This is a genomic window from Ruegeria sp. BA12 (genome assembly GCF_056539625.1).
Genome location: NZ_JBQFVF010000009.1, coordinates 1 through 55020 on the forward strand (window position 1 = coordinate 1; position 55020 = coordinate 55020).

The 55020-nt window shown below is 58.4% G+C and carries 59 protein-coding genes (1 of these 59 only partly in view); 40 read left to right on the plus strand and 19 right to left on the minus strand.

Going from position 1 to position 55020, the window contains the following annotated elements:
- Nucleotides 1–310 precede the first annotated feature (310 nt).
- From ACR0B0_RS15770 to ACR0B0_RS15780, 3 genes are all read left to right on the plus strand, one after another.
- On the plus strand, nt 311–1465 hold the full coding sequence (locus tag ACR0B0_RS15770) for a phosphoserine transaminase (protein ID WP_480648627.1): 1155 nt from the start codon (nt 311–313) through the stop codon (nt 1463–1465).
- A 58-nt stretch (nt 1466–1523) separates the two neighbouring features.
- The gene (gene serA / locus ACR0B0_RS15775; protein WP_480648629.1) at nt 1524–3119 is read left to right on the plus strand and encodes a phosphoglycerate dehydrogenase; all 1596 of its coding nucleotides are present in this window, start codon (nt 1524–1526) and stop codon (nt 3117–3119) included.
- 116 nt (nt 3120–3235) lie between these two features.
- Entirely contained in the window at nt 3236–3964 is a 729-nt protein-coding gene (locus ACR0B0_RS15780) for a metallophosphoesterase family protein (RefSeq protein WP_480648631.1), read from the plus strand.
- Here ACR0B0_RS15780 and ACR0B0_RS15785 read toward each other — a convergent pair.
- From ACR0B0_RS15785 to ACR0B0_RS15795, 3 genes are all read right to left on the minus strand, one after another.
- Complete coding sequence (locus ACR0B0_RS15785) at nt 3961–5478, minus strand: malonate--CoA ligase (protein ID WP_480567289.1); 1518 nt, start codon at nt 5476–5478, stop codon at nt 3961–3963. The genes ACR0B0_RS15780 and ACR0B0_RS15785 overlap by 4 nt on opposite strands.
- A gap of 82 nt (nt 5479–5560) precedes the next feature.
- The gene (locus ACR0B0_RS15790) at nt 5561–6265 is read right to left on the minus strand and encodes a GntR family transcriptional regulator (RefSeq protein ID WP_170378177.1); all 705 of its coding nucleotides are present in this window, start codon (nt 6263–6265) and stop codon (nt 5561–5563) included.
- Nucleotides 6266–6278: 13 nt separating this feature from the next.
- Complete coding sequence (locus ACR0B0_RS15795; RefSeq protein WP_480648633.1) at nt 6279–7634, minus strand: formimidoylglutamate deiminase; 1356 nt, start codon at nt 7632–7634, stop codon at nt 6279–6281.
- Between the two features lie 82 nt (nt 7635–7716).
- Here ACR0B0_RS15795 and hutI point away from each other — a divergent pair, with 82 nt between their 5' ends.
- The 8 genes from hutI to ACR0B0_RS15835 all read left to right on the plus strand — a co-directional run bounded on the left by hutI (nt 7717) and on the right by ACR0B0_RS15835 (nt 15013).
- A complete protein-coding gene (gene hutI / locus ACR0B0_RS15800) occupies nt 7717–8925 on the plus strand; it encodes an imidazolonepropionase (protein ID WP_480648635.1) in 1209 nt (402 codons plus the stop codon).
- On the plus strand, nt 8922–10451 hold the full coding sequence (gene hutH / locus ACR0B0_RS15805; protein ID WP_480648637.1) for a histidine ammonia-lyase: 1530 nt from the start codon (nt 8922–8924) through the stop codon (nt 10449–10451). Before hutI ends, hutH begins: the two co-directional genes overlap by 4 nt.
- Nucleotides 10451–11248 carry an N-formylglutamate deformylase gene (gene hutG / locus ACR0B0_RS15810; protein WP_480648639.1) on the plus strand — a complete coding sequence of 266 codons (798 nt, stop codon included), beginning with the start codon at nt 10451–10453 and terminating at the stop codon, nt 11246–11248. Before hutH ends, hutG begins: the two co-directional genes overlap by 1 nt.
- Nucleotides 11245–12930: a urocanate hydratase gene (gene hutU / locus ACR0B0_RS15815; protein WP_480648641.1), complete on the plus strand. Its 1686-nt coding sequence runs from the start codon at nt 11245–11247 to the stop codon at nt 12928–12930. Before hutG ends, hutU begins: the two co-directional genes overlap by 4 nt.
- 70 nt (nt 12931–13000) lie before the next feature.
- Nucleotides 13001–13879 carry a phosphoserine phosphatase SerB gene (gene serB / locus ACR0B0_RS15820; RefSeq protein WP_226689262.1) on the plus strand — a complete coding sequence of 293 codons (879 nt, stop codon included), beginning with the start codon at nt 13001–13003 and terminating at the stop codon, nt 13877–13879.
- A gap of 46 nt (nt 13880–13925) precedes the next feature.
- The gene (locus ACR0B0_RS15825; RefSeq protein WP_480648642.1) at nt 13926–14255 is read left to right on the plus strand and encodes an ArsR/SmtB family transcription factor; all 330 of its coding nucleotides are present in this window, start codon (nt 13926–13928) and stop codon (nt 14253–14255) included.
- Nucleotides 14243–14668: an SRPBCC family protein gene (locus tag ACR0B0_RS15830; RefSeq protein ID WP_170351118.1), complete on the plus strand. Its 426-nt coding sequence runs from the start codon at nt 14243–14245 to the stop codon at nt 14666–14668. Before ACR0B0_RS15825 ends, ACR0B0_RS15830 begins: the two co-directional genes overlap by 13 nt.
- Before the next feature lie 24 nt (nt 14669–14692).
- A complete protein-coding gene (locus tag ACR0B0_RS15835) occupies nt 14693–15013 on the plus strand; it encodes a YciI family protein (protein WP_170351117.1) in 321 nt (106 codons plus the stop codon).
- Between the two features lie 5 nt (nt 15014–15018).
- On the opposite strand, the gene ACR0B0_RS15840 is transcribed toward ACR0B0_RS15835, so the two are convergent.
- On the minus strand, nt 15019–16017 hold the full coding sequence (locus tag ACR0B0_RS15840) for an asparaginase (protein WP_480648644.1): 999 nt from the start codon (nt 16015–16017) through the stop codon (nt 15019–15021).
- Nucleotides 16018–16195: 178 nt separating this feature from the next.
- Here ACR0B0_RS15840 and ACR0B0_RS15845 point away from each other — a divergent pair, with 178 nt between their 5' ends.
- The 5 genes from ACR0B0_RS15845 to ACR0B0_RS15865 all read left to right on the plus strand — a co-directional run bounded on the left by ACR0B0_RS15845 (nt 16196) and on the right by ACR0B0_RS15865 (nt 19693).
- On the plus strand, nt 16196–16729 hold the full coding sequence (locus ACR0B0_RS15845; RefSeq protein WP_170351115.1) for an invasion associated locus B family protein: 534 nt from the start codon (nt 16196–16198) through the stop codon (nt 16727–16729).
- Nucleotides 16730–16896: 167 nt separating this feature from the next.
- Entirely contained in the window at nt 16897–17064 is a 168-nt protein-coding gene (locus ACR0B0_RS15850) for a hypothetical protein (RefSeq protein ID WP_170351114.1), read from the plus strand.
- Between the two features lie 123 nt (nt 17065–17187).
- Nucleotides 17188–17565 carry a lysozyme inhibitor LprI family protein gene (locus ACR0B0_RS15855; RefSeq protein WP_480648646.1) on the plus strand — a complete coding sequence of 126 codons (378 nt, stop codon included), beginning with the start codon at nt 17188–17190 and terminating at the stop codon, nt 17563–17565.
- Nucleotides 17566–17644: 79 nt separating this feature from the next.
- Complete coding sequence (gene rlmN / locus ACR0B0_RS15860) at nt 17645–18832, plus strand: dual-specificity RNA methyltransferase RlmN (protein WP_480648648.1); 1188 nt, start codon at nt 17645–17647, stop codon at nt 18830–18832.
- 234 nt (nt 18833–19066) lie between these two features.
- Nucleotides 19067–19693, plus strand: coding sequence for a cytochrome P460 family protein (locus ACR0B0_RS15865; RefSeq protein ID WP_170413991.1), 627 nt, complete (start codon nt 19067–19069; stop codon nt 19691–19693).
- Here ACR0B0_RS15865 and ACR0B0_RS15870 read toward each other — a convergent pair whose 3' ends face one another.
- A complete protein-coding gene (locus ACR0B0_RS15870; RefSeq protein WP_170351110.1) occupies nt 19694–20038 on the minus strand; it encodes a hypothetical protein in 345 nt (114 codons plus the stop codon).
- The gene (locus ACR0B0_RS15875; RefSeq protein WP_170351109.1) at nt 20035–20952 is read right to left on the minus strand and encodes a DnaJ C-terminal domain-containing protein; all 918 of its coding nucleotides are present in this window, start codon (nt 20950–20952) and stop codon (nt 20035–20037) included. The genes ACR0B0_RS15870 and ACR0B0_RS15875 overlap by 4 nt, the downstream gene beginning before the upstream one ends.
- Before the next feature lie 147 nt (nt 20953–21099).
- Here ACR0B0_RS15875 and ACR0B0_RS15880 point away from each other — a divergent pair, with 147 nt between their 5' ends.
- Nucleotides 21100–21489, plus strand: a complete 390-nt coding sequence (locus ACR0B0_RS15880; RefSeq protein ID WP_170362792.1) for a hypothetical protein — start codon at nt 21100–21102, stop codon at nt 21487–21489.
- Here ACR0B0_RS15880 and ACR0B0_RS15885 read toward each other — a convergent pair.
- On the minus strand, nt 21484–22581 hold the full coding sequence (locus ACR0B0_RS15885; protein ID WP_170351107.1) for a cystathionine gamma-lyase: 1098 nt from the start codon (nt 22579–22581) through the stop codon (nt 21484–21486). The genes ACR0B0_RS15880 and ACR0B0_RS15885 overlap by 6 nt on opposite strands.
- Before the next feature lie 3 nt (nt 22582–22584).
- Nucleotides 22585–23427, minus strand: a complete 843-nt coding sequence (locus tag ACR0B0_RS15890) for an LOG family protein (protein WP_170351106.1) — start codon at nt 23425–23427, stop codon at nt 22585–22587.
- Nucleotides 23428–23506: 79 nt separating this feature from the next.
- Here ACR0B0_RS15890 and ACR0B0_RS15895 point away from each other — a divergent pair, with 79 nt between their 5' ends.
- On the plus strand, nt 23507–24424 hold the full coding sequence (locus tag ACR0B0_RS15895; RefSeq protein WP_480648650.1) for a threonine/serine dehydratase: 918 nt from the start codon (nt 23507–23509) through the stop codon (nt 24422–24424).
- Between the two features lie 108 nt (nt 24425–24532).
- Entirely contained in the window at nt 24533–25360 is an 828-nt protein-coding gene (gene dapD / locus ACR0B0_RS15900; protein ID WP_170351104.1) for a 2,3,4,5-tetrahydropyridine-2,6-dicarboxylate N-succinyltransferase, read from the plus strand.
- A gap of 132 nt (nt 25361–25492) precedes the next feature.
- On the opposite strand, the gene ACR0B0_RS15905 is transcribed toward dapD, so the two are convergent.
- Complete coding sequence (locus ACR0B0_RS15905; protein WP_480648652.1) at nt 25493–26059, minus strand: hypothetical protein; 567 nt, start codon at nt 26057–26059, stop codon at nt 25493–25495.
- A 351-nt stretch (nt 26060–26410) separates the two neighbouring features.
- Between ACR0B0_RS15905 and ACR0B0_RS15910 the strand changes: the two genes are divergently transcribed.
- A complete protein-coding gene (locus ACR0B0_RS15910; RefSeq protein ID WP_170351102.1) occupies nt 26411–26755 on the plus strand; it encodes a hypothetical protein in 345 nt (114 codons plus the stop codon).
- On the opposite strand, the gene ACR0B0_RS15915 is transcribed toward ACR0B0_RS15910, so the two are convergent.
- Entirely contained in the window at nt 26752–27810 is a 1059-nt protein-coding gene (locus ACR0B0_RS15915) for a transporter substrate-binding domain-containing protein (protein ID WP_170351101.1), read from the minus strand. The two genes, ACR0B0_RS15910 and ACR0B0_RS15915, sit on opposite strands and share 4 nt — an antisense overlap.
- A 209-nt stretch (nt 27811–28019) precedes the next feature.
- Between ACR0B0_RS15915 and dapE the strand changes: the two genes are divergently transcribed.
- From dapE to rnr, 3 genes are read left to right on the plus strand one after another with little or no spacing between them, the layout of a single operon-like run.
- Nucleotides 28020–29159: a succinyl-diaminopimelate desuccinylase gene (dapE, locus tag ACR0B0_RS15920; protein ID WP_170533577.1), complete on the plus strand. Its 1140-nt coding sequence runs from the start codon at nt 28020–28022 to the stop codon at nt 29157–29159.
- A gap of 3 nt (nt 29160–29162) precedes the next feature.
- Complete coding sequence (locus tag ACR0B0_RS15925) at nt 29163–29738, plus strand: TIGR04282 family arsenosugar biosynthesis glycosyltransferase (RefSeq protein ID WP_480648654.1); 576 nt, start codon at nt 29163–29165, stop codon at nt 29736–29738.
- A gap of 47 nt (nt 29739–29785) precedes the next feature.
- Nucleotides 29786–32044 (plus strand): ribonuclease R, encoded by a 2259-nt coding sequence (rnr, locus tag ACR0B0_RS15930; protein ID WP_480648656.1) that lies wholly within the window; start codon nt 29786–29788, stop codon nt 32042–32044.
- On the opposite strand, the gene ACR0B0_RS15935 is transcribed toward rnr, so the two are convergent.
- Nucleotides 32035–32421, minus strand: a complete 387-nt coding sequence (locus ACR0B0_RS15935) for a DUF1801 domain-containing protein (protein WP_170351097.1) — start codon at nt 32419–32421, stop codon at nt 32035–32037. The genes rnr and ACR0B0_RS15935 overlap by 10 nt on opposite strands.
- Nucleotides 32422–32532: 111 nt before the next feature.
- Here ACR0B0_RS15935 and ACR0B0_RS15940 point away from each other — a divergent pair, with 111 nt between their 5' ends.
- Nucleotides 32533–33831: a lytic murein transglycosylase gene (locus ACR0B0_RS15940; protein WP_480648658.1), complete on the plus strand. Its 1299-nt coding sequence runs from the start codon at nt 32533–32535 to the stop codon at nt 33829–33831.
- Nucleotides 33832–34407: 576 nt separating this feature from the next.
- Entirely contained in the window at nt 34408–34671 is a 264-nt protein-coding gene (locus ACR0B0_RS15945) for a hypothetical protein (protein ID WP_480648660.1), read from the plus strand.
- 109 nt (nt 34672–34780) lie between these two features.
- Here the strand turns inward: ACR0B0_RS15945 and ACR0B0_RS15950 are convergent, their stop codons facing one another.
- Nucleotides 34781–36178 carry an aspartate aminotransferase family protein gene (locus tag ACR0B0_RS15950; protein ID WP_480648662.1) on the minus strand — a complete coding sequence of 466 codons (1398 nt, stop codon included), beginning with the start codon at nt 36176–36178 and terminating at the stop codon, nt 34781–34783.
- A 75-nt stretch (nt 36179–36253) separates the two neighbouring features.
- Nucleotides 36254–36937 carry a GntR family transcriptional regulator gene (locus ACR0B0_RS15955; RefSeq protein WP_170351093.1) on the minus strand — a complete coding sequence of 228 codons (684 nt, stop codon included), beginning with the start codon at nt 36935–36937 and terminating at the stop codon, nt 36254–36256.
- A gap of 140 nt (nt 36938–37077) precedes the next feature.
- On the opposite strand from ACR0B0_RS15955, the gene ACR0B0_RS15960 reads away from it, so the two are divergent.
- From ACR0B0_RS15960 to ACR0B0_RS15980, 5 genes are all read left to right on the plus strand, one after another.
- Nucleotides 37078–38163: a polyamine ABC transporter substrate-binding protein gene (locus tag ACR0B0_RS15960; RefSeq protein ID WP_170351092.1), complete on the plus strand. Its 1086-nt coding sequence runs from the start codon at nt 37078–37080 to the stop codon at nt 38161–38163.
- 68 nt (nt 38164–38231) lie between these two features.
- On the plus strand, nt 38232–39359 hold the full coding sequence (locus ACR0B0_RS15965; protein WP_170362383.1) for an ABC transporter ATP-binding protein: 1128 nt from the start codon (nt 38232–38234) through the stop codon (nt 39357–39359).
- Entirely contained in the window at nt 39359–40249 is an 891-nt protein-coding gene (locus tag ACR0B0_RS15970) for an ABC transporter permease subunit (RefSeq protein ID WP_170362382.1), read from the plus strand. Before ACR0B0_RS15965 ends, ACR0B0_RS15970 begins: the two co-directional genes overlap by 1 nt.
- Complete coding sequence (locus ACR0B0_RS15975) at nt 40246–41064, plus strand: ABC transporter permease (RefSeq protein WP_170351089.1); 819 nt, start codon at nt 40246–40248, stop codon at nt 41062–41064. The genes ACR0B0_RS15970 and ACR0B0_RS15975 overlap by 4 nt, the downstream gene beginning before the upstream one ends.
- Complete coding sequence (locus ACR0B0_RS15980) at nt 41061–42362, plus strand: NAD(P)/FAD-dependent oxidoreductase (protein ID WP_480648664.1); 1302 nt, start codon at nt 41061–41063, stop codon at nt 42360–42362. The genes ACR0B0_RS15975 and ACR0B0_RS15980 overlap by 4 nt, the downstream gene beginning before the upstream one ends.
- Here the strand turns inward: ACR0B0_RS15980 and ACR0B0_RS15985 are convergent.
- The 3 genes from ACR0B0_RS15985 to ACR0B0_RS15995 all read right to left on the minus strand — a co-directional run bounded on the left by ACR0B0_RS15985 (nt 42357) and on the right by ACR0B0_RS15995 (nt 45181).
- Nucleotides 42357–43199 (minus strand): phosphotransferase family protein, encoded by an 843-nt coding sequence (locus tag ACR0B0_RS15985; protein WP_254440253.1) that lies wholly within the window; start codon nt 43197–43199, stop codon nt 42357–42359. The two genes, ACR0B0_RS15980 and ACR0B0_RS15985, sit on opposite strands and share 6 nt — an antisense overlap.
- Nucleotides 43200–43283: 84 nt before the next feature.
- Nucleotides 43284–43949, minus strand: a complete 666-nt coding sequence (locus ACR0B0_RS15990; protein WP_170351087.1) for a flagellar hook capping FlgD N-terminal domain-containing protein — start codon at nt 43947–43949, stop codon at nt 43284–43286.
- A gap of 2 nt (nt 43950–43951) precedes the next feature.
- Nucleotides 43952–45181, minus strand: a complete 1230-nt coding sequence (locus ACR0B0_RS15995) for a flagellar hook-length control protein FliK (RefSeq protein WP_480648666.1) — start codon at nt 45179–45181, stop codon at nt 43952–43954.
- 111 nt (nt 45182–45292) lie between these two features.
- Here ACR0B0_RS15995 and ACR0B0_RS16000 point away from each other — a divergent pair, with 111 nt between their 5' ends.
- From ACR0B0_RS16000 to ACR0B0_RS16025, 6 genes are all read left to right on the plus strand, one after another.
- On the plus strand, nt 45293–45574 hold the full coding sequence (locus tag ACR0B0_RS16000) for a rod-binding protein (RefSeq protein ID WP_170351085.1): 282 nt from the start codon (nt 45293–45295) through the stop codon (nt 45572–45574).
- Nucleotides 45558–45917 carry a flagellar biosynthesis protein FlgN gene (locus ACR0B0_RS16005; protein WP_480648668.1) on the plus strand — a complete coding sequence of 120 codons (360 nt, stop codon included), beginning with the start codon at nt 45558–45560 and terminating at the stop codon, nt 45915–45917. Before ACR0B0_RS16000 ends, ACR0B0_RS16005 begins: the two co-directional genes overlap by 17 nt.
- 209 nt (nt 45918–46126) lie before the next feature.
- Nucleotides 46127–47374 (plus strand): flagellin, encoded by a 1248-nt coding sequence (locus ACR0B0_RS16010; RefSeq protein WP_170351083.1) that lies wholly within the window; start codon nt 46127–46129, stop codon nt 47372–47374.
- A 77-nt stretch (nt 47375–47451) separates the two neighbouring features.
- Entirely contained in the window at nt 47452–47826 is a 375-nt protein-coding gene (gene flaF / locus ACR0B0_RS16015; RefSeq protein ID WP_170362375.1) for a flagellar biosynthesis regulator FlaF, read from the plus strand.
- A complete protein-coding gene (gene flbT, locus ACR0B0_RS16020; protein WP_170362374.1) occupies nt 47826–48227 on the plus strand; it encodes a flagellar biosynthesis repressor FlbT in 402 nt (133 codons plus the stop codon). Before flaF ends, flbT begins: the two co-directional genes overlap by 1 nt.
- Nucleotides 48224–49015, plus strand: a complete 792-nt coding sequence (locus tag ACR0B0_RS16025; RefSeq protein WP_170351080.1) for a DUF1217 domain-containing protein — start codon at nt 48224–48226, stop codon at nt 49013–49015. The genes flbT and ACR0B0_RS16025 overlap by 4 nt, the downstream gene beginning before the upstream one ends.
- A gap of 32 nt (nt 49016–49047) precedes the next feature.
- On the opposite strand, the gene ACR0B0_RS16030 is transcribed toward ACR0B0_RS16025, so the two are convergent.
- From ACR0B0_RS16030 to ACR0B0_RS16040, 3 genes are all read right to left on the minus strand, one after another.
- Entirely contained in the window at nt 49048–50619 is a 1572-nt protein-coding gene (locus ACR0B0_RS16030; RefSeq protein WP_480648771.1) for a DUF427 domain-containing protein, read from the minus strand.
- Nucleotides 50620–50725: 106 nt separating this feature from the next.
- The gene (locus ACR0B0_RS16035) at nt 50726–51427 is read right to left on the minus strand and encodes a winged helix-turn-helix domain-containing protein (RefSeq protein ID WP_170351079.1); all 702 of its coding nucleotides are present in this window, start codon (nt 51425–51427) and stop codon (nt 50726–50728) included.
- Complete coding sequence (locus ACR0B0_RS16040; RefSeq protein ID WP_170362372.1) at nt 51399–51686, minus strand: hypothetical protein; 288 nt, start codon at nt 51684–51686, stop codon at nt 51399–51401. Before ACR0B0_RS16040 ends, ACR0B0_RS16035 begins: the two co-directional genes overlap by 29 nt.
- 176 nt (nt 51687–51862) lie before the next feature.
- Here ACR0B0_RS16040 and ACR0B0_RS16045 point away from each other — a divergent pair, with 176 nt between their 5' ends.
- The 4 genes from ACR0B0_RS16045 to ACR0B0_RS16060 all read left to right on the plus strand — a co-directional run.
- Nucleotides 51863–52351, plus strand: coding sequence for a hypothetical protein (locus tag ACR0B0_RS16045; RefSeq protein ID WP_480648670.1), 489 nt, complete (start codon nt 51863–51865; stop codon nt 52349–52351).
- 110 nt (nt 52352–52461) lie between these two features.
- The gene (locus tag ACR0B0_RS16050; protein WP_425081788.1) at nt 52462–53079 is read left to right on the plus strand and encodes a ribonuclease HII; all 618 of its coding nucleotides are present in this window, start codon (nt 52462–52464) and stop codon (nt 53077–53079) included.
- Between the two features lie 108 nt (nt 53080–53187).
- A complete protein-coding gene (locus tag ACR0B0_RS16055) occupies nt 53188–54288 on the plus strand; it encodes a site-specific DNA-methyltransferase (RefSeq protein WP_170362369.1) in 1101 nt (366 codons plus the stop codon).
- 143 nt (nt 54289–54431) lie between these two features.
- Nucleotides 54432–55020: the 5' portion of an adenylate/guanylate cyclase domain-containing protein gene (locus ACR0B0_RS16060; RefSeq protein ID WP_480648671.1), read on the plus strand. 800 nt of this gene lie beyond the right edge of the window; 589 of the gene's 1389 nt are visible here — the first part of the coding sequence; it begins with the start codon at nt 54432–54434; the stop codon falls past the right edge of the window.

The following is a 55020-nucleotide window of genomic DNA, read 5'->3' on the forward strand; positions in this document are numbered from 1 at the left end:
CGTCGACAAATACTGGTCCCCCGTCAACCGCGTCGACAACGCATATGGCGACCGAAACCTCGTCTGCACATGCCCACCAATGGACGCATACGAAGAAGCCGCAGAATAAACACAAAACACAAAGCCCCGCCGGAATACCGGCGGGGTTTTTCGCCAATAGGAAACCTGTGTTCCAAATTGCGCACCCACCCTATGTCGTTTTCTGCGGGTGAACGGTCTTTTTTGCTTGCTGGATCTGCGAAGGCCTCATACCCCTGTCCGTGGGACACCCCTCCCCAACGAGGGGCGTGTATCTGGAAGGGTAATACACATGACCATCGAACAACCGGCAACGCGGCCGGCGAATCCGCGTTTTTCCTCGGGCCCCTGCGCCAAACCTCCCACATTTGATCTGTCCAAACTGGCCGATGCCGCGCTGGGTCGGTCGCACCGTGCAGCCGTTGGCAAGGACAAGCTGAAGGCGGCCATTGAAGGTACGCGCGAGGTTCTGGGCATTCCGGCGGATTACAAGATCGGCATCGTTCCCGCCTCGGACACCGGCGCGGTCGAGATGGCGCTGTGGTCGCTGCTTGGCGAACGCAAGGTCGAGATGCTGGCGTGGGAGAGCTTTGGCTCGGGTTGGGTGACCGATGTTGTCAAACAGCTGAAGATCGACGCCGAGGTGAAAACGGCCGAGTACGGGCAGATCGTTGATCTCGCATCCGTCGATTTCGCCAATGACGTTGTGTTTACATGGAACGGCACCACCTCGGGTGTGCGGGTTCCCAATGGCAACTGGATTGCGGATGACCGTCAGGGTCTGACGATCTGTGACGCAACCAGCGCAGCCTTTGCGATGGACCTGCCCTGGGACAAGTTGGATGTGACCACGTTCAGCTGGCAGAAAGTGCTGGGTGGCGAAGCGGCCCACGGGATGCTGATCCTGAGCCCGCGTGCGGTGGAACGGCTGGAAAGCTATACCCCCACTTGGCCCCTGCCGAAGATTTTCCGCCTGACTAAGGGCGGCAAATTGATCGACGGTATCTTTACCGGTGCGACGATCAACACGCCCTCGATGCTGGCGGTCGAGGATTATCTGTTCGCGTTGGACTGGGCGCGCTCGGTCGGCGGGCTGCAAGGCCTGATCGCCCGTGCGAATGCCAATGCCGGTGCGGTGGATGCGTTCTGTGATCAGAATGACTGGATCGCCAATCTGGCCGAGGATGCAGCGACTCAATCGAACACGTCCGTGTGCCTGAAATTCACCGACGCGCGCATTCAGGACGGTGCCACTTTCGCCAAGGCCGTGGCCAAACGGCTTGAGGCCGAGAACATTGCGCTGGACATCGGGGCCTATCGCGACGCGCCTGCGGGCCTTCGCATCTGGTGTGGCGGCACGGTTGAAACCTCGGATATCGAGGCGATGCTACCCTGGCTGGCCTGGGCTTTTGAGGCCGAGATCGCGGCGCAAACCGAAGCCGCCTGACCTTTTTCACCGGGCCCCATCAGGCCCGGACCTTCCCTACAATTCAAGGACCAGAGATATGGCCCCCAAAGTACTCGTATCTGACAAGCTCAGCGAAACCGCCGTTCAAATCTTCCGGGATCGCGGCATCGATGTGGATTTCATGCCCGATCTTGGCAAGGACAAAGACAAGCTGGCCGAGGTGATCGGTCAGTATGACGGCCTTGCCATCCGTTCGGCCACCAAGGTCACGCCGACCCTGCTTGAAAAGGCTGACAACCTGAAAGTTATTGGCCGCGCTGGCATCGGCACGGACAATGTGGACAAAGAGGCTGCCTCGAAAAAAGGCGTGATCGTGATGAACACGCCTTTTGGCAACATGATCACAACGGCCGAACATGCGATTGCCATGATGTTCGCCGTTGCGCGGCAAATCCCCGAGGCCAGTACCTCGACCCATGCGGGTAAGTGGGAAAAGTCCAAGTTCATGGGAATCGAGCTGACCAACAAGACCCTCGGCGTCATCGGCGCGGGCAATATCGGCGGCATCGTTTGCGAACGCGCCTTGGGCCTGAAGATGAAGGTCATCGCCTATGATCCCTATCTGGGCGAAGAGAAAGCCGCCAAGATGGGCGTGGAAAAGGTCGAACTGGACGAACTGCTGTCGCGGGCAGACTTCATCACCCTGCACGTGCCGCTGACCGACCAAACCCGTAACATCCTGAGCCGCGAAAATCTGGCCAAGACCAAGCCGGGCGTGCGCATCGTCAACTGTGCGCGTGGTGGTCTGGTCGACGAAGAGGCGCTGGCCGAACTGCTGCAATCTGGTCACGTTGCTGGCGCCGCCTTTGATGTGTTCAGCGAGGAGCCCGCCAAGGAAAACGCCCTGTTCAACCTGCCCAACGTCGTCTGCACGCCGCATCTGGGTGCGGCCACGACCGAGGCGCAGGAAAACGTGGCGCTTCAGGTAGCCGAGCAGATCTCGAACTATCTGCTGACAGGAGCGGTGGAAAACGCGCTGAACATGCCCAGCGTCACCGCTGAAGAAGCCAAGATCATGGGGCCGTGGATCAAGCTGGCCGGTCACTTGGGCAGCTTCATCGGTCAAATGACAGATGAGCCGATCAAGGCGATTAACATCCTTTATGACGGTGTCGCCTCCGAGATGAACCTGGCGGCCCTGAATTGCTCGGTCGTGGCGGGGATCATGAAGAAGTTCAACCCCGAGGTGAACATGGTCTCGGCTCCGGTCGTCGCCAAAGAGCGTGGCATTCAGATCTCGACCACCAATCAGGACAAGTCCGGTGCGTTCGAAGGCTATATCAAAGTGACCGTGGTGACCGAAAAGCGCGAACGCTCGATCGGAGGCACGGTCTTCAGCGACGGCAAGCCGCGTTTCATCCAGATCAAGGGGATCAATATCGAGGCCGAGGTTGGCGCGCATATGCTCTATACCACCAACGAGGATGTCCCCGGCATCATTGGCGCGCTGGGTCAGACCATGGGTGACAATGACGTCAACATCGCCAACTTTACTCTTGGCCGGGCGGAAGCAGGCGGCGAAGCCATTGCGTTGCTTTACGTGGACGAGCCGGTTCCGGCCGAGGCGCGCGCCAAGCTGGCGGAAACCGGTCTGTTCACCCAGATCAAACCGCTGGAGTTCGACGTCGCCTAAGCAGTGTTGAATTTCTGGAACAATTCTTGCCCGCGCCCCTCAAGGCGCGGGTATTTTCTTTTCCTGACACGCATTTCGCGCCAAAAGCCGGGTACGCGTTTATCCGAGGGATTTTCATGACATCCGCCATCTACGCCATCGGCGATATCCACGGGCAGTTAGAGACGCTGGAAAATGCGCTGCACCTTATCGAACAGGACGGTGGGCGGGATGCGCGGATCGTGTTTTTGGGTGACTATGTAGATCGTGGGCCGGATTGTCGTGGCGTTCTGGACCTTTTGGTCGCTGGGCAAAAGGCCGGGCGGAACTGGGTTTTTCTGTTGGGCAATCATGACCGGATGTTCGCCAGATTCATGCACGATGGTTCAACCGCCGAGGCCAAATTGCGGATTGGCGAACACTGGCTGCATGCGCGTTTGGGCGGGACCGAGACGTTGGCGTCATACGGTGTGACGTACACCGAAGAAGAACGCGTTTACAAAATTCTCGACCGCGCAAGGGCAGCGGTGCCGTCGGACCATGTTGACTTTCTGAACCGGCTGGTGATGTACCATCACCAGGATGAGGTTCTGTTCGTCCATGCCGGGATTCGCCCCGGTGTATCGCTGGCCGATCAGACCGAGGAAGACCTGATCTGGATACGGGGCGAGTTTCTGGATGATCCGCGACCGCACCCGTGGCTGGTGGTCCATGGGCACACACCTGCGGAACAGGCTGAGCATCGCGGTAACCGGATCAATCTGGACGGAGGTGCCGGGATGGGGCGACAGTTGGTTCCGGCTGTGTTTGAGGGCCGGGATTGCTGGCTGCTCACCAACGATGGCCGTGTGCCGCTGATCCCTTAACCCTTGGTGAACAGGTCCTTGTAGTCCTCACGCAGGAAATTCTTTTGCACCTTGCCCATCGTGTTGCGGGGCAGCTCTTCCAGCACGATCAGTTTGCGTGGGTGTTTGAACCGGGCCAGCGAGTTCTGCACGTTGGCCAGAATGGCCTCGGGGTCCAGTGTCTGTCCCGGCTCGGGCACCAGAATGCCCAGCACGGTCTCGCCGAAATCCGGGTGCGGTACGCCGATCACTGCGCTTTCCAACACGCCCGGCTGGTCATCCAGAACCAGCTCAACCTCTTTGGGGTAAATGTTGTACCCGCCCGAGATGATCAGGTCCTTGCCGCGCCCGACGATGTGGACATACCCGTCCGCATCCAAACGCCCCAGATCGCCGGTGATGAAAAACCCGTCTTCGCGCAGCTCGGCGGCGGTTTTCTCGGGCATTTGCCAATAGCCCTGAAACACGTTGGGGCCGCGCACCTCAAGCATGCCGATCTCACCCTGCGGCAAGTCTGCACCGGTTTCGGGGTCGGTCACCTTCAGTTCGACGCCGGGCAGGGGAAAGCCTACCGTGCCTGGACGACGTTCGCCGTCATGGGGGTTCGAAGTGCTCATGTTGGTCTCGGTCATGCCGTACCTCTCAAGGATACGGTGGCCAGTGCGCGCCTCGAACCGCTCATGGGTCTCCGCCAGTAACGGCGCCGAGCCCGAGATGAACAAACGCATGTGTCGGGTCAGATCGCCGGTGAACCGCTCATCGCCCAGTAAGCGGGTGTAAAAGGTCGGAACCCCCATCATCGTCGTGGCCTGCGGAATCAGCCGCAACATGTCTTCAAGATCGAATTTCGGCAAAAAGATCATCGACCCGCCCGCGGACAGCGCCACATTTGTCGCCACGAACAGCCCGTGCGTGTGAAAGATCGGCAGCGCATGCAGCAGCACGTCATCCGCCGTGAACCGCCACTCCTGCACTAGCGTTTCAGCGTTTGACAGCAGATTGGCCTGCGTCAGCATTGCGCCCTTCGATCGTCCGGTTGTGCCCGAAGTATAAAGGAATGCGGCCAGATCATCCTCGGACCGCTGGACCGGCTCAAACGCGGGCAACATCCCCAGCGCCCGCCGCATAAGGCTTCCCGAACCATCGGCGTTGAGCGTCTCTAACCGGGCGTTTTGGGCGGCGGCGATAGGGGCCAGCCCCTGTTCTTTTGCGGCGTCACAGACAACCAGTTTCGCACCGCTGTTTTCGATGAAATATTGTAACTCGGCCGTGGTGTATCCGGTATTCAGCGGCAGAAAGATCAATCCGGTCTGCACGCAGGCAGCATAGAGCGCCAGCGCCTGGGGCGATTTTTCCACCTGTACGGCCACGCGTTCACCGGGCTCAAGTTCGTATCCGCTTAGGGTATTGGCGATCTGCGCGGCCATGTCCAGAAAATCGGCATGGGTCAGGATCTGACCATCAGGAAGGTGAAGAAACGGTGTGTGTTTGCCCGCGTGAATGCCAAACAGCCGTTCGTACAGCGGGTTACCCATTTCGTCTTTCCTTTGCGCCTGCTCAATCCTGGGTGAATCTGTATCGGATTGAGCAGAGGGTAAAGAGAAATCCGGGCGCGGTTTAGAATTGCGTGGTCATGCGATACCCGGCGGCAAAGAACATCTTGGCAAAGGTCACGGGCTGACCCTGCAACCAGGTGATGCGCTCTCCGGTAAAGACCGGTTCTCCTTCGGGGACGTCCAGAAACCCGGCGAGTGTTGTATCGGCACGGCTAGCCAGAAAACTCAGTTCGACATTGGTGAAGGGCAGGGTCTGGATCAGCCACTCATTCGGTCCGATCTGCGAGAAATCTGCCTGCTCCACCTGCGGGACCGAGGCCGTGACGATCCAGCGATCCTCAAACTGAAACGGCGTGTTGCCGTTGAAATGCATACAGCGAACATGCATCACGCTTTGCTCCTCAGACAGAGCCAATCGGGCGCTTAGCCATTCCGGAGCAGTCTCTAACTTAGAAGAAACCAGCGCATAGCGATATGTGCCGCCCATCGCCTCAACCTCGTCCCGGACCATGGGAATGGTGAAACGGGCCTGTCGCTGCGGTGCGCTCAACACCCGCGTACCAGCCTTGCGCCGGCGTTCCAGATAGCCTTCGTCAGCTAACTCCCGCAGGGCGCGGTTCACTGTTGTGCGGGTGCAGGAAAACTCGACCGCAAGATCCTGTTCGTTGGGCAACAGAGAGTCGGGCTGCCACTCGCCCGATCGGATGCGGGACAGAACGGTTTTCTTGATGTCTTTGTAGCTGGTGGTGTCACTGGATTGGGGCATGATGACCGTTCCTTTAGACCGAGGCCAGCAGGCCCGCAATCGCGGATCTATAGACGGATATGATCTGATCACGTGCAACGTGGCGGCCTTGCTTCACCATGTGGCGTCCGGCAGACCACAGATCGGTGACCAACCCATCAGGGGCGGCAAAACACAGCCCATCCAGTAATTGATTATCCGCCAATGCGCAGAGCGTCGGGTGGGTCCGGTCAATGGCCATCAGGTCAGCTAACTTGCCCTCAGCAATCTCACCGGCGTCACGTCCAAGCGCTTGGGCCCCACCTCGCGCGGCACCGGTATAAAGCGCATGCCCGACCGAGCCTTCGCCCGGTACCAGGACCGCCCGTTGATGATCGCGCAAACGTTGGGAGTATTCCAGGGTGCGCAGTTCCTCGGGCAAGGAAATCCTAATATTAGAGTCTGATCCGACCCCAAATCGTCCGTTTTCTGCGACGTAGGTCGCGCCGTTGAAAATACCATCGCCCAGATTGGCCTCGGTGATCGGGCACAGCCCCGCCACAGCACCGGACTGGGCCAGCGTGCGGGTTTCGGCATCGGTCATATGGGTGGCATGGATCAGACACCACCGCGCGTTCACGTCTGCATTGTCCAGCAGCCAGGCCACCGGACGCTGGCCCAACGCGGAATGTACGTCGGCGACTTCCTGAACCTGTTCGGCGATATGGATATGGACCGGACCCTTGGGTGTGTTTTGCAGCAGCTCGCGCAGGTCTTTTGGTGAAGTTGCGCGCAAGGAATGTGGCGCAACCCCCAATATAGAGTCAGTGTGTGGCAGTTTATTGCGGCAATCATCCACCAATTTCAAAAACCGGTACACATCATTGCTGAACCGCAATTGCCCACCTGACAGCGGGTCCTGCGCAACGCCGCCATAGGTGTAGAGGACCGGTAAATGCGTCAGGCCGATCCCCGTCTGGTGTGCGGCGGAAAAGATACGCTGGCTTAGTTCCGAGAGTTGATCGTAGGCCGCGCCGCCGGGTTGGTGATGGACATAGTGGAATTCACCGACCGAGGCATACCCGGCCTCCTGCATCTCCATGAAAACCAGTGCGGCGATGGCTTCGATCTGGTCGGGCGTCAACCGATCCAGAAAGCGATACATCAGGTTGCGCCATGTCCAGAAACTCTCGCGTCCGGCCATGCGGGTTTCCGTCATGCCCGCCATGGCCCGTTGAAAGGCGTGGCTGTGCAGGTTTGCCAAAGCGGGCAAAAGAACGTCAACGCGCGTATCATCGGGCAATGCCGACGCCTGGTACTGCACCCGGCTGATACGCCCATGGTCGATTTCTACTCGCACATCGTGAACCCAATCAGAGCCTAATAAAGCTGTCTTGGCATGAATCTGCATTTTGATTTCCATAATGTGTAGACTTCATATCTTTACACCTATACATAAAAATCAAACAAGAGGGGAGCCGAAAAGAATCGCCATGACCAGAAAAGCGGTCTTACTCAGCGCCAGGATGGCCACGATGTCAGAAGGGGGCACGCCCTATGGGCTGTGTCGGGATGCAGCGATCGCCGTTAACGGGGCAAAGATTGTCTGGGTCGGTGAACGCCAGGACCTGCCGCCGGAATATGCTGATTGGCCGGTCGAGGATTTCGGTGAACGGTTGATCACTCCGGCGCTGATTGACGCGCATACCCATGTGGTGTTCGGCGGAAACCGCGCAACTGAGTTTGAAATGCGGCTGAATGGCGCCTCATACGAGGACATCGCCCGTGCCGGGGGTGGTATCCTCTCCACGGTCCACGCCACGCGGTCCGCCAGCGCTGAGATGCTTTTGTCAGATGCTCTAACCCGCGTGGACGCCCTGATTGCCGAGGGTGTCAGCACCCTTGAGGTCAAGTCGGGCTATGGGTTGGATACCGAGACCGAATTGAAGATGCTGCGCGTTGCCCGCCGGATCGGTGAAACCCGCCCTATCCGCGTCAAAACCAGCTTTCTGGGCGCACATGCAGTGCCGCCGGAATATGCCGAATGCCCCGACGACTATATTCGCGAGGTCTGCATCCCAACCCTGCGCGCGGCCCATGCCGAGGGGCTGGTGGACGCGGTGGATGGGTTCTGCGAAGGAATCGCCTTTAACCCCGCACAAATCGCCCTGGTTTTTGATGTGGCGCAAGAGCTGGGCCTGCCGGTGAAACTGCATGCCGAGCAGTTGTCCAATCTGGGGGGGGCGCAACTGGCGGCCTCTTACGGGGCTTTGTCGGCGGATCACATCGAATACCTGGATGCCAATGGTGTATCAGCCATGGCAAAGGCCGGAACCACGGCCGTGCTGTTGCCGGGCGCGTTTTACACACTGCGAGAAACGCAGGTGCCACCCGTTGATCTGCTGCGCCAGCATCAAGTGCCAATGGCTTTGGCGACTGACTGCAATCCCGGTTCTTCGCCGCTGACCTCGCTGCTGCTGACCATGAACATGGGCTGCACACTGTTTCGTCTTACGCCTGAAGAGGCGCTGGCTGGTGTCACCCGCAACGCCGCGCGCGCGTTGGGGATCAACGATGCGGGCACTCTCGCGCCGGGGCATAGGGCGGATCTGGCGATCTGGAATGTCACTCATCCGGCGGAACTGGCCTATCGCGTCGGCTTCAACCCACTGCATAAACGTCTTTTCGGAGGGATCGAATGACGTCTCTGATTTTGCAGCCCGGTCAGGTTTCTTTGGCGCAACTGGCCGAGATCTATTGGGATCAAACGGTTGTTTCACTGGATTCTGACTGCAAGCCCGCAGTCGATGCGGCGGCGCTACGTATTCAGGCGGCGGCTCGGGGCAATGACCCCGTCTATGGCGTCAATACCGGTTTTGGGAAACTGGCCAGCCTCAAAATCGCGCCACAGGACACCTCGACCCTGCAGCGCAACCTGATCCTCAGCCATTGTTGCGGTGTTGGTCCCGCCATACCGCAAAGGCTGACCCGGCTGATGATGACACTCAAGCTGTTGTCCTTCGGTCGCGGTGCATCGGGCGTGCGGTGGGAGCTGATCGAGCTGTTGCAGCAGATGCTGGCCCGCGGGGTCACTCCGGTGATTCCGGCACAGGGTTCGGTTGGGGCATCGGGCGACCTGGCGCCACTAGCCCATATGACGGCGGTGATCATTGGCGCGGGAGAGGCGGAGGTGAACGGCACTGTTTTGCCGGGGGCTGAAGCGCTGAAAACAGTTGATTTAGAGCCTATTCAACTAGGTCCCAAGGAAGGACTGGCCTTTATCAACGGCACGCAGTTTTCAACTGCCTTTGCCCTGGCTGGGGTGTTCGAGGCTTGGCGTGCGGCGCAAAGTGCGCTGGTTGTTTCCGCCTTGTCGACCGATGCGATCATGGGGTCCACCGCACCCCTGCGGCCTGAAATTCACACTTTGCGCGGTCATCGTGGCCAGACCGAAGCCGCCAGCGCCATGCGCGCCGTGCTGGACGGGTCGGAAATTCGGGAAAGTCACCGTGAGGGCGACACCCGCGTTCAGGATCCTTATTGCATCCGCTGTCAACCGCAGGTCACGGGCGCAGCAATGGATGTATTGCGGCAGGCCGCCGCCACGCTTGAGGTTGAGGCCAACGCAGCCACCGACAATCCGCTGGTTCTGGCCGACGGGATTGTCTCGGGAGGGAATTTCCATGCTGAACCTGTAGGGTTCGCCGCTGATATGATCGCGCTGGCCGTGTCCGAGATCGGTGCTATCGCGCAGCGTCGCATTGCCCTGATGGTGGATCCGACGCTCAGCTTTGATCTGCCGCCTTTCCTGACCCCTGATCCGGGGTTGAATTCTGGCCTTATGATTGCCGAGGTCACCACGGCTGCGTTGATGAGCGAGAACAAGCACCTCGCCAATCCCTGTGTCACCGACAGCACTCCCACCTCGGCCAACCAGGAGGATCATGTTTCGATGGCGGCCCATGGTGCGCGGCGCCTGATCCGAATGGTCGAGAATTTGAACTACATTCTGGGTGTGGAATTACTGTGTGCGTCTCAAGGGGTTGAATTTCGCGCGCCGCTGGTCACCAGCGGGCCTTTGAAGCAGGTCATTGCTCGGTTGCGGGCTGACATTCCGGCCCTGACCGAAGATCGTTATTTGGCCCCTGACTTGGAGACCGCGAAACAACTGGTAGCCGGGGCGTCGATCCTACGGGCCGTTGGCACCCCAATGCCCGAGGTGGTGTGATGCAGGTGGTTAGCGTGCATCACGGGGATGGCCCTATCGTCTTGGGACAACCGCATGGCGGGACCTATGTGCCGGATGACATTGCAGCTCGTCTCAATGACACTGGGCGTGCATTGGGGGACACGGATTGGCACATAAACAGGCTCTATGATAAGCTTTTGAGTGGTGCGACGGTGGTTCAGTCGCATGTTCATCGCTATGTCATCGACGCCAATCGCGATCCCGACGGTGTTTCGCTTTACCCAGGGCAAAACACGACAACGCTGGTGCCATTGACCGATTTCGATGGGCAACCGATCTGGCGCGACGGGCAGGAACCGTCAGAGGATGAGATCGGTCAGAGGCGAGAAACCTTCCATGTACCCTATCATGCCGCGCTTGCCGAAGAGTTGGAGCGCGTGCGGGCAAAGCACGGCGTGGCTGTTCTGTTCGATTGCCACTCGATCCGCAGTCGCATTCCATTTCTGTTTGAAGGCATGTTGTCCGACATGAATATCGGGACGGATGGGGGAGTGACCTGTGCGTCAGACATAGAGTCTATTACACATGAATTTGCCGCATCGTCGCCCTACAGCACCGTTCTGAACGGGCGGTTCCGGGGTGGCTGGACGACCCGCCACTATGGCCGTCCGGCCGACGGTCTGCACGCCATACAGATGGAACTGGCGCAATCCACTTACCTGACAGCCGAGGCCGCCCCGTGGAGTTATGACACTGCCAAGGCCGACCGCCTACGTCGTTGGCTGCGCGATATTCTGGAAGCCATCCAAGACACTGCATTGGAGACGATCCCATGACCGACCCTCGCAAGAACACGCGCGATATCTATCCGCCGACAGGCCCCGAGCTGAACGCCAAAAGCTGGCTGACTGAGGCCCCGCTGCGGATGTTGATGAACAATCTGCACCCGGACGTGGCCGAAAACCCGCATGAACTGGTGGTTTATGGCGGAATCGGCCGCGCGGCCCGCACGTGGAAGGATTTCGACACTATTGTGGACGGTTTGAAGGATCTGGAAGAGGACGAAACCCTGATCGTTCAATCCGGCAAGCCGGTCGCCATTGTGCGGACGCACAAGGACGCGCCCCGCGTGCTGATCGCCAATTCCAACCTAGTGCCCCATTGGGCAACTTGGGATCACTTCAACGAGCTCGATAAGAAGGGTCTGATGATGTACGGCCAGATGACCGCTGGCTCGTGGATTTACATCGGCACGCAGGGCATCGTTCAGGGCACCTATGAGACCTTTGCCGAGGCCGGGCGCCAGCATTATGGCGGCGACCTGACCGGCAAGTGGATTCTGACCGGGGGCTTGGGCGGCATGGGGGGCGCGCAACCGCTGGCCGCCGTTTTTGCCGGTGCCTGCTGTCTGGCGGTCGAGTGTAACCCAGACAGTATCGATTTCCGCCTGCGCACCAAATACCTCGACGAAAAGGCCGAGACTCTGGACGAAGCGCTGGAGATGATCGATCGTTGGACCAAAGCGGGCGAGGCAAAATCCGTGGGCCTGTTAGGTAACGCGGCTGAGGTGTTCCCAGAAATCTTCAAAAGAGGAAACGAGGGCATCCGCCCGTTTCCCGATATTGTCACCGATCAGACCAGCGCCCATGATCCGATCAACGGCTACCTGCCAATTGGTTGGTCCATGGCGCAGTGGCGTGAAATGCGTGAAACAGACCCTAAAGCAGTGGAAAAGGCTGCTCGGGCGTCGATGAAACAACACGTCGCCGCGATGGTTGATTTTTGGAACGCGGGCGTGCCGACGCTGGATTACGGTAACAACATCCGGCAGGTGGCACAGGATGAGGGGTTGGAGAACGCTTTTGCCTTCCCAGGTTTCGTTCCCGCCTATATTCGTCCGCTGTTTTGCAAAGGGATTGGGCCATTCCGCTGGTGTGCGTTGTCAGGCGACCCCGAGGATATCTATAAGACCGACGCCAAGATGAAAGAGCTGTTCCCCGAGAACGAACATCTGCATCGCTGGCTCGACATGGCGCAGGAACGGATTGCGTTTCAGGGCCTGCCTGCGCGGATTTGCTGGATCGGGTTGGGCGACCGCCACCGCGCCGGGTTGGCGTTCAATGAGATGGTCGCCAATGGTGAGCTGAAAGCGCCGGTCGTGATCGGCCGGGATCATTTGGACAGCGGTTCCGTCGCTAGCCCGAACCGCGAGACCGAGGCGATGTTGGACGGGTCTGACGCCGTAAGCGATTGGCCGCTGCTGAATGCTCTGATCAACACCGCCAGCGGCGCGACCTGGGTCTCGCTGCATCACGGTGGTGGGGTCGGCATGGGGTTCTCTCAACATGCGGGTGTGGTGATCTGTGCCGATGGTACCGAGGACGCGGCCCGACGGTTGGAACGTGTGCTGTGGAACGATCCGGCCTCGGGCGTGTGGCGGCATGCGGATGCTGGGTATGAAATTGCAAAGGATTGCGCCCGCGCCCATGGGCTGCGATTGCCTGGCATTCTGGGGTAAACATATCAACTGTCTCTGGTGAATTGGCGGCCCCTGCGTTATGCGCGGGGGAGCCCGCAGGAGACCGATGATGTACGTAGCCACTCTGTTGACCAATCCGAACATGCCGAAGCTCGAGCAGGCTTTGGTCGAGTCGTTGTGCAACGCGTGGGGCGGGGGCGATCTGGTTTGGCTCAGCGAAGATGAGGCGGCGCAGTTTACGTTTCCCGAGCTGCCTGATAATCAGTGGGACGTCTGGGCAGAGCTGCAGTTGTTAGAGGTCGACCTGATCGTGCAGCCGTTCGGGAAACGCCGCAAGCTGATGCTGCTGGCCGATATGGACAGCACCATGATCCAGCAGGAATGTATTGACGAACTGGCCGATGAGGCGGGCGTGGGCGATCGCGTCAAAGACATTACCGCGCGGGCCATGAATGGTGAGCTTGATTTCGAAGGTGCGCTGATTGAACGTGTCGGCCTACTGAAGGGCTTGGATGAGGCGGTGATCGACAAGGTTCTGAACGAACGCATTACATTGATGCCGGGCGGTAAGGAACTGGTTGCGACGATGCGCCTGAACGGGGGCTATGCGGCCCTGGTGTCGGGTGGGTTTACGGCCTTCACCGCGAGGGTGGCTGATCTGCTTGGCTTTGATGAAAACCGCGCCAATACATTGCTGGCCGAAAAGGGCAAGCTGACCGGCGATGTACAGCGCCCGATTCTGGGCAAACAGGCCAAGGTGGATGCGCTGGCGCAGATTACCAAGCGGCTGGGCCTGTCCGAGGCCGACGTGATTGCCGTGGGCGATGGCGCCAATGATCTGGGCATGCTGAGCCGGGCCGGAACCGGTGTGGCGCTGCATGCCAAACCTTCGGTCGCCGCCAAATGCGATATTCGGATCAACTACGGAGATCTGACGGCTTTGCTGTACCTGCAGGGCTATTCCCGCGCGGCCTTTACCGAGGTCTGATCCCAAGGGGCTTCCCTTTATTTAACAAAAATGTTAAACAATGGTCATGAACACGCTTCTGACCGCATTTTCGGCATTGTCCGATACCACCCGATTCTCGATCGTCGAGCAGTTGATGCAAGACGGTGAACTGCCCGCTGGTGACCTGATCGAAGGTCGCGGCATGTCCGGGGCCGCGATCTCGCGCCATCTGAAGGTGTTGCGCGCCGCCGGGCTGGTGCAGCAGCGAGTGCAGGGCAGTCAACGCATGTATTCCATCCAGCCCGAGGGGCTGCGGACCATCGCGGAATGGACCATCTCGAAACGGCAATTCTGGGAAAGCAGCCTCGACCGTTTGAACGATTTGATTGAAAGGGAGAATTCATGGCCGACCTGAAATTGGAACGCGCGTTTCCCACATCCCAGGAAAACCTGTTTGCCTGGATCAGCGATGGTGCAAAGCTGTTGCAGTGGTGGGGCCCCGAAGGGATGCATGTGCCCGAACATGATTTGGATTTTTCACGCCTTGGGCCGTGGCACTCGGTCATGGTGAATGCCGAAGGGCAGCGATACAAAGTATCCGGGCAGGTGACCCATGTTGATCCGCCGAATTCAGTGGGGTTCACCTGGGCCTGGCATGACGATCAGGATCAGCGCGGAGCGGAAAGCCACGTGACGCTGACGGTCACAGCGACGGAAGCTGGTGCAAAGCTGGTTCTTGATCACCGCGAATTGGCCGATGCCGAGGTCGCGGCCAACCACAATCAGGGTTGGACTTCGTCACTGCGCAAGCTGGAAGCTCAGTTTTAAGATTTTCATTAGGGAGGAAGAGAAATGCCTCAGTTCTTGTTTGTCTATCACGGTGGTCACACCCCAACCGACCCCGCCGAAATCGAAGCGACCATGGCCGCCTGGGGCGCATGGTTCCAGAATATGGGCGATGCGCTGGACATCCCCGGCAACCCGGTGGGCCAGTCCTATACCGTCAGCAACAGCGGTGTCGTCGACAATGGCGGTGCCAACCCGGCCTCGGGGTTCACGGTCATCAGGGCCGACAGCATCGACGCCGCCAACGAGATGGCCAAGGGCTGCCCCATGGTCGTCAACGGATCAGGCTCGGTCGAAGTGGCCGAGATTCATCCGATCGAGATGTGATCGCCTTAGCCGGGGAAACCCGGCGCAGGCTTGATGATGCCGCATTCCAGCCCGAGGCGGCTGTACTGAATGGCGTTCATGAATTTGCGGGTGGCCGGGTGTTCGGCCTCCAGCACACCCAGATGGACAAGAATGGATGCGATGGCACATTCAGCGGCACGCGTGGTGCCGTCTGTGATCTTCAGTGCCACGCCCATGCGTTTTTTCGGAATGATGGCGATGAAAACAGCTTCGGCCCCGGTCTTGATCGCGGCGCGGCCCTCCATCGCGCGCATCAGTTCGGTACAGGCGCGGCTTTCGCCGGCAACCAGTTCGGGATGCTTGATCATCGCAGCGGTCAATTGCTGCGCCGCATCGCTGGCCCGGTCCGACCGGTCGGCGGCCGAGGCAAACCACGCCATCGATCGCGCCAACCCCGCCAGCGAGGTGGCAAAGTTCGGCGCTGAACATCCGTCTATCCCATAGGCGGGGCTGGCCTCACCGGTTGTTTCTTCGATGGCTGACAAACAGGCCTGCTGAACTGGGTGGTCGATTTCCAGATACTCCGGCCCGGCCCCCATATGCTGGGCCACGGTCAGGAACCCGCAATGCTTGCCCGAGCAGTTATTGTGAATCTGGCAAGGCGTGTCGTCGGCCAGAATCAATCCGTCGCGCGCGGCCATATCCTGCGGCTCTTGCGGGCCGCAGCGCAGATCATGTTCGGACAGGTTCAGATGGTCCAACCAGGCGGTCACGCGGTCAGTGTGGATATGCGCGCCGCTGTGTGAGGCGCAAGCCAGTGCCAGATGCTCGCTGTTCAGCCCATATTTCGCCGCGGCGCCTGAGGTGATCAGCGGCAGACCTTGGATCATCTTGGCCGAAGATCGTGGGTAGATAATCGCACTTGGATCACCCCAGCTTTGTACGATCTGGCCACTGTCATCACAGATCACTGCATGGCCCAGATGCAGGCTTTCCAACAAGGGGCCGCGCCATAGTTCTGTCATTGGTACCGGCTGCGTCATCAGGCCTCTCCGTAATATGCGCAAAATTCTGCCAATCGCCCTTTCGCCTGTGGCGAAACCTGCGTTAGTGTGTGTATGTCGACAATCATCGGAATACGCAACTTACAGACGAACCGGCAGGGTGCGCAGGCTTTTCCGATGGGTATGAGGTAATAGGTCGAGCTAGGAGGCTGGACAGATGGGATTGAAACTCGTCCGTGTAATCGCGGGCCTGTGCATGGCAGGGATGGCCACTACGGCAACCGCTCAGCAGGCGTCAAGCACCAACCGTGTGGCAGCCAAAACCGATTGGAGCGTGTTCGTCGAAGACGATCCCACCGAATGCTGGAGCGTGTCTGCACCCAAGGAAACCGTCAACACACGCGGTGGCCGGGTGGTCTCGGTCCGCCGCAGCGATATCCTGCTGTTCGTGTTCTATCGTCCCAACGCCGAGGTGAAGGGGCAAGTGACCTTTACCGGCGGCTATCCGTTCGCGGCAGGCTCAACCGTCAATCTTGAAATCGACGGGACCGAGTTTGAACTGATCACCGAAGGCGAATGGGCCTGGCCTGCAACCGAAGGCGAAGACCTCAAGGTGGTTGCAGCGATGAAGCGGGGCACTGAGGCTGTTCTGACCGCCCGGTCCGAGCGTGGGACGCAGACCAAGGACACATTCTCGTTGCTGGGTTTCACGGCAGCGATCGAAGACGCCGAGAAACGCTGCACAAACTGATACGTATCTGAAGACACGCGAGACCCCGTCATTTGGCGGGGTTTTCTTTTTTTTGAAGCGCCAAGTGTCGGCTTTACGCCACGTCTGTCTGCAAGTTTGATCCGTATCAAAGCGAGCCTCCGACATTTTTGAACTAATTAGTTCAGCTGAATAGAAGGAGCTTACGAATGCTGAATAAGCCTATTGTTGCGCTGATGATGGCAGTCGCCGTGTTGTTGAGCGCGTGTGAAAAAGATTCTGAAACCTACCCCGTATCCGGTGAGCAATGTGGGCCAGAGGATCCGGTAAAAACTTTGGATGCAGCAGATTGCGATATCCTGCCAGCGGGCATCTGAAGCGGCTTACCTGATAGCATTGATTTCGGCCGCATCGGCGTTGACGGTGCGGCCAATCTGTATTTGGGGCGCAGTAGTTCGCGTGCTACCGTCGGCAGTGGGAACCTCTGGCAGGAGCGAGTTATGCGGTATGTATTGATCACATTGTTGTTTTCCTCTGCGGCACTGGCAGACCCAACGTTGGAATGTTCAGACGCAAGTTCTCAGGTGGAAATTGGGGCGTGTGTTGGCGAGATGGAAGATCGGGTCAGTCTGGCGCTGGAGGAGAGCTACGAATTTGCCATGCAATCGGCCAAAGAGTTGGACGAGATCACCGAGCGGGTGGTGGCGCAGCCCGCCTTGGAAGCTTCGCAATCAGCCTGGGCAAGCTACCGCGATGCGCAGTGCGAAGCGGTGGGCGCTTCCTATGGCGGAGGGTCCGGTACTGGCATCGCCATCACCGCGTGCCGGGTCGATCTGGGACGCGCGCGTGTAGACGAGTTGCTGCGCTTTGCGAATTGATTGATACGATTCCTTTTGATCTTTGCTAGCGATCCTATATAGAGGCGCATCCCAAGCCAGAATCCGTTGAGATAACCACATGTCGCCCAAAGCGCCGATCACTCAAGATGTCATGACCATCCCCCGCAAATTGCCCGAGGGGAAGACTAACCTTGTCGGCCTGACCCGCGCCCAGCTGCGTGAGGTTTTGATCGAACATGGCACGCCGGAAAAGCAGGCCAAGATGCGCACCGGTCAGATCTGGCAATGGATTTATCAATGGGGTGTGCGCGACTTTGCCGAGATGACCAATCTGGCCAAGGCCTATCGCGCACAACTGGCCAAAAACTTCGTGATCGAAATCCCTGAGGTTGTTACGCGTCAGGTGTCCGAGGACGGCACCCGCAAATACCTGTGCCGTATCGCGGGCGGGCACGAGGTTGAGGTCGTGTACATCCCCGAAGAAGATCGCGGCACGCTGTGCATCTCGTCTCAGGTGGGTTGCACGCTGACCTGTTCCTTCTGCCACACCGGCACGCAGAAACTGGTGCGCAACCTGACCGCGGCCGAGATTGTCGGTCAGGTCATGATGGCGCGCGACGATCTTGAGGAATGGCCGGTTCCCGGCGCGCCCAAGGACGAAACCCGTCTGCTGTCGAACATCGTTCTGATGGGCATGGGTGAGCCGCTGTATAATTTCGAAAACGTCCGCGACGCGATGAAGATCGCCATGGATTCCGAGGGGATTTCCCTGTCGCGCCGCCGCATCACCCTGTCGACCTCGGGTGTTGTGCCTGAAATCGCGCGCACGGCTGAGGAAATCGGTTGTCTGCTGGCGATCTCGTTCCATGCCACCACGGATGAAACCCGTGACGTGTTGGTGCCGATCAACAAGCGCTGGAATATCGAGGAACTGCTGGGTGCGCTGGCCAGTTACCCGAACGCATCGAATTCCGAACGGATCACCTTTGAATATGTGATGCTGGATGGCGTGAACGACAGAGACGAGGATGCGCATCGCCTGATCGACCATATCAAGCGTCATAACATCCCGGCCAAGATCAACCTGATCCCGTTCAATGAATGGCCGGGCGCGCCGTACAAGCGCAGCTCGAACAATCGCATCCGGGCCTTTGCGAATATCATTTACCAGGCGGGTTACGCCTCACCCATCCGTAAGACGCGGGGCGAGGATATCATGGCGGCTTGTGGTCAATTGAAATCGGCCACGGAACGCGCCCGAAAATCGCGCAAACAGATCGAGGCCGAAGCCGGGGTGAAAAGCTGAGGCGTGTTATTGTCGCCAAGTGGTCGACAATAAATAAATTCTCGCCTTGCTGTTCTTTGCATTCGAAATTTGGTATGTTTTAAGCGTCGGGGCTGGATCGGCGCATGTCACTCTTGCGCACAAAGCGGTGAAAGCCGTGGTCTGGCCGTGGCGCGTTTGTTCAGGGCCGCTATCTTATTTCAAACATGATAGGCGGCTTTCAGGCGAACCTTAAGAAACAGGTAGGCCATCCATATGTTTTTACGATTTAAACGTGTGTTTTCGATCTCACTGACAGTGCTGTCAATTTCGGGGTTGTCCGCAACCGACGGGTTTGCGCAATCAACTGGTGAGGACGCGCATATTGCCATCGAGAATCCAGCGGATTTGTCCAAGGAGGAAGCATTGCGCATCTATGAATCCCTGCAGCGGCGCATGGCGCGGGGTTATGGCGCTGCACAGCTGGATTTGCTCCTGAATTATCAGAACTGGCCATTGTTCAACGATGCGCCCTATATCTCGGCCACCCATGGTCAGCGGTATGTGAACAGCTATGCCAATCGCATGGCTCATAACTACGGAACGCTGGCCGAGGGGGAAAAGCTGCCCAAAGGCTCGGTTTTGGCCAAGGACAGCGTGACCGTCACGGATGAAGGCAATATCCATCCCGGCGCTTTGTTCGTAATGGAAAAACTGGCCCAAGGCGAAAGCCCCGACACGGGTGACTGGCGTTATATCATGGTGATGCCAGACGGATCGCTGTTCGGGGACACGATGGGTGCGCGCGCAAATTCGGTCGCCTATTGCCATGATTGCCACGAGGCAGTGGCCGACCGGGACTACACCTTTTTCGTACCCGAAGAATACATCGTCGGCAATTGATCAACTGCGCTTGAGGCGGGCGGCTCCGATCACCTCGATCAGGGTCTGACGCACGGGTTCGGGCTGCGCCTCAACCGCGTTCAGCACCTCGCGCAGTTCTGCGCGCAGGCCATGCATCTGGTCGATCAGCGAAATCATCATCGACAGCGCGTCGGGTTCCATCTCGTATTGCTCATGCAATTCGCAGGCCAGTTCCAGACGGGCGACGTCAAGGCTGTGATAGACCAAGCCCTGATCGGTTTGTTCGGGGATCACGATCTCGGCGGCCAAGTATTCGGTCAACCGGGTCGAGGTCAGGCGGGTGACGGTTGCGATCAGCTGCTCTTCGGTCAGAGTGCGGGTCATGACGGCATTCCTTTACGCGGATCATAACTGTGGCTCTCGCGCCATGTCTCCATGAATTGCTTTAGGTCTTCGTCGATCTGTCCGGGCATCGCGATGGTCAGTTCGATCAGCTGATCGCCGCGCTCGGTTGAGCCGCGTTTCTTGACCCCTTTGCCGCGCAGGCGCAGTGTCTTGCCACTGCTGGTGCCCGCAGGAACGCTGACATTGACGCCACCGTCGATGGTGGGTGCAGGGACCTTGCCGCCCAGAATGGCCTCATCAATCGTGATCGGCAGAGTGATATGTATGTCGTCGCCTTGACGATCGAAGACGGGGTGTTTGGCAACCGAGACGGTCACCAGCGCATCACCCGGCGGCCCGTCGCCAAAGCCCGGATCGCCTTTGCCGCGCAGGCGGATGGTTTGGCCGTCGGTGATGCCAGCGGGAATCTTGACCTCGATCCGGTCGCCATCGGGCAGGGTCAGTTTCTGGCTGGCCCCAAAAACCGCATCCAGAAAACTGATCTGCAGGCTGTAGCCTCTATTGTGCCCCGGCGCGTGGAATTCATGGGTGCGCTGGCCGTATCCGCCACGGCCCCGCATGAACTCGGCAAAGATGTCCGACATGTCATCGGGGTCTGCAGCCTGTCCCCGATAAGGGTTCCCGGCGGCCTCGGCGTAGTCGCGATAATAATGCTGCTGTGGGCGTTCCTGACCCGAGGCGTCAATCTCACCATTGTCGAATTGCGCCCGCTTTTCGGGGTCTTTGAGCAAGTCGTAAGCGGCGGCTGCCGCCTTAAACTTGGCTTCGGCCTCGGCATCGCCGGGCTTTAGATCCGGGTGGCATTCCTTGGCGATACGCCGATAAGCCTTTTTGATTTCGGCGGCGCTGGCGTCTTTGGCGACACCAAGGGCGGAATAGGGATCGTCGCTCATCTCACCTCTCGCGGGTCGGGCTGAACAGGTTGGTTTTATCATGCGATTTCAAGGACCCAAAAGGAAGAGGCTTTTGAAACCGCTCGCAAAACCCCGAAAGTCTGCTAACATATGCACGTTTTGAATTATTTTCTGACGGAGACCCCCATGACGCGCAGAATCAAATCCGCCTTGGCCCTGCTGGCCGGCAATGCCATCGGGTTGCTACTGGCCACGCTGCTGCTGTCAGGGTTTGCGATCAAGCCGATCTCTTTCATCGTCGTGGTGATCGTCTTTACGCTGGTGCAGGTGGTGGCCGAGCCGCTGATCCTGAAGCTGGGCGAGAAAAAAGCACCCGCGCTGAAAGGTGGCATCGCGCTGATCGTTACCTTTGTGGGCTTGCTGATAACCGATCTTGTCACTGCCGGGTTGACGGTTGGAGGTATCTCAAACCTGTTGGCGGCCACGCTTCTGGTCTGGCTGGGGGCGCTGATCGCCAGCATAGTGCTGCCGATCTATGTGTTTACAGAATTGCGTGAGTCCAAGAAGAAATCATAGCGCGTTCAGGCTGATTTCAATCGCCTGCCACAGTTCCTCGACCGGTTCACAGCCGACAGACAGGCGGATGAAGGCGGGGTCGACATCGTCGCCCCAGCGCGCGCGGCGTTCTGCTGAACTGTGGACGCCACCAAAGGAGGTTGCGGGACGCAACATCGGGCAGGCGTTGATAAAGGCCTCGGCCTTAGCCTCGGTCTCAAGCGTGATCGACAGCAGGAACCCAAACCGCGACGTCTGTGCCGTGGCCAGCGCATGCGATGGATCGCTAGGCAGTCCGGGATAGCGGATTTGCCTGACCGTCGAGTGGACGGCCAACCGTTCGGCCAGCACCTGCGCCGAGGAACACATACGGTCGAACCGCACATCCAGCGTTTCCAGTCCGCGATGCAACAGCCAAGCCTCATGCGGGCCGGGGATCGCCCCAGAAACGCGGCGCCATTCTACTACCCGTTCCATAATCTGTGCATTGCGGCTGGCCACGTGGCCCATCAACAGGTCGGAATGCCCACCCATGGCTTTCGTATCCGAGGCCACAACCACGTCGATGCCCATATCCAGCGGGCGCTGGCCTAGCGGGGTCAGGGTCGTATTATCAGCAATCGTGATCCCGCCCGCTACACGTACAGCAGTGGCGATAGCTGGCAGGTTCAGCATGTCCAGCCCGGGGTTTGAGGGGCTTTCGACAAAGACCACATCAAAGCCGTCAAACCCGCCCTCGGTAAAGGTGGCCGTTGGGCGTTCGGTGACCGTTACACCCAGCCCGGACAAGAACTGATCGGCCAGCACGCGCGTGACATAGTACCCATCTGACGGAATCAGCAGGTGCGACCCGGCCTTCAGGGTTGCAAACAATGCGGCTGAAATTGCCCCCATGCCAGACGGAAAAGTCAGGCAGGGCGCACCTTCAAGATGGGCCAGCACATGTTCCAGATGCTCCCAAGTGGGGTTGTCGACTCGGCCGTATGTGGGCAGGCCGTCCGTCACGCCCGGCAAATGATACATACTGCTTTGGGTCAGCGGCAGCGTCACCGGCTCACCCGCGTTCAAGGCATTGCCGCGCAGGTGCAGCATCTCTCCGGTCTTCGGGGCCATGGCTCAGCGTCCCGGTATTTCGTCGCGGGGCGGGGCGGGTTCCCAGTTCTCGATGATCTCGACCGCCTCTTGCGCCGTGTCGACAAACCGGAACAGATCAAGGTCTTCGTCCGAGATGGTGCCCGCGTCCGCAAGCGCCTCCCAGTTGATAACCTTTTCCCAGAACTCGCGGCCAAACAACAGGAAGGGCACGCGCTCCATCCGACCGGTTTGGATTAGGGTCAGGGATTCGAACAGCTCATCCATGGTTCCGAACCCGCCGGGAAAGATGGTGATGGCGCGGGCGCGCATCAGGAAATGCATCTTGCGGATGGCGAAATAGTGGAAGTTGAAGCTGAGCTCGGGGGTCACGTATTCGTTCGGCGCTTGTTCGTGCGGCAACACGATGTTCAGGCCGATGGAACAGCCGCCCGCATCCTGCGCGCCGCGATTCCCCGCCTCCATCACGCCGGGGCCACCGCCGGTGACGATGACGTTCTCGCGGCAGCCGGTTTCATTGGATTTCTCAGTCATCAGCCGGGCGAATTCGCGGGCCTCGTCATAGTACTCCGACAGGTTGGCCAGCGTCTGGGTCCGGGCGGTGTGTTTCTGCGACGGCTCAGGAATACGCGCACCGCCGAACATGACGATGGTCGAGGTGATCTCACGCTCGGTCATGAGCATCTCGGGTTTCAGCAGTTCCAGCTGCAGGCGAACCGGGCGCAGCTCATCCCGGCACAGGAAATCGTCATCGGCAAAGGCAAGGCGATACGCGGGCGAGCGTGTTTGCGGCGTGTCCGGCACCTCGCTCGCGGTCGAGCGGTCGGTCTGCGCGTCGCGGAAAGGGCTGAGGCGGTCTTCTCTCATGAATGATGGTTCCCTGCTTGCGTGTTCTTGAAACAGCTATAGGGTTCGCGGGCAGAGTGCCAGTCACGGAAGAACAAGAATGAATTGGAAGAGTGAAATATTGGCGGCCGCCGACCGGATCAACGGCTACGCGCAGGTGACGCCGGTGATGAAAAGCCGGGCTTTGGGTCTGGATTATCCGGTTGAGATGAAGCTGGAACATCTGCAACATACCGGCAGTTTCAAGGCGCGCGGGGCGTTCAATACATTGCTGAGCCAGGATGTGCCCAAGGCGGGTATCGTTGCAGCGTCTGGCGGCAATCATGGTGCAGCGGCGGCCTTTGCAGCGCGTGCTTTGGGCTATCCTGCCAAGATTTTCGTGCCGGAAATGGCGGGGCCGTCGAAAATCACGCTGATCGAACGGACCGGTGCGGATCTGAGCGTGGTGCCGGGCGAATACGCTAACGCGCTGACCAGGGCGCAAGAGCATGAGGATGCAACAGGTGCGATGCAAATCCACGCCTATGACGCGCCCGCAACCGTAGCCGGGCAGGGCACCTGTTTCGCCGAGTGGGAGGCGCAGGGTCTGCAGGCCGACACGGTTTTGATTGCCGTCGGCGGCGGCGGATTGATTGCAGGCGCACTGGGCTGGTTGCAGGGCGCGCGCAGGGTTGTGGCGGTCGAGCCCGAAACCTCATGCGCGCTGAACGCGGCACTTCAGGCCGGAGAGCCTGTGGATGTTACCGTTTCGGGTATTGCCGCCAATGCGCTGGGCGCGCGGCGGATTGGCTCGATCTGTTTCGGACTGGCGCAGGGAATGACTTCGGTTCTGGTTAGCGACGAGTCCATTGCCGAGGCCCAGCAGATTCTGTGGCGCGCGCATCGGATTCTGGTAGAGCCAGCGGGCGCGACCGCATTAGCTGCGCTTCTATCTGGTGCCTATCAGCCGGAACCCAATGAGCGTGTGGCGGTGCTGGTTTGTGGCGGGAACCTCTCGCCGGACCCATTGAACGGCTGAAACTGCAGCAATCAGCCGCAAAGCGCGCATTCTGCGTCGCATTGCGGCCTGTCCCCTGCTTGCGTATAGGCAACACCAACGTGAACAGATTCTGCAGGGAGCCGCCAAATGTCCAACGCGCAACTGGAAGCCGCTATCGAAGCCGCCTGGGAGGCACGCGATACCATCACCCCCGCCACCTCTGGCGAACAACGCGAAGCGATCGAAGATACGCTGAACGCGCTGGACAGCGGTTCGCTGCGTGTGGCCGAAAAGATGGACAGCGGCGACTGGCATGTGAACCAGTGGGCCAAAAAGGCGGTTCTGCTGGGCTTCCGCATCAAGGACATGGAGATTCAGTCGGGCGGTCCGCAGGCCGGCGGCTGGTGGGACAAAGTGGACAGCAAATTCGCGGGTTGGGGCGAGGATCAGTGGCGCACCGCCGGGTTCCGCGCCGTGCCGAACTGCGTGGTTCGCAAATCCGCCTATGTCGCGCCCGGCGTGGTGCTGATGCCGTCTTTCGTGAACCTAGGCGCTTATGTCGACGAGGGCACCATGGTCGACACCTGGGCCACCGTGGGGTCCTGCGCACAGATCGGCAAGAATGTACACCTGTCGGGTGGCGTCGGCATCGGTGGTGTGTTGGAACCGATGCAGGCAGGCCCCACCATCATCGAAGACAATTGCTTTATCGGCGCGCGCTCTGAGGTGGTCGAAGGCTGCATCGTTCGCGAAGGCTCGGTTCTGGGCATGGGTGTGTTCATCGGCAGGTCGACCAAGATCGTTGACCGCGAAACCGGCGAGGTCACATATGGCGAAGTGCCGCCCTATTCGGTGGTTGTTGCCGGATCGATGCCATCAAAGAACAATATCAGCCTGTACTGCGCGGTGATCGTGAAACGTGTGGATGAAAAGACCCGCTCGAAAACCGGGATCAATGAATTGTTGCGGGACTAACAGGTAAGAAAAAAGATAATGCCCGAACCACGTTCGGGCATTTCATTTGTTTAAGCTCGGTTATCGAGCGATCTGATTGTTGGCGTCCGCGAGCTATATTCTCGTCATCTGACCAACACCAGATAAGCTTAGTTAGCGATCTTCGCCTGGACGTTCGACTGCGCTGCCATTTTCTTCGCCGCTAGTGTAGCCACTGCCGTTGGATTCACCGTCGTCTCCGCCGCCGGATTCACCGCCGTCATTGGGTTCACTGCCGTCATCGCCGTCATTGGGTTCACTGCCGTCATCGCCATCGTTGGGTTCACTGCCATCGTCACCGCCGGATTCACCGCCGTCATTGGGTTCACTGCCGTCATCGCCACCACCGGAACTGTCGCCGTCATCGCCACCACCGGAACTGTCGCCTTCATCGCCGCCACCGGAGCTGTCGCCTTCATCGCCGCCACCGGAGCTGTCGCCTTCATCGCCGCCACCGGAGCTGTCGCCTTCTTCGCCGCCGCCGGAGCTGTCGCCTTCTTCGCCGCCGCCGGAGCTGTCGCCTTCATCGCCGCCGCCGGAACCGCCACCTTCTTCGCCGCCGCCGCTGGCTTCAGCTTGCACAGAGTTGGTGGATGCGATTGTCACAACAAAAGCTGCGGGAGCCAGAGCTAGAACGGACACACTTGCCACGGTAGTTAGGAGTTTAGACAAAGTACTCATTGAACTTTCCTTTGTTAAAAAATTGCGACCAATAGTGTTGGGTATTCTAAATTTCGCATGCCATACCTCGTATCGACCTAAAGATGTGGCGCTGCCGTAAGCTAATTTCCGCGCAAATAAACCCGGGCTGTCGGCGAAATTGTACCGATTTCAACCATGCGGATTCTCAATAATATTCCTGTCAATCCAGTGGGGAAATTTTTGCTAGTAACGTGTGTCAATTTTGCATGAAGGCGGAAGCCTGTTGGCTTTGATGCAACGTATTTCGGTTGCCCACAAATCGAATCAGGTCTTGCTGCCGGATCGTTCTATCAGTTGACCATGCCTTGTTGCGCCCGTAATGCAGGCGCCATGGAAAAGCAAAAGAAACCCTCGCGTCAGCAAGTCTATACCCTGCTTGTGCAGATCGGCCGCAAGGATGGCGATGGCCTGCCCGACGGCGCGACCGGCGCGGCGCTGATGTGTTTCGCCAGTGGCGTGGATGAGGCCGAAGCCGTGCGCGAGACCGTGGCGATCCTGAAACAGGCAGACACCGCGCCGCTGGACGTCACCGGCTATGGTACATTGGCCGAGCGAGAAGCACAGGGCCATGACATTGACGCCGACGAGCGCGCGCTGATGCAGCGGGCATTGGATGAAAACGCGGTCATAGTCGCGCAGATGACGCCGTTTTTCGGCGATGAGGAGCAGGGTTAGTTCCGAACCCCGAACCACTTGCGGTATATCTCGTCATAGGTGCCGTCTTCACGCAGCGACAGCAGCGCCTGATTGACGTCCTCGACCAGGGGTGATCCCGTCGGGAAGGCGATCCCGTAATTCTCTCGCAAGAACACGCCGCCGGTCACCGATGCGATCCGTCGTCCTTCGTGCGACGCATAGTAAGACAGGATCGGCGCGTCAAAAACAACCGCGTCCAGCTCTTTGTCCTTGAAGGCGGTCAGCATCTCATCCAGACCGGAATATCCGGTAAACTCGATCTCGCGCCGGTTCAGGAAATTGGCGGCGGTCGAGTTCGAAATCGTGCCCACCTGTTTGCCATACAGATCGTTGACCGAATTCACGTTGCCGCTGATCGCATCCACCGTCATGACCGAGGTGATGCGCGCGGTAAAAACCGACACGATGAACAGGGATGACACCACCAGAACCACGCCCAGCACACGGCCAAACGGGGTGCGCGGCATGCGTTCTTCGAACCCGCCATTGACCACCAGGTTCAGCGCCCACCAGAAGGATGGGAACCATGCCTCATTCAATTTGCGGTCGAAATAGGGCTGCGAGCGGCGCTCGAACCCCCACATCAGCATGCCACCGCCCAACAGGATGGCAAAGGCCAGGCCAATGGCGATGAACAATTCGGTCGACAGCAACGCATGCAGCAGCGAGGGCCGGCGTGCGGCCTCGGACGGGACCATGATCTGCAAACCGGCCTCAAAGATCGGCTGGCTGAAATCCATCTGCGTTTCACGCGCCGCGGTGATCGAGATGTTGGCGATGGCCAGATCGGCGGTACCGTCCTGCACTGCACCCAGCATGTCGCTGAACGCCTCGACCCGGTTGACCGAATAGTCCCAATCCAGCGACTGGGCCAGCGCCGCCAGCAGATCCATGGAAAAACCGGTCTGTGCCCCGTCTTCGACATAGGAAAACGGAGGGCGGGTCACGGTGGTGACGTCCAGTGTCTGCGCCTGGGCTTGTTGTGCAAGCGTGGCGAAGGTCAGGCAGATCAGTGCGAATAGGGCGCGTATCATCGTCAGTTTACCTGTTTGGCGCGGCTCTAACGCAATTTTGACGGGTGCGGCAAGGTGGTCGCGGGGTCAAGGTCCGTGTTTTATTGGGGTATCGGCGCGATACAAACAGAAAAAAGCCCGTGGAATCGGGCGTGCGGGGGTTGGCAATCGGCCCAATTCGTTGAATCTGTGCGCGAACCAGCGCCCGAATGAAGCAAAGAGGTCTCACCATGACAGATCCGGTAGAATTGACAGCGGACCTAATCCGTTGCCCATCGGTCACACCCGAAGAAGGTGGCGCGCTGGTGTTGTTGGAAAAATTATTGTCGGATGCGGGGTTCGATTGCACGCGGGTCGATCGCGGGGGTGTCGCCAACCTGTTCGCGCGCTGGGGCAAAAAGGGCCATGCGCGCAGCTTTGGGTTCAATGGCCATACCGATGTTGTTCCGGTCGGGGATGAAGCCGCCTGGACCATGCTGCCCTTTGGGGCGGAAATCCGCGACGGCGTGATGTACGGGCGGGGGACGACCGACATGAAATCCGGCGTGGCGGCCTTTGCGGCAGCGGCGGTGGATTTCGTGCAAGACACGCCACCAGACGGTGCGGTCATTCTTGCCATCACCGGGGATGAAGAGGGTGATGCCGTGGACGGCACGACCGCGTTGCTGGATTACATGGAGCGCGCCGATGAACGAATGTCGGCCTGTCTGGTCGGTGAACCGACCTGCCCGAACACGATGGGTGAGATGATGAAGATCGGGCGTCGTGGCTCGATGACGGCGTGGTTCACGGTGACCGGCGTGCAGGGACATTCCGCCTATCCGCATCGCGCCAAAAACCCGCTGCCTGCAATGGCGCGGCTGATGCACGACCTGGCCAGTCATGAGTTGGATCAGGGCACGGATCATTTCGATGCCTCGACGCTGGCCGTAGTGAATATCGATACCGGAAATACAGCAACCAATGTGATCCCGGCGCAATGCCGTGGGGCAGTGAATATACGGTTCAACGATTTGCACTCGGGTGCAAGCCTCAGTGACTGGTTGCGGGCCGAAGCGCAGCGTGTGGCCGAATCCTATGACGTCGAGGTCGATATCAAAATCAAAATCTCAGGCGAAAGCTTTCTGACCCCTCCCGGCCCACTGTCGGATCTGGTGGCGCAAGCGGTCGAGGCGGAAACGGGCCTGCGACCCGAGATGTCCACGACCGGCGGTACTTCGGACGCGCGGTTTGTGAAAAACCACTGCCCGGTGGTCGAATTCGGCCTGGTCGGTCGCACGATGCATCAGGTGGATGAATGCGTCGAGGTGGCGCAGATCGACCAGCTCAAGGCGATCTACACGCGCATCCTGCGGGATTATTTCGCCTGATCCATGCAGCGGACTCTGGTCATTATGGTCAAGGAACCACACCCGGGGCGGGTAAAGACCCGTTTGGGTCGCGATATCGGCATGGTCGGCGCAGCCTGGTGGTTTCGGCATCAGACCCAGTCGTTGATCCGGCGGTTACGCGATCCGCGCTGGCAGATTGTCCTGGCGGTCTCCCCGGACCGCGAGGGGCTGAACAGCCGTATCTGGCCGGTGGATCTGCTGCGAGTGTCACAGGGGAACGGTGATCTGGGCGATCGCATGGGCCGGATGTTGCGGGACATGCCAAAAGGTCCGATCTGTTTAATTGGTGCGGATATTCCCGGCATCACGCGGTGGCATATTGCGCGGGCGTTCAAGGCGCTGGGCTCGGCGCAAATGGTGTTCGGGCCTGCGCCGGACGGGGGCTACTGGCTGGTTGGCGCGCAACGCTATGGGGCTTTGCCCACGCACCTGTTCCGCGATGTCCGCTGGTCCACGGAACACGCACTGGCCGATACTCTGGCCTCAATCCCCGGAACGCGGGTGGCTTTTCTGGATTATCTTCGTGACGTGGACACGGTTGCCGATCTGAAACCCTGATCTTTTTTAGTCATGACGCCGTCGCATCCCCGTGATACGCCGGACTTATGACTCGCATCCCTACCAAGCAAGAGGTCCTCGATTGGATCTCGGCGAACCCCACCCTGACCTCGAAACGCGATATCGCCAAAGCCTTTGGCATCAAGGGTGCAGATCGAATTGATCTGAAGCGTATCCTCAAAGAACTTGAGGCCGAAGGGCATCTGGAAAAGCGCAAGCGCAGCTATCGTGACCCGGACCGGTTGCCGCCGGTCAGCGTGTTGCAAGTAAAGGCTCCGAATGCCGATGGTGACCTGTTCGCGCGCCCACTGGAATGGCATGGTGAAGGCGTTGAACCCATCGTTCTGATCGTTGCACGCGCCAGCGATCCGGCGCTGGGCGAGGGCGACCGCATTCTGGCTCGCCTGACGGTGGTACATGAAGAAGACCACAATTACGAAGCGCGCTTGATCCGACGTATCGGAACCAATCCGCGCAGGATCGTCGGTATCTTCCGCAAAAGCGCCGAAGGTGGACGGATCGTCCCCATCGACAAGACCGGCTCGACCGAATGGCTGGTGCATGACGGTGCGGTACTGGGCGCCAAGGATGGCGAACTGGTCGAGGCCGAACAGGCAGGCCCCAAGAACCGCATGGGTCTGCCGCGCGCCCGTATCGTCGAGCGGCTGGGTGACCCATCGGCACCCAAGGCGGTGTCGCTGATCGCGATCCACCAGCACGGTATCCCCGACGATTTCCCTGATAAGGTGATTGCCGAGGCCGATAAGGCCAAACCCGTCGGCCTGAAAGGGCGCGAAGACCTGCGGGACATGCCGCTGCTGACCATCGACCCCTCGGACGCGCGCGACCATGACGACGCCTGTTATGCGCACGCGGATGAGGACCCGAAAAACCCCGGCGGCCATGTGATCTGGGTCGCCATCGCGGATGTTGCTGCTTATGTGCAGCCGGGAACCGCACTGGATCGCGAGGCGCGAAAGCGTGGTAATTCCAGCTATTTCCCGGATCGTGTGGTGCCGATGTTGCCGGATCGCCTGTCTGGCGATCTGTGTTCGCTGCACGAAGGCGTTCCGCGCGCCTGTATCGCCGTACGGATGCAGATCGACGCAGACGGCAACAAGATCGAACACCGGTTTGTGCGGGGCCTTATGCGTTCGGCCGCTTCGCTGCACTATGCCGAGGTGCAAGACGCCATTGACGGTAACCCGAATGACCGCACCGGACCTTTGTTGGAAACTGTTCTGAAACCGCTCTACGCCGCTCATGCGGCCCTGAAGAAGGCGCGCGCCGAACGGCAGCCGCTGGAGCTGGACCTGCCGGAACGCAAGATCGTCCTCAGCGACGCGGGCGAGGTGACCAGCGTGGCGTTCCGCGACCGGCTGGACGCGCATAAGTTGATCGAGGAGTTCATGATCCTCGCCAATGTCGCCGCCGCCGAGACCCTGATTGCCAAGCGCCGCCCGCTGCTGTTCCGCGTGCATGAAGAGCCCGCGCCTGAGAAACTGGAAAGTCTGCGGGAAACGGCGCAGGCCGCCGGTCTTAATTTGGCCAAGGGCCAGGTTCTGCAAACCCGGCATCTGAATGCGCTGTTGAACGCCGCCGCCGGGACCGAGGATGCCGAGTTGATCAACCTCAGCACATTGCGGTCGATGGCGCAGGCGTATTACAACCCAGAAAACTTCGGTCATTTTGGCCTGGCACTGCGGAACTATGCGCATTTCACCTCGCCCATTCGACGCTATGCCGACCTGATCGTGCATCGGGCGCTGATCACGGCCCACGGCTGGGGTGACGACGGGCTGACCGAGGATGAAATCGCCCGGCTGGACGAAACCGCCACCCATATTTCGGACACCGAGCGGCGTTCGATGATGGCCGAACGGGATACGACAGATCGCTATCTGGCTGCCTATCTCAGCGAACGGGTGGGCAATGAGTTCAGTGGCCGTATCAGTGGTATCGCCCGGTTCGGGGCCTTTGTGAAAATGGACGAAACCGGTGCGGATGGTCTGGTGCCCGTCCGATCGCTGGGGCGCGAATTCTTCCATTTCGACCGTGAGGCAGGGACGCTGATGGGATCGGACACCGGGCTGATCATCGCCATCGGACAGCGTGTCACCGTGCGTCTTACCGCGGCGACGCCTGTGACCGGCGGTTTGGAACTGGAATTGTTGTCCATTGACGATCAGGCCCTGCCACGGGGACGCGGTGCGAAAGGGCGACCAACTCGACGCAAAGCGGTTAGCAACAAGCGCAAGAAAGACAAGATCAAACGCAAGGTCGAACGCAAACGCCGTCAGAGGTGATAGGTCAGCGCCCGCGCAATCAGCCAGCCATGGCGCGTCGGGTCGATCTGCGCGGGGTCGTCAAACAACACGGCCCTGTTGCCATCCAGCCGATCCTCGCTGGGAAAGGCCGAGGTGAAATCACCCATCAACCGGCTTTGGCAATGCACATACAGTGCAAATCGCGCGGACTTATGCGTGCCGATCCGGATTGTTGAACCCATTGGGGCCAGATAGGCGGGCTGACCCCAGCGCAGCGATTCCTGCAAAGGCTGCGCGTCGGGCAAGGACGCGGCGGTGTCAAAGATCAGGTCACGCAGGGCAAGCGCCCCGACACGAGCATCAATTGGCAGCGCGTCAAATGCGGTGGCAACTTTTGGATCGTCAAAGGGTGTCATCTCAGCAGCTTATTCGGTTTGGCCGGGCGCGTCAGGTATTTTGGTCTGAGTGCTTTGTGAATCTCACACTTTGCGCTATCCTGAGGTTGAGCAGTAATCAGGAATTTCGGAATGCGTAAATGCGTAAGTGGCATCATAGCCGCTGCATTATGGGCATCCATTGTGCAGGCGGAATCCCACAATTCAGCGGATAGGTCACAGACCTTTCAGCTGGCCTCGGCTGATATGACCGTGTCCCTCCGACCGGTCGTGCGGCCTTCAGCTAAGGAGTATCGGGTGTCGACCGAAGGAAACGCGCGGTTTCAGGCGTGGCTGGGGGCGTTCCGCGAACGGGCAGAACAACAGGGCATTTCAGCCGCGACGCTGGATCGGGCGCTGGCGGGCCTGACCTATGACAAGAAAATCATCGAACGGGATCGCAATCAGGCCGAGTTTTCAAAACCGATCTGGGAGTATCTGGATGCCGCTGTGTCAGACACGCGAATCCGCAACGGTCGCGCCGGGCTGGAACGCCATCACGCGACCCTGACCCGGATCGAGGCGCAATATGGCGTCGAGAAAGAGGTTGTGACGGCGATCTGGGGGCTCGAGACCTCGTTCGGGACGTTTAGGGGCAGTGATCAGACCATCCGCTCGCTGGCGACACTGGCCTTTGACGCGCGGCGGGCGCAGTTCTTTGAAACTCAATTGATCGCGGCTTTGCGGATCGTTCAGGCCGGGGATGTCAGTGCCGGAAAAATGGTCGGCAGCTGGGCGGGCGCGATGGGTCACACGCAGTTCATGCCGACCTCATACCTGGATCACGCGGTGGATTTCGATGGCGACGGGTGGCGCGATATCTGGTCTGAGGACCCGACCGACGCGTTGGCCTCTGCCGCCGCCTACCTAGCGCGGCACGGCTGGATCAAAGGTCAGCCTTGGGGTGTCGAAGTACGTTTGCCGCAAGGGTTCGACTATGCCGTGGCCAAGCGGGATTATACATTGATGCCCTCTGACTGGGCCGCGCGCGGCGTGTTGGGTCGCAATGGTACGCCGGTGCCGGATTACGGACAGGCGGCCATTCTATTGCCCGCCGGAGGGCAGGGCGTGGCGCTGATGATCTTCGACAATTTCGGCGTGATCGAGAAATATAACGGTGCCGACGCCTATGTGATCGGTATCGGCCACCTGTCCGACCGTCTGGCCGGCCAAGCGCCGTTTCAAGCTAACTGGCCGCGCGGTGACCGGGTGCTGAGTTTCACCGAGAAAAAGGAACTGCAATCCCGCCTGACTGAGGCTGGCTTTGATACGCAGGGCATCGACGGGCGCACCGGACCAAACACGACCGACGCCGTCCGCGCATATCAGTTGGCGCAGGGGCTGCTCCCGGATGGATATGCCAGTTTGAAGCTATTAGAGCGGTTGCGGTGATAACGAACGGGTCCTGTATAGTGTTTAGGTGTGTGGTGCGGACATTCTCTCAGTTTTTGGCTTTATGGGATGAGTAACCTCCCGACTACCGGCACTCACTACGATAGACGGGAGGTGGACCCAGCAGTTTAGCGGGTCGCGACGCCAGTAGAGGTAATAAAAAACCGGATCGCATTCATATATTTGAATCTAAGGTGCATTAAATCAAGTTTTTTGTCGCGCGACAATTTTTATATTCCCGCGCGATGCGGTTGCAATGCTCGTGTGCTGAGCTTTGCTTAGCGCTGAAAACTGCTAGCACGCCTGACAGAGGCTGGAACTGATACACAGGGTTTAGACACAGGCGAACCGAGCCAAACATGACCGGCGTCGTACGAACGTACCAACTGTGCCGAAGTTACTGCCGGATGATTTCGTCAGCTTGAATATGCAAGGGCGGCTTCAAACACTAAAGTCACTGAGGTGTCTTAGTCTGAATCTTATGGTCTCGGCCGCCATTTTGTTGTGACTACCCGCCACGTATATTGCCGGTAGCTTCATCAATCCCAAGTGTGCCTCAAATGATGAGGCCGCACTATGACCGAAGACACACCACAACCAGCGCAGTACTATGACAAACACGACATCTGGACGTTGGATCCAACGTCCACGGACAAAGAGGTCTATGATGTCTTTGCTACAGAAGTCGCCAAACTTGTTCAGTTGCTGGATGAAAACGAGCCACTCATGTCGCGGGATTTTTACGCACGACTTTTTGTGTCATTATTGGGGTTGTCCCGAGTTTTGGGAGAGTACGATGATAGCTGGAGCCGGAGTGACTTTTCTCCGGACGAAATTTAGCTCCGTCACATATAACCTAATGAGGCCGAGCAAGACTCGGATCTTCAAAACTAAGGGCGGTTGTTAATCCAACCGCCCCTTGCGTTTCGTAGTTAATCTGAACGCCGACCTATGCCGCCACTTTCATCAAACCTTGCGCGATGATTTCGGCATGTGCCTCATCCAGCGACTTGTAAATCCGCACGAACATCTCGTCGATATCCGCTGGGGTCAGGATCAGCGGGGGTGAGATGATCATCCGGTCGCCCACATGGCGCATGATCAGGTTGTTGGCAAAGCAGCGGTCGCGGCAGATATAGCCCACGGTGCCGGGGTCCGAGGCAAACTTGGCACGGCTGGCCTTGTCTGGCGTCAGCGCGATCGAGGCCATCATGCCGACGATTCTGGCCTCACCGACCAGCGGGTGATCGGCCAGCGCCTCCCATTTCTCTTTCAAATAGGGCGCGGCCACGTCGCGGACGTGTTCGACGATCTTCTCCTCTTCGAGGATGCGCAGATTTTCCAGCGCAACGGCCGCCGCGACCGGGTGGCCGGAATAGGTGTAGCCATGGTTGAACTCGGTGCCGCCGATAACCTTGGCGATCTCATCACTGACGATGGACCCTCCGATGGGCGCATAGCCCGAGCTGAGCCCCTTGGCGATGGTCATGATATCCGGTCGGATACCTACGGTTTCTGAGCCGAACCAGTTGCCCGTGCGGCCAAATCCGCAAATCACCTCATCCGCGATCAGTAGGATATCGTATTTATCGCAGATCCGCTGAACCTCGGGCCAGTAGCTGTCGGGTGCCACGATCACGCCGCCCGCACCTTGCACGGGTTCGGCGATAAAGGCGGCAACGCGGTCTTCGCCCAGCTCCAGAATGGCGTCTTCCAACTCGCGCGCGCGGGCTAGGCCGAATTCCTCGGGGGTCATGGTGCCGCCTTCGGCCCACCAGTTCGGTTGGTTAATGTGGTGGATGTTGGGGATCGGAATGCCGCCCTGCGCGTGCATCCCGGCCATACCCCCGAGAGACGCGGACCCCACGGACGAGCCGTGATAGGCGTTGTGGCGGCTAATGATGATGTTTTTATCGGGCTGGCCTTTTTCGGCCCAATAGGTGCGCACCAGACGGATGTTGGTGTCATTCGCCTCGGATCCGCCGCCGGCGAAGAAGACGTGGTTCAGATCGCCCGGCGCCAGTTCTGCCAGCTTCGCGGCGAGCGCGATGACAGGCACATGGGTCGTTTTGAAGAAAGTGTTGTAATACGGCAGCTCGCGCATCTGGCGGGCGGCGACCTCGGCCAGTTCATCGCGACCATAGCCGATATTGACGCACCACAGACCGGCCATGGCGTCCAGAATCTCTTCGCCCTCGCTGTCGGTCAGATAGACGCCATTGGCACGGGTGATGACGCGGGCGCCTTCCTGGCCAAGCGAACCATTGGCCGAGAACGGGTGCATGTGATGGGCAGCATCCAGCGCCTGCAATTCAGCGGTGGGCATGTGATTAGTTATGGTGGACATCCGGACGTCTCCTGCAAAAGCGGTTGGCATTTACAATATGATCAAATTTTTCCCTGTCAATCGAATCGCCAATTTCTAGCCGTCGGTCAGGGCGTCGGCCATCAGTTCCATCCCCTGTTCGATATCCTGAGCCGTGGCTTTTGCTGCCATTTTCGCATCTTTTGCGCGCAGCGCGGTGATAATGTCCTTATGCCGGTCCGGCAGACTTTGCGTGCCGAAACGGCCACAGACCACACGCAGAGACGGCCCGAATCTCAGCCAGAGCCGCTCGGTCAGATCAAGCAGAATTGGAGCGTCAGCGTAGGAATAGAGGGTTTCGTGAAACGTGTGGTTCAGATGCAGATAACCGCTGACGTCGCCGTCCGCGATTGTGCGGTCAAGCCGCTGATCGATCCGTTCAAGATTATCGATATCCGCGCTGTTCATATTTGCAGCTGCGCGGCATGAAAGCTCTGATTCTATTGAAATTCTGGCGAATATCATCTGTTCGACATCTCCCGCCGACAACAGCGGTACGCTGACCCTGCGGTTGCCCTGAAACACCAGCGCGCCATCCGAGATCAGGCGGCGAATCGCCTCACGCACGGGGGTCATTCCCACCCCCAGCGAATCAGTCAGCCCCTGTATCGTGACGGGCTGTCCCGGCACCAAGTCACCGAACATGATCTGCGCTTTTAGGGTTTGATAGACCTGTTCGTGCGCGGGTCGTTTTTCGGTCTCTACCTTCGCGCTGGATGCCTTATTTTTGATCAAATCCAATTGGTTTGCCCCGTTTCCAGTGATGATGTCTTGCCAGGTTTCAGGCCTCGTGAAACCATACGCGGGATCGAGGGAAAACGCAAAACTTGATCAAATCCAAAAAAACGGGATTATACCCGTACACTTGCAGGGAGAAGAAAATGACAATCAAAACGCTGACCATGACAGCGGTCATCGCGCTGGGGACTTCTGCGGCCTTTGCCGAAGAAGTGCGTGTTTACAACTGGTCCGACTATATCGATGAGGACCTGCTTGCGAAGTTCGAAGAAGAAACCGGCCTGACGCTGATCTACGACGTGTTCGACAGTAACGAGGTTCTTGAAACCAAGATGTTGGCCGGTGGTTCGGGGTATGACGTTGTGGTGCCGTCCGGAACCTTCCTTCAGCGCCAGATACAGGCTGGTGCATTTCAGGAGTTGGATTCGTCCAAACTGTCCAACGCGGGCAACCTGTGGGACGTAATCCAGGAACGCACCGCGGGTTATGATCCCAGCAACGCGTATTCGATAAACTACATGTGGGGCACCACTGGACTCGGCGTGAACGTCGACAAAGTCAAAGAAGCGCTGGGTGATGACGTCGCCCTAAATAGCATGGATCTGGTGCTGAAGCCTGAGAACATGGAAAAGCTGGCCTCTTGTGGGGTTCACTTCCTAGACGCGCCAGCCGAGATGATACCAATGGCTTTGCAGTACATAGGCGAAGATCCTGATAGCCACGATCCTGACGTCATCAAGAAAGTCGAAGAGGTTCTGACTAGCGTCCGCCCTCACATCCAAAAGTTCCATAGTTCGGAATATATCAACGCATTGGCCAATGGAGATATATGCGTAGCCGTCGGCTGGTCGGGCGATATTCTTCAGGCACGCGATCGCGCAGCAGAGGCTGACAACGGTGTCAACATTGAATACCACCCATTTGCCGAAGGCTCGTTGATGTGGTTCGACCAGATGGCAATTCCGGCGGATGCTCCGAACCCAGAAGGTGCACACAAGTTCCTGGATTTTATTCTGGATGCCAATAACATGGCCGCTGCATCGAACTACGTTTACTATGCCAATGGCAACAAGGCGTCACAGGAGTTTCTTGTAGAAGACGTGATCGGTGATCCGGCGATCTATCCTGATGATGCTACCATGCAGAATCTCTACATCACGACGCCATACCCGTCGAAAACACAACGGGTGGTGACCCGTCTGTGGACCAAGATCAAATCGGGCACCTGACCGGTTATCTGCACAGGGCGGATTGGCCCGCCCTGTGCCATTTCCCAGATTGATGCACGGGGGCCGTTTTGAACTCTGACGTCTTTGAGCCGTGGAATGATCCACAGGCGAAACCTTTGATCCAGTTCCGGAATGTCACCAAACGGTTTGGTGAATTCACGGCCATCGACAACCTGTCTCTGGATATCTTCGAAAAAGAATTCTTTGCTTTGCTGGGGCCTTCGGGCTGCGGCAAGACCACCATGATGCGGATGTTGGCAGGGTTCGAAACGCCGACCGAAGGGCACATCATGTTGGGCGGTCAGGACATCGACCCGATCCCGCCGAACAAGCGGGCGGTGAACATGATGTTCCAGTCCTACGCACTGTTCCCGCACCTCAGTATCTGGGACAATATTGCCTTCGGCCTGCGCCGGGACAACATGCCCAAGCATGACTTGGAAGAGCGTGTCGAAGAGATGCTGCGCCTGACCCGGCTGGAACAATTTGCCCGCCGCAAGCCGCATCAGATCTCGGGTGGGCAACGTCAGCGGGTGGCGCTGGCGCGGTCACTGGCCAAGGCACCAAAGCTGCTGTTGCTGGATGAACCGCTTGGCGCGCTGGACAAGAAACTGCGGCAGGACACGCAGTTTGAACTGATGGATATTCAGGAAAAGACCGGCACCACCTTTGTGATCGTGACCCACGATCAGGAAGAGGCGATGACCGTCGCCAGCCGCGTCGCGGTGATGGACCAGGGCAGGTTGATGCAGGTGGAAACGCCGGATCGCATCTATGAAAACCCGAACTCGGTCTATGTCGCGGATTTCATCGGGGATGTGAACATCATCGAGGGCCGGGCGTCCGCCAACGGCGAAGACTCCTATCAGATCGACTGGGCCGAGGGGCAGGCACCGCTGACGGCAACCTCAGCAAATGGGTTTTCTAGCGGTCAGACCTGCCATCTGGCGATCCGGCCCGAAAAAGTGACGATCTCGGCGGATCGCCCGGCGGATGCGATCAACGCAGTGCAGGGCAAGGTTCATGACATCGCCTATCTGGGCAACCTGTCTACCTATCATGTCGAGCTTGCAAACGGCACGATCATCAAGGCGCAGACGGCCAATACCCGTCGAATCTCGCGCCGGTCGTTCACCTGGGAAGACCCGGTCTGGCTGTCTTGGACAGCGACGGCCGCGGTTCTGCTGGCCAGCTGATGCGCCGCGCATTTCTGATTGCCGTTCCCTATGTCTGGCTGTTGGCGCTGTTTCTGGTGCCGTTCTTCATCGTTCTGAAGATCTCGTTGTCGGATACCGAACTGGCCATTCCGCCCTACACGCCAACGCTGGACCTGTCGCAGGGCTGGGCCGGGATCAAAGAGTTCTTCAGCCAGTTGGATTTCGAAAACTTCGTCTGGCTGACCGAGGATGACCTGTATTGGAAAGCCTACCTGTCCAGCGTCAAGATCGCGGTGATCTCGACTTTTCTGACGCTGTTGGTGGGCTATCCGATTGCCTACGGCATGGCCCGCGCGCCGGTCGAGTGGCGGCCCACGCTGATGATGCTGGTGATCTTGCCGTTCTGGACCTCGTTCCTGATCCGCGTTTACGCGTGGATGGGGATTTTGTCGAACGAAGGCTATCTGAACCAGTTTCTGCTGTGGCTGGGCATCATCTCGACCCCGCTGACCATTCTGAACACGCAATGGGCGGTCTATATCGGCATCGTCTACACGTATCTGCCGTTCATGATCCTGCCGGTTTATTCGTCACTGGAGCGTATGGACGGGTCCCTGATCGAAGCGGCTGAGGATCTGGGCTGCTCACGCCTGCAGGCCTTTTGGCTGGTGACTGTTCCGCTGTCGCGCCCTGGCATCATCGCGGGATGTTTTCTGGTGATGATCCCGGTGATTGGTGAGTTCGTGATTCCATCATTGCTGGGCGGCTCGGGTACATTGATGATCGGCAAGGTGCTGTGGGAAGAGTTCTTCTCGAACCGCGACTGGCCGGTGGCCAGCGCCGTGGCGGTGGTACTGCTTCTGATCCTTGTCGTCCCGATTGTGCTGTTCCAGCGCAACCAGCAAAAGCAGACGGAGGCCGAGCAATGAACAGGCTAAGCTGGTTCAACGCGGTGTCCCTGACGCTGGGATTTGCGTTCCTCTATATCCCGATGATCATCCTGATCATCTTCAGCTTCAATGAGAGCAAGCTGGTGACAGTCTGGGCCGGGTTCTCGACCAAATGGTATGGCGAAGTGATCCAGAACGAGGCCTTTCTGGATGCAGCCTGGGTGACCGTGCGCGTCGCGGTATTCTCATCCACATTGGCGACAATCTTGGGTACCGCCGCGGCCTATGTGTTGGTGCGCGGTGGGCGGTTCTTTGGTCGCACGCTGTTTTCCGGCATGATCTACGCGCCGCTGGTGATGCCCGAGGTTATCACCGGGCTGTCGCTGCTGTTGCTGTTCATCGGCATCGGGTTGGATCGGGGTATCCTGACCATCGTTCTGGCGCATACGACTTTTTCGATGTGTTTCGTCTCGGTTGTCGTGTCTTCACGCCTAGTGACCTTCGATAAATCTCTGGAAGAGGCTGCGCTGGATTTGGGCTGTTCACCCGCTCAGGCGTTCCGGCTGGTGACTTTGCCGATCATCGCGCCTGCGGTGATCTCGGGTTGGTTGCTGGCCTTCACTCTGTCGCTGGATGATCTGGTGATTGCGTCGTTCACCTCTGGGCCGTCGGCGACAACCCTGCCGATCAAGATCTTTTCGGCCGTGCGCCTGGGTGTCAGCCCCGAGATCAACGCATTGTCCACGATCATGATCGCGATTGTGACGGTGGGCGTTATCACCGCATCATTGGTCACAAAACGCGCGATGGTGCGGCAAAAGCAGGATGAAATGGCTGCTGCGCGTACCGAATGAAGCGGCTGTTCCCGGATTACACCTATGGGCCCGGCCCCCGGACCAACTGCTGGTGGGACGAAACGATTGCCAGCCCCGACTGGCCGGTTCTCAACGGTGAACAGAAGGTAGACGTCGCCATTGTTGGTGGCGGTTTCACCGGGCTGTCAGCGGCGCTGCATCTGGCAAACGCGTGTGTTTCGGTTGCGGTGCTTGAGGCCCGGACACCTGGTTGGGGCGCCTCGGGGCGCAATGGTGGCTTTTGCTGTCTGGGCGGATCAAAACTGAGCTACAGCGCAATGGTCCGCCAATTCGGTGAGGCGGCCGCACACAGTTATGATCAAGCTGAAATGGACGCGGTTCTCCTTGTCGCTGATCTGCTGAAAACCAATGCCATAGATGCGGATGTGCATTCACAGGGTGAAACCCAACTGGCCCACACCCCCCGTGCGATGGAAGGGCTGCGCAAACGGGCCGAGGCCACGGGCACTTTGCACGCCCCAGATGATCTTCCTGGACTTGGGTTTGGTGGTCGGTTTTATGGCGGGTACACCAACCCGGTCGGATTTGCACTGAACCCCAGAAAATACCTGTTCGGGCTGGCGCAAATGACCCAGACACTGGGCGCCAAGCTGTTTCAGAACAGTGCGGTGCAGACAATTCGGAAGACGCAATCTGGCTTTGACTTGGAGGCAGCCTCGGGTCGGATCAGCGCCGCAAACGTTCTGATCTGCACCAATGGTTACTCCAGCGAGGACGTGCCGCCCTGGCTGGCTGGCCGGTATATGCCTGTCCAATCCACGGTTCTGGTGACGCGCCCTCTGACGCAGGAAGAATTGCAAACCCAGGGTTGGACATCTGACCAGATGTCTTACGATACCCGCCATTTGCTGCATTATTTCCGCCTGATGCCCGACCGACGGTTTCTGTTCGGAATGCGAGGCGGGTTGCGCGCGTCTCCGCAGGCTGAGGCGGCCATTCGCCGGAAGGCTCTGAACGATTTCAGGCAGATGTTCCCGGAATGGGCGTCGGTCGATGTCACCCATATGTGGTCCGGTATGGTCTGCCTGTCGCGAGGGTTAACGCCGTTTGTGGGTCCCGTGACGGATCAACCGGGGATGTTCGCCGGGTTTGCCTATCACGGTAACGGGGTGGCGATGGGGACCTATTGCGGACGGGCGCTGGCCCGGATGGTTTTGCAGCAAGAGACCGGGCTACCTGAACCCATAACACGTGTCCCAGCGCGGTTTCCGCTGGGACGCTGGCGGCGCGCATTGATGCCGCCGGCCTATGCCATGATGGGTCTATTGGACTTATGACCGCTCTAGCACCGCGCGTTCTAGTTCCAACCCCGTGGCATAGTCCGGTGACCCGTTTTCTATCCGCCACAAACAATAGGCCGCCATCCGCCAGGCATACCAACGACGCAGCGATTTGAACCGGGTCACGATGTCTGCGCGTCTGTACGAGGACAGAAACTGATCTTCTTCCTCAGGTGTCATAGCTGACCCCCGGTACAGGTGCTGCATGGCGGGCGACACAAACAGTGCAATGTCTTCGCACGGATCGCCCTGCGCCGGGCATTGCCAGTCGATCAGGGTCAGCCCGGATGGCGCAACCAGAATGTTCCCCGCAACCGGGTCGCCGTGTATCAGGCAAGTCTGTTGGGTCGGCTGTACCTGTTCGTCAGGTTTTAGCTGTTCCAATTGGTGCCGCATGGCCGAGGTGCATCCGTTAAGGATGCTCTGGCCGTGCCGGGCCAGATCCGCACTGCCATTGCATCCGCGGGGCGCCGGAACCGACACATCCAGCCCATGTAGTTTGCCGAGCAATAGGGCAACGTCGGTTGTGTCCTTACGCCAGGGCGTACCCGGCGCGTGATCGTAAAACACCCATCGACCGTTTTGATGTTGACCCGCCGCGCGCAGACGCGGGGCAAACCCGGTCGGCTCCAACGCGGTTAGGCACTGCGCTTCCAACTCGGCATCGTTGCGAAACAATGGATTGCGCAACCCTGTTCGGTACAGTTTCAAAACCTTGCCGCCGTTCTCTTCCAGCACTTTCCAGACCTTATTGGTCCGACCGCCATACAGGGTTTGAAACTGAGCATCAGGTGCGATCAGCCTTCGGTGACGCAGGTCATCAACAAGATCCAAAGGGGGGAGTGTCGGGGCGGGCAGTGGGTTCACCAAAAAAACGAGTCGCAGTTTGCACTGGTTTGGCCTGTCCCGCCCTGCAGATCAAGTTCCGGTTCGGACCCCGGTCACCATCCCTGCCGGAACCACCTGCCCGCTTTCCAACGTCAGCACGACAGCATCCTCGCCAACCTGTGCCTCGACCACCTGACTGTAGGTTGAGACAGGCTGGCCTGAAAGCAACTCTTCCCCGTCATAGCTTTCCAATGTGGCTGAATAGCTGCCGGTCGGCAAAGGGCTGCCATCGCTAGTTGTCCCGGCCCAGTCAAATTCGGTCTGGGTCACCGGTACGGAAATCCTTTCGATCTCGGTGCCGTCACTGTCCCGGATCACCATCACCGCACTGTCTGCCGCCGGTTCAGCCTGCGCGGACAGGGTCACAGGCTCGCCATCAAAGTGGAACGCTGCGGTGGTCTGGACATCCATACCGACCCAATTGGCAAGATCCTCTAGCTTTATACCGCCCAGAGACAGCGCCAGTTCGGACAAAAGCTCGTTGCTCTGAACCTGTTGTTCAACCATCGAAAATTGCGCCAATTGCGAGGCGTACTCGGTCGAATCCATCGGCTCCAACGGGTCCTGATTTTGCGCCTGGGTTGTCATCAGCAACAGGAAAGTGTCGAAATCCGACGCGATCGAGGTTGCCTGTGACTGGGATGCTGATTGGGCCTGGGTATTGGCTTGCGTCGTCGATTGGGTTGGGGTGATCATGCTCAAAGCCTCATGTCGATCCGGCCGTCGGGGCCTAGTTTCGGAATGGCGGGACCTGCCTCGGTGACAGGCTCGTCCTGCGTTTCCGCAAGCCGGGTGCCGTCGCCCGAGTCAGACCTATCCTGCTGTGCGTCTGCAGAGGTGCCCAGATCAAAGGACAGGTCGCCCAGCCCAAAGTTCTGGAATTCGGCCTCCAGCACCGAGATGTGACGGCGCATCATATCCAGTGTTTCCGGCCGTTCCGCCGAGATTGTTACGTGCAGACCATCCTCGCGACCATTCAAGACTATCGAAACGCGTCCCAGTTCTTCGGGGTTTAACGCGACCTCGATTGTGCCTTGCTGTCCACGCGCGGAAACAACGGTTGCCATTTGATTGGCAACCGCGCGTGCCGTTTCAGCGCGCGCCGTCGATGTCATGGTCTGTGTTAATGGTGCCGAATCTCGGGCAGGGTACAATGTCGGGGTCTCTCTGGTGGTCGATATCTCTTCGACTTCGGGAAAGGTCTGTAGCTCGGTCTGCGTGTTGGTTTGATCCGTGGCCAAAAGCTGCATTTGTACAAGTGTTGGCGCCCGATCAGGCACCACCGCTTGCGATTGCGCCACCTGTGGCGTCGCGGGGACACTTGGTCCGCCCAGGTCGGGTCGGATGATGGGCGAATGATCCAACATCTCTTTCGGGAGCATGTTCGGTGTTACAAGCCCGGCGGGAAAGCTTGGCGGATTGGTGGCCGCCTGGGGCGTTCTTCTTGGGGAAACTGTACCGAAAAGCATGGCTTGAACGGCTGGAGATACCGTACGCCGAGCAGGGCCCGTCGCGGGTTGCAACCTGTCGGCTTTTTGAGGGGGCGTGTGCGTCTCGTCTACCGTTTCAGTCTCCGCCTCAATAGTTGATGACGTCATGGTTGGTTTTTCAGCCATCGTCTTTGCAACCGGAGCCGGAACAACTTCCGGCACAGCCGCATGTAATTCGGCAGGCGGCTGATCCTCGGGGGTATCGGAAACATCCGGAATTTCAACGTTTGCAGCGATGTCGTCCACCTCTGACACCGAGTCTGGGTCCTGAACCAAAAGGTCGGTGAGATCGGGCTCGGCTGACTGCGGATCGGCCTCTTGATCCATGACCATTTGAAAGGACGCGGCCCCTTTGGACGCACGAGGTTCTTGCGGTTTTGCATCGGGTTTCGCGGCGGTGCCCGACGAAGACAACAGTGCTGAAAGTGGGTTGGGCATTTTGCTCCGACTCCGTTTGTGTGAACGGAAATCTGCCCGCAGGAGGTTACGTTTATTTTAACCGCTTTCGCCTTTGATCAAGAAAGTTCGATGCAAATTTCGGAGAAAGTGATGAAGATTTCCACAACCCTTCCTACCGCGCAGCCCCCCACCACGGCCGAGAAATTGCAGGCTGCGGCGGTCGAGTTGGAGGCCGCGTTTCTGGCGGAAATGCTCAAGTCTTCTGGGTTGGGCAAGGCCAGCGAATCTTTTGGCGGCGGTGCCGGCGAAGATCAGTTTTCGTCCTTCCTCGTGCAACATCAGGCGCGTGCGTTGGCCGCATCCGGCGGCCTTGGCCTGTCCGAAATTTTGTTCCAGTCCATGATGGAGAAAACCGATGCCGACCAATTCTGAAACCGACCTGATCCGATCCCTTGAGGAAGTGCTGGATCTTGAGCGATCCGCGCTTGTCGACGGGGATCTGGACCGGCTGAGCCATATGGCGCCGGAAAAGGAAAAGCTGATCGGTGCGATCAATGAATTGCAGGTTCTGGACAGCGCCGAATTGATTCGCCTGCAGCAGAAAGTCGAACGGAACCAGGCGCTGTTGAACAGTGCCGCCGAAGGGATTCGGGCCGTTGCCAGCTGTATGGCCGAATTGCGGCGCGTTCGGCAGGAGTTCAGCACCTACGGAGCGGACGGGCAGCGCAACGGATACGCCGTGCGTCGCAATGCGAAACTGGAAAAACGGGCATAGGAGCGGGTTTGATTCAAATCCGAATTTTCTCAGTGAGGGGCTTTAGCATTCCGTTAGGGGATCAGGGGCAAAGGTGGCCGGGCATCTGAAACAACAGGTGGCGCGAACAGCCCGACGGCGGATCGCATTGATCAGAAAGACGTCAAAGCCCGCATGTGGTGCGGGGTAAGCATGGGCGCAAAGGGCCCGAACGGAAAAGGAAGAAAGCTATGTCCAGCATTCTGACAAACAATGGCGCAATGGTGGCGCTGCAAACCCTGAAATCGGTCAACAAGAATCTGGAGATGACCCAGAACGCGATCTCGACCGGTAAGGACGTCGCAACTGCCAAGGACAACTCGGCCGTCTGGGCAATCTCCAAAGTCATGGAGTCGGACGTCAAGGGCTTCAACGCGATCAAAGACAGCCTGGCGCTGGGTGAATCGACCGTTGCGGTGGCGCGGAACGCGTCGGAAACCGTGACCGATCTGTTGACGCAGATGAAAGAGAAAATCGTCGCCGCGCAGGAGGACAACGTTGACCGCGGCAAGATCAACGATGATGTGACCGCTCTGCGGGATCAGATTGCGTCGGTTGTTGGTGCGGCACAGTTCAACGGGCTTAACCTTGTGGACGGCTCGGCCGGTACTGCTTCGATCTTGTCCTCACTTGATCGGGATAGCACTGGTGCAGTGAATTCGTCGTCGATTTCGGTCGCAAGTCAGGACCTGTCCATTGGCGGTTATACTGCCAAAGGCGTACTTGCAGGTTCGGGAGGCGCGACCACCGACAATGATGTTGCAGGCTTTACCATGGATAAAGCCGGCGGGTCAGGTGACATTGTGATCGACAGCTCGACTGACAACTTTGAAGTCGGTGATAGTGTCTCGATCCGAGTCGGTGATCAGGATGTGTCGTACACCATTCAAGCCAGCGATCTGGATCCCTCTGGAACCTATGACGATGCCTATACAGATGCTCTTGTTGCTGTTGGCCTCAAGAACCAGGTTGATGCGCTGGGCATCACAGGTGTTGCAGTCGACTATGACTCGGGATCGCCGAACACCCTGTCCTTTACTACAGGTACGGCAACGGCTGGTGCGGATGCGGATCAGGACATTACCGTGTCGGCTCAATTCACTAATGCTGGTTCCGGTGGGCTTGGCGCACTCAGCTCGATTGACGTTTCGACAGATGCAGGCGCGGCAGCCGCACTGGGCACCATCGAAACACTGATCGACACGTCGATTGATGCAGCGGCAGCCTTTGGTTCGGCGCAGGGCCGTATCGAAACACAGCAGGATTTCGTTTCCAAACTGACCGACTCGTTCAAGTCCGGCATCGGTTCGATGGTTGACGCCGATATGGAAGAGACCTCGGCTCGTCTGCAAGCTCTTCAGGTTCAGCAGCAGCTGGCCACTCAATCGCTGTCGATTGCCAATCAGGCGCCGCAGTCGATCCTGTCGCTGTTCCGTTAATTTTCGGAACCTGGTCGGGGCGCCCAGACGCGCCCCGACTCTGACCGCCAAAAGACGGCCTATTGGAAGGATTTCAAGTGACACCGCAAACTCTTGCACAACGTGCCTACGCGCAGACCGCCGCCCCGACCCGCACCCCGCGCGATACCGAGTACGAGGCGATTTCGAAGATCACGCATCGGCTCAAGGTTGCGGCGGCCCGACGCAAAACCGATTTCGGAGGGTTCGTTCACGCGCTACACGAAAATCGTCGCTTGTGGACCGTTCTGGCAACTGGCGTGTCCGACTCGGACAACGCGCTGCCCAATGAATTGCGCGCGCGAATCTTCTATCTGGCAGAATTCACCGAGCAACACAGCAGTCAGGTTCTGGGCAATAAGGCGACCGTTGAGCCGCTGCTTGAGATCAATATGGCCGTCCTGCGCGGCCTGCGTCAGATGGGTGCTACCTGATGGGGGGGCTGGTTCTGAAACTGGCACCGAAAGAGAGGGTGCTGATCAACGGCGTGGTTGTCGAAAACGGAGATCGCCGCAGCCGCTTTTCAATCATGACGCCGGACGCAAATGTCCTGCGCCTGCGCGATGCCATTCATCCGGATGAGGTGACTACCCCGGTGCGGCGGGTGTGTTATGCCGCCCAGCTTGTCTTGTCCGGCGATATGGAGCCTGAGCGGGCGCGGCAACAGCTTTTGCGGCGGGTTGAAGAGTTGAGCCAGGTCTTCACCGATGCCGACAGTCGTCGTGTTCTGTCCGAAGCTACTGAGGCTTTACTGGCCGAACAGTATTACAAATGCCTGAAATCCCTGCGGGCGCTGTTGCCGCGTGAAGAACGGTTGATGGCGTATCAGCAATGACATTCCGGCCTGTCATCCCCTCTGATGGTATTGTCGGCTGGCGTTTTTTGCAGCGTACCTATGATACGCAGCTCGAAAGCTTTTCGGCCTCGCCAGTCAATGAACGAGAGACAAAGTACTTTCTGAGCAATATCGGCAAGGTACAGACGGCTGAGGAATTGGTTTCGGATAGGCGGTTGCTGCAAGTGGCGCTGGGCGCCTTCGGGCTAGAGGATGACATCAACAATCGCTATTTCGTCCAGAAAATTCTGTCCGATGGGACAAGCGCCGAGGATGCATTGTCCAACCGTCTGGCCGATAAGCGGTATCGGGAGTTTTCCGAAGCCTTCGGCCTGGGTCCGGGCGAGGTGCGCAGAACGGGTTTGACCACCTTTATGGAAGCAATTGCGCAGGACAATGCCGTGTCTCGGTTCGAAATCGCTGTTGGTGAGAGCGATGAGACGATGCGCATATCGCTTTATACGCAACATACCTTGGCGGATCTGGCCGCGCAGGACAGCAGTTCGGACACTAAGTGGTTCGATCTGATGGGGCAACCGCCGCTGAGAAGCATGATGGAGACGGCGCTGGGGCTGCCATCAAGTTTCGCGCAGTTGGACATCGACAGGCAGCTTGAGGTTTTCAAGGATAGATTGTCGGGCCTGACTGGATCAGACGATCTGGCCCAATTTACCGACGAGGCGTCGGTGGCCCGGCTGACAGACCAATATCTTGCACGCAGCCAGATTGCACAGCTGCAAAACACGATTTCCCCTGCTCAAACGGCGCTGATTTTGCTGGGGGCGTAACCTAGGCGCGACACAGATAACTATCCGAAAACTCAGGCGTTCAACACGGCATCCGCCGAAGTTCTGAGTGCAAATGCGGTCACTGGCTGGGACACATTGTGCAGCTTGACCTCGCCCAATGACAAAGCATCCGCGCATGCAGGCTGAATATCGGCCGAGACGACAATGCGCTGACCGATCGTTTTGCTGTATTCCCCCAACCGGGCCGCGACATTTGCGGCCTGTCCGATGACTGTGAAATCCAGCCGTTCGCGCGATCCGACATTGCCATATGTGACCCGACCATAGGCAACCCCGATCGAGCAATCGCAATGAACGTCTGAGCCAGATTGGCGCAACTCACCAAGTTTTTCGACAATTTCAACGGCTGAGCGTTGCGCGTTTCGGCGCGCGACCATGGAATCTTCACCCTCGGGAAAGACTGCCAGAACAGCGTCACCGATGAACTTCAATACTTCGCCGCCATTGTTATGCACGATATCGGACACGGTTTCGAAAAAGTCGTTCAGCACGTTGATATAGGCGGTACGGCCAAGCTGCTCTTCCAGGCTGGTCGAATTGCGCAGGTCGCAGAGCATAATGGCCGCATCAATCTCATCCCCGTCGCCGCGCCGGATTTCACCGCCCAGCACCCGCGCGCCCGAGCGTTTGCCGACATAAGTCTCAAGCAACACCTGTGCGTTCTCGCGCTGCATGAAAACTTCGTAAAAGCGGGCAATGACAGATGAGCACTCGAACACCAACCCGAGGTTTTCTGTTGTAAACCCGTCAGGATGATCGCAGGTCAGGGTCAGGACATTTGTCCGCCCGTCCGAGAAAGGCAATGGCATGGCGACGTAATCGGTGGCACCCTTGGCCCGCAAGTCCTCCATAATCGGGAAGCTGTTTTGGGGGTTTTCGTCGTTCAACCGCTGGCGCACACCGCCCAGCCCGTTCGAGACGTGACGCAGGGGGCTGTTGATATAGGCCGGGTGATCGTGGATTTCATACGTGGGCACGTTGGTCGAAATCTGGGCCTCACCTTTTTCCCAGATATAATGCTTGCCCGCGATCAGCGGATGCAGAGACCAGGCCAGAATGCTGAGCCGTTGAATGGCGATGCCGTGTTCCAACATCTTTTCGGCCAACGCCTTGGTGAAGGCTTCCGGCGTGCTGAGGTTGGATGCACCACGCATCAGCCAATCAATCAGAGGGCCGCTGATATTGCCATCCTCGGTATCTCGCAGTTGGTTTTCGCCCAAGTCGACCCGTGTATAGGCCGAGGGCATAAACCCGACATAGCCCTGAATGGCGGCGCTTTCAGGCAGTGCTTCTTCATAGGCCCAGACTGAGTTGGTCAGCCGTTGCCCATCCAGAATGACATCGTGATAGGTCGCCGTTCCCTTGAATGGGCAAAACGTCTGCAACTCGGTTTCTGCACCAAGATCGACACAGATATCCGCGCGCGGAACGTAAATTGTGGCCGGCAGCCGCGTTTCATACATGACTTTCGCGTCGGTGCTTTCGGCCAACAGGGTGTCATCCCGATAGATCGCGATCCGACCTTTCAGCGATTCGACCGATATCCCATAGCCTTTAGTCGGCGGTGTGGTATGGACGTTCATCATCAGTTTCCCTGACCCGCTTAGTAATAGGATGGGCCTTTGGGGCAAGCATTCCAAGGGGGATAACTGGCATTTTATCACACATACCTTGTGCGATGCGGCAAAGTCAGACCATCTGAATCACATCTTTTTCGATCGACAGCATATAGCCTTTTTTGGCGATATTCTTGACCAGCAACTCACTGACCATCTGATTGCCCAAGGCATCGCGCAGCCGTTTGATCCGTGTGGCACCTGCGGCCTCGTCACAATCGGCGGTGTCTTTGCCCGAGATCATCGACTCGATTTGAACGCCGGACAGGACCTCGTCGTCCAGCCGGGATTCGGCCAGCACCGACAAGGTCTCCATTGCCGCGGGGGTCAGTTTGAAATCCATGTTGTTCAGATAGACGGTATTTTCCTCGCGGCTGATCAACAGCGAGGTGACCTGAATGCCGGTGCGTTCGATCTGTGCCATTCGCCGGTTCAACAACACCAGCATTACCAGAAACACCAGCGCCGTTACCAACATAGCAGTGGCAAAAACCAGCAACACGAAAATCACCATTCGGTAGCTGGACAGTGTATCGGCAAAAGCGGTGCCCGATTGCGCCAATATCTCAAGCAAGCGGATTTCAGTTTGCGAGGTTAGATCGCTTTCGATGAACAATCGTTCGACCCGGGCGTTGAATGCGTTCGCATCGGGCAGGGTCCAGAATAAAAAGATGGCCGCTGTTACCAGAATCACCACGATCGCCGCGATGCCCGCGCCGACCAGTCTGACACCGGATCGGCGGGCCTCAGTAACGGAGATAGAATTTTCCGGCATTGGCCTTCCTTTTATCCAACCCTTCCGGCCCGAACACGGACATGACGTTCAGCAGGGTCCAGCCCGACCCCTTGAGGCGCTGGGCGACTTCTTTTTTAGCCTGCCCTTTACCGCAAGCCGATACCTGCATGACGCCATAATGCAGGCGCAGTGGATTGTCCTGCTTGGCCTTGTAGTCGGCATAGCAATCGGCCGCCGAAGCGGTGGTGCCAAGCGATATCAGGGCCAACAGGGCCAGAGAAGAGAGGATCTGTTTCATAGGCCGCATCCTGCGCATGTGTTGGCACGATATTCAATAACCTAAGGGGTTTCGCGGGCCTGATATCGGATAACACCGGGCCGTTATTGCCTGTCTGAACGAGGCGCGGCCAGTGTCGGGTCATCAGCACACGGCCCGCCACCGGGTCACCTCAAGACTACTGAAGGACAAGCACCATGCATAAGAAATTCATTACCCTGATCGTGGCCTCGGCAGTTGCCATCACCGGTATTTCCGCGTCTCAGGCGCGGGCCGCGGATGTCGAGGATATTCTTGGCGGGCTTGCAGCCATTGCGCTGATTGGCGCCGCTGTGAAGCATTTCGACGACAAGAGCAAAAAGAACAACGTGACGCACAACTACAATCACATATATAAGGCGCCCCAGAAACATGTACACACCCGGCCAAAGCACCGGCCACATCACGTACGCCCGCTGCCTCCGCGTGTTGCGCGTTACAGCCTGCCGCAACGATGCTTGCGCACGTTCAAAGGGTATTCGCCCAATCAACGACTGTTGGGGCAGACCTGTCTGGGCAAGCATTACAAATACAGCAATAGCCTGCCTAACCAGTGCAAGGTCAGGTTCTGGAATGGCAAAAAGGTCAAGCGGGCATACCACCCCGGTTGTCTGCGCCAGAAAGGATACCGCGTTAGTTACAAGTAACGGTTTTCGAGCAGGAGCGGCGCCACAGAAGCGCTGTGCGGGAGAGGGCGGCGCAAGCTGCTCTCTCCTTTTTTCTTGCGGTGGGTGGCAAAACGCGGTTTTCCGGGGGTATGACGACTCCGGATTATGAAATTGAGAAGGCCGCAGCGGCGCAAGGATATCTGCGGATCGCTGGCGTAGACGAGGTTGGGCGCGGACCGCTGGCCGGACCGGTGGTTGCCGCAGCCGTGATTCTGAACCCCAGTGATATTCCCGACGGGCTGAACGATTCCAAAAAGCTGACGGCGAAACGGCGCGCCGCGTTAGAGGCAGCCCTGCGTGAGAAGGCCGAGATCGCAATTGCCGAAGCGTCAGTGGCCGAGATTGACGAACACAATATCTTGCGGGCCTCACATCTGGCGATGGAGCGCGCGGTGGCAGCGCTGGACCCGCCGCCTGATTACCTGCTGATCGATGGGAACATGATTCCACGAGGCCTGACGATCCCCGCGAGGGCGGTGGTCAAAGGCGATGCGCATTCTGTGTCGATTGCGGCGGCTTCGATCGTCGCCAAAAACTGGCGCGATCAACTGATGGTGGATTTGGCGCAACAGCATCCGGGCTACGGATGGGAGACAAACGCCGGTTATCCGTCGAAACAACACAAGGACGCGCTGCAAAATCTTGGTGTGACCCCACACCATAGACGTTCCTTCAAGCCGGTACACAATATCTTGTATCAAGAGTAAATCGTAAGTCGCTGATTCAAAAAAGAAATTGACGGCGAATCGACTTTGACTCATCCTTGTCTCAACCAAATGAGCGCAAAAGCGCCGTGGATACTTGAGGCAGTACAAATGACAACAACCACTAAAAAGGGCGCAAAAGCGCTCCCTTTAAACACGATTCTATCCGGGGACTGCATCGATGTGATGAACAGTCTGCCCGAGGCGTCGGTGGACCTGATTTTTGCGGATCCGCCCTATAATCTTCAGTTGAAGGGTCAATTGCACCGCCCCGATAACAGCCAGGTAGATGCGGTTGACGATCATTGGGATCAATTCTCCAGCTTTGCCGTTTATGACCAATTCACCCGCGAATGGCTGAAGGCAGCGCGTCGTCTGCTTAAGCCAAATGGCGCGATCTGGGTGATTGGATCTTACCACAATATCTTCCGTGTGGGTTCGGCCCTGCAGGACGCGGGCTATTGGATTTTAAACGACGTCGTGTGGCGCAAATCCAATCCGATGCCGAACTTCCGCGGCAAACGCTTTACCAACGCGCATGAGACGATGATCTGGGCGTCGAAACGCGAAGGGGCAAAGTACACGTTCAACTATGAAGCCCTAAAGGCGCTGAACGAGGGCGTTCAGATGCGCAGTGACTGGGTGCTGCCGATCTGCACCGGGCACGAGCGCCTGAAGGATGAAAACGGCGACAAGGCGCATCCGACGCAGAAACCGGAATCGCTGTTGCACCGTGTGCTGATCGGCTCGACCAATCCGGGCGACGTGATCCTTGATCCGTTCTTCGGTACCGGAACCACAGGTGCAGTTGCCAAGATGCTGGGTCGCGAATTCATCGGCATCGAGCGCGAGGAAAGCTATCGCAAGGTCGCTGAAAAGCGCATCTCGAAGGTCCGTAAGTTCGACCGTGAGGCGCTGGAGGTCAGCGCCAGCAAACGTGCCGAGCCGCGCGTGCCCTTCGGCCAATTGGTTGAACGTGGGATGCTGCGCCCGGGTGAAGAACTGTATTCCATGAACCAGCGCCACAAGGCCAAGGTCCGTGCCGACGGCACGCTGGTGGGCAACAACGTCAAGGGCTCGATCCACCAAGTGGGGGCGCAGCTGGAAAACGCGCCGTCCTGTAACGGCTGGACCTACTGGTGCTTTAAACGCGACGGCAAAACGGTGCCGATTGACGTGTTGCGTCAGCAGATCCGGGCCGAGATGAACTGATTTTACCAACACCGCCGGTGCCTGTGGCCTGACACAAGGCACTAAGCCTTGCCCCGCCGATCTCGGCGGGGTCTTTTGTTTTTCAACATCTGGTTTCGAAACGGGCCTTCTGTATTCTGCGGTGCAGTGAAGGAGCTTGTGCAATGTCGGATACCACAGCCAGCGAGTCCCGCTTTGACCGGTTCTTTGTGACCCGCCCGGACAATTTCGATCTGGAAAACAAATATACCGAAGCCGCGATGGAACGACACAAGCGCGAGGGGCTTGAACTTGCGGTCCGCGCTCGCTGGATCGCGATGGCGCTGACTGGTGTGCTGCTGATCTACCTGAATCCGCAATGGGAAGTGCTGTGGTATCACTTCATCTTGCTGCTGATCTGCGCCAACGGCTGGTTTATCCGGCGCGCGGGGCGTGTGGGGCAATCGCGAACCGAGTTGCTTTTGATCTTTGTAGACCTGCTGATCATGACACTGGGGATGATTGTGCCCAACCCGTTCAGCGACGATGTCCGACCATTGGCGATGCAGTACCGGTTCGACAATTTCCAGTATTTTTTCATCATTCTGGCGGCCGGTACGTTGGCCTATTCCTGGCGCACGGTGATTGCGATCGGGTCATGGACAGCAGGGGTCTGGACGGCTGGATGGATCATCGCCTGGTGGGTCGCAACCCCGATGCCCGGTCTCAGCGAGCGTGTGGCTGAGGCATTGGCTGGCTATCCCGATGTGGCAG

Coding starts and splice junctions, on each gene's coding strand:
- ACR0B0_RS15895 (WP_480648650.1), top strand. CDS start 23,507: ATGAATTGGAAGAGTGAAATATTGGCGGCCGCCGACCGGATCAACGGC.
- ACR0B0_RS15885 (WP_170351107.1), bottom strand. CDS start 22,581: ATGGCCCCGAAGACCGGAGAGATGCTGCACCTGCGCGGCAATGCCTTG.
- ACR0B0_RS15865 (WP_170413991.1), top strand. CDS start 19,067: ATGTTTTTACGATTTAAACGTGTGTTTTCGATCTCACTGACAGTGCTG.
- ACR0B0_RS15890 (WP_170351106.1), bottom strand. CDS start 23,427: ATGAGAGAAGACCGCCTCAGCCCTTTCCGCGACGCGCAGACCGACCGC.
- ACR0B0_RS15845 (WP_170351115.1), top strand. CDS start 16,196: ATGGGATTGAAACTCGTCCGTGTAATCGCGGGCCTGTGCATGGCAGGG.
- hutU (WP_480648641.1), top strand. CDS start 11,245: ATGACCGACCCTCGCAAGAACACGCGCGATATCTATCCGCCGACAGGC.
- serB (WP_226689262.1), top strand. CDS start 13,001: ATGTACGTAGCCACTCTGTTGACCAATCCGAACATGCCGAAGCTCGAG.
- ACR0B0_RS15870 (WP_170351110.1), bottom strand. CDS start 20,038: ATGACCCGCACTCTGACCGAAGAGCAGCTGATCGCAACCGTCACCCGC.
- ACR0B0_RS16030 (WP_480648771.1), bottom strand. CDS start 50,619: ATGAACGTCCATACCACACCGCCGACTAAAGGCTATGGGATATCGGTC.
- ACR0B0_RS15980 (WP_480648664.1), top strand. CDS start 41,061: ATGAAGCGGCTGTTCCCGGATTACACCTATGGGCCCGGCCCCCGGACC.
- dapD (WP_170351104.1), top strand. CDS start 24,533: ATGTCCAACGCGCAACTGGAAGCCGCTATCGAAGCCGCCTGGGAGGCA.
- ACR0B0_RS15960 (WP_170351092.1), top strand. CDS start 37,078: ATGACAATCAAAACGCTGACCATGACAGCGGTCATCGCGCTGGGGACT.
- ACR0B0_RS15915 (WP_170351101.1), bottom strand. CDS start 27,810: ATGATACGCGCCCTATTCGCACTGATCTGCCTGACCTTCGCCACGCTT.
- ACR0B0_RS16005 (WP_480648668.1), top strand. CDS start 45,558: ATGCCGACCAATTCTGAAACCGACCTGATCCGATCCCTTGAGGAAGTG.
- rlmN (WP_480648648.1), top strand. CDS start 17,645: ATGTCGCCCAAAGCGCCGATCACTCAAGATGTCATGACCATCCCCCGC.
- ACR0B0_RS15950 (WP_480648662.1), bottom strand. CDS start 36,178: ATGTCCACCATAACTAATCACATGCCCACCGCTGAATTGCAGGCGCTG.
- ACR0B0_RS15990 (WP_170351087.1), bottom strand. CDS start 43,949: ATGATCACCCCAACCCAATCGACGACGCAAGCCAATACCCAGGCCCAA.
- ACR0B0_RS15825 (WP_480648642.1), top strand. CDS start 13,926: ATGAACACGCTTCTGACCGCATTTTCGGCATTGTCCGATACCACCCGA.
- ACR0B0_RS15925 (WP_480648654.1), top strand. CDS start 29,163: ATGCAGCGGACTCTGGTCATTATGGTCAAGGAACCACACCCGGGGCGG.
- ACR0B0_RS16035 (WP_170351079.1), bottom strand. CDS start 51,427: ATGCCGGAAAATTCTATCTCCGTTACTGAGGCCCGCCGATCCGGTGTC.
- flbT (WP_170362374.1), top strand. CDS start 47,826: ATGGGGGGGCTGGTTCTGAAACTGGCACCGAAAGAGAGGGTGCTGATC.
- ACR0B0_RS15780 (WP_480648631.1), top strand. CDS start 3,236: ATGACATCCGCCATCTACGCCATCGGCGATATCCACGGGCAGTTAGAG.
- ACR0B0_RS15770 (WP_480648627.1), top strand. CDS start 311: ATGACCATCGAACAACCGGCAACGCGGCCGGCGAATCCGCGTTTTTCC.
- ACR0B0_RS15975 (WP_170351089.1), top strand. CDS start 40,246: ATGAACAGGCTAAGCTGGTTCAACGCGGTGTCCCTGACGCTGGGATTT.
- ACR0B0_RS15935 (WP_170351097.1), bottom strand. CDS start 32,421: ATGACACCCTTTGACGATCCAAAAGTTGCCACCGCATTTGACGCGCTG.
- ACR0B0_RS15970 (WP_170362382.1), top strand. CDS start 39,359: ATGCGCCGCGCATTTCTGATTGCCGTTCCCTATGTCTGGCTGTTGGCG.
- ACR0B0_RS15835 (WP_170351117.1), top strand. CDS start 14,693: ATGCCTCAGTTCTTGTTTGTCTATCACGGTGGTCACACCCCAACCGAC.
- ACR0B0_RS16000 (WP_170351085.1), top strand. CDS start 45,293: ATGAAGATTTCCACAACCCTTCCTACCGCGCAGCCCCCCACCACGGCC.
- ACR0B0_RS15905 (WP_480648652.1), bottom strand. CDS start 26,059: ATGAGTACTTTGTCTAAACTCCTAACTACCGTGGCAAGTGTGTCCGTT.
- ACR0B0_RS15795 (WP_480648633.1), bottom strand. CDS start 7,634: ATGCAGATTCATGCCAAGACAGCTTTATTAGGCTCTGATTGGGTTCAC.
- ACR0B0_RS15840 (WP_480648644.1), bottom strand. CDS start 16,017: ATGACGCAGCCGGTACCAATGACAGAACTATGGCGCGGCCCCTTGTTG.
- hutI (WP_480648635.1), top strand. CDS start 7,717: ATGACCAGAAAAGCGGTCTTACTCAGCGCCAGGATGGCCACGATGTCA.
- ACR0B0_RS15875 (WP_170351109.1), bottom strand. CDS start 20,952: ATGAGCGACGATCCCTATTCCGCCCTTGGTGTCGCCAAAGACGCCAGC.
- serA (WP_480648629.1), top strand. CDS start 1,524: ATGGCCCCCAAAGTACTCGTATCTGACAAGCTCAGCGAAACCGCCGTT.
- ACR0B0_RS16025 (WP_170351080.1), top strand. CDS start 48,224: ATGACATTCCGGCCTGTCATCCCCTCTGATGGTATTGTCGGCTGGCGT.
- ACR0B0_RS16050 (WP_425081788.1), top strand. CDS start 52,462: ATGACGACTCCGGATTATGAAATTGAGAAGGCCGCAGCGGCGCAAGGA.
- ACR0B0_RS15940 (WP_480648658.1), top strand. CDS start 32,533: ATGCGTAAATGCGTAAGTGGCATCATAGCCGCTGCATTATGGGCATCC.
- ACR0B0_RS15850 (WP_170351114.1), top strand. CDS start 16,897: ATGCTGAATAAGCCTATTGTTGCGCTGATGATGGCAGTCGCCGTGTTG.
- ACR0B0_RS15830 (WP_170351118.1), top strand. CDS start 14,243: ATGGCCGACCTGAAATTGGAACGCGCGTTTCCCACATCCCAGGAAAAC.
- dapE (WP_170533577.1), top strand. CDS start 28,020: ATGACAGATCCGGTAGAATTGACAGCGGACCTAATCCGTTGCCCATCG.
- ACR0B0_RS15880 (WP_170362792.1), top strand. CDS start 21,100: ATGACGCGCAGAATCAAATCCGCCTTGGCCCTGCTGGCCGGCAATGCC.
- hutH (WP_480648637.1), top strand. CDS start 8,922: ATGACGTCTCTGATTTTGCAGCCCGGTCAGGTTTCTTTGGCGCAACTG.
- ACR0B0_RS15910 (WP_170351102.1), top strand. CDS start 26,411: ATGGAAAAGCAAAAGAAACCCTCGCGTCAGCAAGTCTATACCCTGCTT.
- ACR0B0_RS15790 (WP_170378177.1), bottom strand. CDS start 6,265: ATGCCCCAATCCAGTGACACCACCAGCTACAAAGACATCAAGAAAACC.
- ACR0B0_RS15785 (WP_480567289.1), bottom strand. CDS start 5,478: ATGGGTAACCCGCTGTACGAACGGCTGTTTGGCATTCACGCGGGCAAA.
- hutG (WP_480648639.1), top strand. CDS start 10,451: ATGCAGGTGGTTAGCGTGCATCACGGGGATGGCCCTATCGTCTTGGGA.
- ACR0B0_RS16045 (WP_480648670.1), top strand. CDS start 51,863: ATGCATAAGAAATTCATTACCCTGATCGTGGCCTCGGCAGTTGCCATC.
- ACR0B0_RS15855 (WP_480648646.1), top strand. CDS start 17,188: ATGCGGTATGTATTGATCACATTGTTGTTTTCCTCTGCGGCACTGGCA.
- ACR0B0_RS16040 (WP_170362372.1), bottom strand. CDS start 51,686: ATGAAACAGATCCTCTCTTCTCTGGCCCTGTTGGCCCTGATATCGCTT.
- ACR0B0_RS15945 (WP_480648660.1), top strand. CDS start 34,408: ATGACCGAAGACACACCACAACCAGCGCAGTACTATGACAAACACGAC.
- rnr (WP_480648656.1), top strand. CDS start 29,786: ATGACTCGCATCCCTACCAAGCAAGAGGTCCTCGATTGGATCTCGGCG.
- ACR0B0_RS16010 (WP_170351083.1), top strand. CDS start 46,127: ATGTCCAGCATTCTGACAAACAATGGCGCAATGGTGGCGCTGCAAACC.
- ACR0B0_RS15995 (WP_480648666.1), bottom strand. CDS start 45,181: ATGCCCAACCCACTTTCAGCACTGTTGTCTTCGTCGGGCACCGCCGCG.
- ACR0B0_RS16055 (WP_170362369.1), top strand. CDS start 53,188: ATGACAACAACCACTAAAAAGGGCGCAAAAGCGCTCCCTTTAAACACG.